This is a genomic window from Actibacterium sp., assembly GCF_055134745.1.
This window is the reverse complement of the sequence record NZ_JBSRVX010000021.1, coordinates 1-56662: the sequence shown is the minus strand read 5'-3', so window position 1 is coordinate 56662 and position 56662 is coordinate 1. Positions and strand designations below refer to the sequence as shown.

The window sequence follows — 56662 nt, the reverse complement described above, 5'->3', positions numbered from 1 at the left end:
TGGCGGCTGAACGCATGCTGGATCAGATCAAGCGCGAACTGTTTGACGCAAATCGCAAACTGGCCGCGCATTCCCGCAACCTGTCGGAAGAAATCGTCGAAACCAAGCAACATGCCGAAGTTCTGCGTGGGGAAAACAACCTTGTGCGATCTGAGCTGGAGGTGGTCACAAATGCATATAACATCGCGGAAAAGCGGCTTTGGAACTCTTTGGAAACGATCCGCGACGGTTTTGCAGTATTCGATTCCGAAGATCGGATGGTCGTCGCGAACAAGGCCTATCTGTCTGTTTTTGAAGGATTGGAAGAAATCGCGCCCGGTGTCAGTTATTACGACCTGAAACGCCTGACAGCCATCGAGGGGATCGTCGATACTGAAGGGCTGACGCCCGACGAATGGCTGAACGCGATGATGCAGCGGTGGCGCCAGAACCCGGTCCCCGACAAGGTAATCCGCCTGTGGAACGGTCAATATATCAAGCTGATAGATCGGCGAACCCCCGAAGGCGACATGGTTTGCCTGAACCTGAACATTACCGAAATGATGCGGATGTGGGCATCGGTCGAAGCGATACCAGACGGCTTTGTTCTGTTTGATTTCGAAGACCGTATGGTGATGTGCAACCAACGCTATCGCGAAATGTATGGCGCCAGCGCCAATGCAATTGCACCCGGTAATACCTTTGAGCAGATCCTGCGCGAAGGCCTGAAAAACAACCAGTTCAGCGATGCAGTCGGTCGCGAGGAAGAATGGCTTTCCGCACGACTCGTTCAACATCATCGCCCGGACGGCATCCTTGAACAACGACTGGGTGACGGGCGTTGGGTCAGGATCCTTGAAAAACGCACACCGGATGGCGGCATTGTCGGTCTGCGCATCGACATAACCGATCAGAAGAACCAGCAATTGGCGCTGGATCAGGCCCGGATCGCAGCCGAGGCCGCAAACCGCGCCAAATCGGCTTTTCTGGCGAATATGAGCCATGAATTGCGAACGCCCATGAACGGCGTCGTTGGCATGGCAGATCTGCTGTGCGACACCCAACTTTCCGAGGAGCAAAGGCTGTATGCCGAAACCATTCGCAATTCCGGCGAGGCGCTGCTTGCCTTATTGAACGACGTTCTGGACTATTCCAAGATCGAAGCCGAAAAGCTGACCCTGCACCCCGAACCCTTCGACCTGGAGCGCGCGGTGCATGAAATCGTGATGCTGCTGCAAGCCACGACTCAGGACAAGGCGCTGGATATTCTGATTGACTACGACATGTTCCAGCCCACGCATTTTATCGGTGATCGGGGGCGCATCCGCCAGATTCTGACCAACCTCATCGGGAATGCTGTCAAGTTCACCGAAAAAGGCTATGTGCTGATCCGCGTTGTCGGCATCGAAGCCCAACAGCCGGGCTTTCAGCAGTTGCATATAACCGTCGAAGATACCGGAATCGGCATCGCGCCAGAGATGCAGGACCACATTTTTGGTGAATTCAATCAGGTTGAGGACCAGCAGAACAGAAAGTTCGAAGGAACCGGCCTGGGCCTTGCCATTACCAGGCAATTGGTCGGCATGATGGGCGGCGAAATCTGGGTCGAGTCCGAAAAGGGCAGCGGCGCCTGTTTCGGGATCTGCCTGACGTTGCCCATCGCCGAAGACGGTGTTCGCGCACCCGAATGTCTGCCACAGGCCACCGGCACAGCCATGGTCGTAGACGATCAGGAAATCAATCGCCTGATACTGGAACGCCAGCTGACCCAGATTGGCATGAACGTAGTTCAATTCAAATCCGCAGCTGATGCGATGGCCGCTCTGTCACCGGCTGACCCGCCAGGCATCGTCATCACCGACCACAAGATGCCGGGAATGGATGGCATTGAATTCGCACAGGCCCTGCGACAGGCAGGGTATACCGCGCCAATCGTGTTGCTCAGTTCCGCCGCATCCGTTTTGCGCAATGCGACCAAAGATGATGCGATCACCCTTGCGCTGAACAAGCCCGTATTGCGCCGGGCCTTGTTCGATGCACTATCTGGATTGCTTCAACCCGCCGCAACGCCATCCATCCAGCCAGTCGAACGGCCAATGCGTATCCTGGCCGCCGAAGATAACCGGACAAATCGATTGGTATTCTCAAAACTCGTTCAGCAGTTGAACATCGAGCTGGAGTTCGCTGAAAACGGTCAACTCGCCGTAGAAGCATACAAGGCGAACCGGCCCGACCTGATATTCATGGATATCTCGATGCCGCTGTTGGATGGCAAGGATGCGACCCGCGCGATCAGGGCAATCGAGGCAGCAGCAGACCTGTCGCCGGTGCCCATCGTCGCGCTTACCGCCCACGCCCTTGATGGGGATGCCGAAGAAATTCTTGCCGCCGGATTGACGCATTACCTGACAAAACCGCTGCGCAAGGATGCGATTTTCGGCATGATCGCCAGCTATCTTCCACCCGGATGCACGCCACCTGGTATAGACGCGCCGCCCGCCCCCCTGCCCGTGCCGGCGGGTGAGGTCGCCTGATCATGAATGCTGCAATATCCGCAGAAACTCTGGTGCGAATCTTTCAGCCCGGGGCCCCCCGATAAGGCGCTCCAGCGCGGCCAGATCGCGCGGGCGCTGTTCAACGATCCGTGCAAGCTGGGCGGTGGTGCAAGACAAGGGTTTGTCCAGACCGGATTCGCCGCGCGCCAATGCCGCTTGTGCCTGCTGCAACTGATCGAAAACATGCCCCGCATCCCGCACCGCAAGCCGCAGCCGGGCCGGATGAACTGCGGGCGTCTCCTGCCCGGTTATCACCTGCAGGAACGCCGCACCGTATCGCTCCAGCTTGGTCGCGCCGACACCGCCGATCCTGGATAGTTCGTCCAATGTCTGCGGGCGCGTTTCGGCCATTTCGATCAACGTGCGGTCATTGAAAATGATATAGGCCGGCACTTTGGCCACCTCGGCAAAGCTGCGCCGGCACGCCTTGAGCGCCGATAAAAGCGGCGCGTCTTCCTCGGCCACAAGGCTGCGCACCATAGGACGGGCCGGTGCGTTCTGCACACTGTCCTGGCGCAGCGTGATCGTGGCCTCACCCCGCAGGATCGGGCGCGCGGCCTCGGTCATGCGCAGCGCACCATGGCGGGCCGGATCGGGGCGCACCAGATCATGTCCCATCATCTGCCGGAAAATCGCCTGCCATTGCCGCCGATCGTATTCCTGCCCCACGCCAAAGGTTGGCAGCTGATCATGCCCCCGCGCCGAAATCTTGTCGGTCAATGTGCCGGTGACGATGTCGATCAGATGCCCGGCACCGAAATATTCATCGGTGCGCAGGATTGCCGACAATGCCTTGCGAACTGCATCCGTGCCGTCAAACAGCTTGGGCGGGTTATCGCAAAGATCACAATTGCCACATGGTTCGGCGGTTTCCCCGAAATAGCTTAACAGAACCTGGCGGCGACAGGCGCGCGCCTCGGCAAGGCCAAGCAGGGCGTTCAGGCGGGCGTGATCTGCTGAACGGCGTTCGGGCGGGGCTGGGCTTTCGTCGATCTGCGAACGGCGCAGGCGAATGTCGTCGGGCCCGAACAATGTCAGGGTTTCGGCAGGCGCGCCATCGCGCCCCGCACGCCCGATTTCCTGGTAATAGCCCTCTACCGATTTCGGCAGATCGGCATGCGCGACCCAGCGAATATCGGGCTTGTCCACCCCCATGCCAAAGGCGACAGTGGCCACAACGATCAGCCCGTCTTCCTGCTGAAATCGGCCTTCAACCACGCGGCGCGCCTCGGCCTCCATTCCGCCATGATAGGCGCAGGCGCTGTGACCCGCATCGCCCAGCGCCGCGGCCAGCGTTTCGGTCTTGGCACGGGTGCCGCAATAAACAATGCCCGGCTGGCCCTGCCGCACGGCGGCAAAATCCAGGATTTGGCGGCGCGGATTGTTCTTGGCGGCAAAGGCCAGATGAATGTTCGGGCGATCAAAGCCGCGCAGAAAGGTATCCGGCTCTACCCCGTCAAACAGGCGTGTAACTATTTCGGCGCGGGTTTCGGCATCCGCCGTTGCGGTGAAGGCGGCCAGCGGCACACCCAGCGCGCGGCGTAATTCACCGATCCGCAGATAATCGGGGCGGAAATCGTGGCCCCACTGGCTGACGCAATGCGCCTCGTCCACGGCGATCAGGCTGACGCCGACCCGGCGCAACAGGTTCAGGGTGCCACCCGATGCCAGCCGTTCCGGCGCCATATAAAGCAGCTTCAGCGCACCGGCATCCAGGGCGCGAAACACGTCATCCGTTTCGGCATCCGTATTGCCCGAGGTCAGCGCCCCCGCCGCCACCCCAGCCTGTTGCAAGCCGCGCACCTGATCGCGCATCAGCGCGATCAGCGGCGAAATCACCACCGTTACCCCGTCCCGGCACAGCGCAGGCAGTTGAAAGCACAACGATTTTCCGCCGCCCGTGGGCATGATCGCCAGCGTATTGCGCCCGGCATTGACGGCCGATACGATCTCGGCCTGACCATCGCGGAAATCGGAAAATCCGAAGACAGATGACAACAGGCTGCGTTCATTCTGCATTTGTTCGACCGGTGCGTCTGGCGGTGGGATCAGTAACACAGGCTCGCGGCATTGTTGGCGATGACAACCCGCAATATCTGGATCGCGATGAACACGATCAGCGGCGACAGATCCAGCCCGCCCATATTCGGCAGCACACGGCGGATCGGGCCATAGATCGGCTCCAGCAGGCGGTTCAACCCATACCAAAGCTGCGCCACCAGTTGTTGACGCAGATTGAGCACCTGGAAATTGATCAGCCAGCTCATGATCAGATGGATCAGGATGATGAACCAGGCAATGCTCAGGATCAGGTTCAGGGCATAGACGAACGAACACATGGGCGCGGATCTTTCCTTGGCATCGGTTGATTGCAAGAGGTAAGGCCATGACGCAGTGGTGACAACCATCTTCCGTTCATGGGCATGCTGAAGTATGCAAAACTTGCACGCGAACAGAAGGATCAGACCAATTTATCCGTATATCCGCTTTCTAAAGCAACGCTATCACCCTGCAAATGCCAGCCCGCTGGGGTTGCTGGATGCGCAGATATCCGAACATCTCTGCTGGCCCATCGACCTGGATCCGTTTCTGGAGCTCAACAACGGCCGCACGCTGACCCTGTATGACCTGAGCCGCATCCCCTGGCTGCGCCGCACCGGTATCACCAAGGCCAAGTTCGCGAATGGATGGATGATGGCCGTGGCGGGCACATCCGTGCGTTATCGCATGCGGGTCAAGGCATTTGACAAGGTAACGATGCAATGCCGGATGCTGGGCTGGGACAAGCGGTTTCTGTATCTGGATCAGACGATCTGGCGGGGCGACAATTGCACCAATCAGATGCTGTGCCGAATGTGCGTGACCGATGAAAAAGGCATTTTCGATCCCGCGACCCTGTTTCGCGCCGCCGGGCATGATGTGACGACATCGCCCGCGCTGCCCGATTGGGTTACCGGCTGGGCCGATACAGACAAGCTGCGCCCCTGGCCGCCTGAAAAACTGTTCTGACGGTTTTACTTGCGTCACCTGCCGCTTTGCGTCTTCTATCCGGCCAAAGGCAGGGGGACGGGTGATGGTGCAGGTTTCCGCAGGGCGTCGTATCTGGGGCTGGTATTTCTTCGACTGGGCCAGCCAGCCTTATAACACGCTGCTGATCACCTTCATTTTTGGCCCCTATATCAACGATCTGCTACGCGATGGCAGCGCCGCCCAGGCGGCATGGGGCTATGGTGTCGGCGCGGCGGGCATCTGCATCGCGATCTTCGCGCCCATCCTGGGGGCGATTGCCGACCGGGCCGGCGGGCGAATGAAGTTCATCTGGTTGTTTTCCCTGCTTTATGTGGCTGGCGCGGCTGGGCTGTGGTTTGCCGCGCCGGATGATTTCAATCTTCTGTTCATCCTGTTGTCCTTTGGCATCGGCCTGATCGGCATGGAATTCGCCACGATTTTCACGAACGCGATGCTTCCCGGCCTGGGCACACGCGAACAGATCGGGCGCATCTCGGGCACAGGCTGGGCGTTTGGCTATGTCGGCGGGCTGGTGGCGCTGCTGATCATGCTGTTTTTGTTGGCCGAAAACCCGCTCACTGGCAAAACCCTGATCGGGATCAGCCCATTGTTCGGGCTGGATGCCGCCGCGCGCGAAGGCACGCGCGCCGTCGGCCCGTTTGCGGCGCTGTGGTATGCCGTGTTCATGATCCCGTTTTTCCTGTGGGTGCGTGAACCGCGCCAGCCCGGTGCCGAAACGATTGGCCAGGCGGTGCGGGCTGCCTTGCCGGAACTGCGCCAGACGCTGCGCCACCTGCCCGAAAACCGCAGTCTGTTCGCCTATCTGGCCTCGTCGATGTTCTATCGCGATGCTTTGAATGGCATGTATGCCTTCGGCGGCATCTATGCCGCCGGCGTATTGGGCTGGTCGGTCGTCGATGTGGGGGTCTTCGGTATTCTCGCCATCATAACCGGCGCGATCTTTGCGTTTCTGGGCGGGCGTGCCGACGAACGCTTTGGCCCCAAGCCGGTGATCGTTTTCAACGTTCTGGTTCTGTCAGCGGTGGCAGTGGCGATTTTGTTCATTGCGCCGGACAAGGTGTTCGGCATCACCGTCGGGCCGGATTCGAAACTGCCCGATATCGCATTCTACGCCATGGGCGCACTGATTGGCGCGGGTGGGGGCGCCTTGCAATCGGCCAGCCGCACGATGATGGTGCGCCAGGCCAGCCCCGGCCGCATGACCGAAGCCTTCGGCCTGTATGCACTGGCGGGCAAGGCCACATCTTTTGTCGCACCCCTGTCGATCGGGATCGTCACGGATATCACCAATGACCAAAGATTGGGAATCACGCCGCTGATCATTCTGTTTATCATTGGTCTTTTCCTGTTATTCTGGGTGAAACCCGATGGAGAACCCTCAGAAAAATGGGCCGACTCGTCTGCATCATCCTTCTGATCTGGGCGCTGCCAGTGGCGGCCCAGCAAAAGGCGAACCAGCTGTTCGGATCAATGCGCGCGGCATCACCACACCTGCCCAGCGCCGTGGGCACCTATGCCAAGGGTTGCGGGGCAGGCCTGGTGCAACTGCCCGAGACCGGGCCGACATGGCAGGCCATGCGCCTGAGCCGCAACCGCAACTGGGGCCATCCGGACATGATCGGATTCATCGCGCGCCTGTCGCTGACCGCGCGGCAGCAAGGCTGGGCGGGCCTGTATATCGGTGATATCAGCCAGCCCCGCGGGGGGCCAATGACATCGGGGCATTCATCGCATCAGATCGGGCTGGATGCCGATATCTGGATGCTGCCACCCACGCGCCTGAACCTGACGCGGGCCGAGCGTGAGAATATCAGCTCGATCAATGTGCGCAGCGCCGATCAGCGTTCCGTCAACAGCAACTGGACGCAGGCCCATTACAACATACTGAAGGCCGCCGCATCCGATCCGGCGGTCGATCGCATCTTTGTCACCCCGCCGGTCAAGATCGAAATGTGCAAGACCGCCCGCCGCGCCGACCGCGACTGGCTGCAAAAGATACGGCCCCTTTACGGCCACAACACCCATTTCCATGTGCGGCTGAAATGCCCCGCCGGGTCGGCAGGCTGTCAGACCCAGCGCCCAACCGTGGCCGAGTTGTCAAATGGTGGCGATGGCTGCGATGAAAGCCTGCAGTGGTGGGTCACAACCTATCTGAACCCACCCAAGACCCCGGCCAAACCTGCCCCGCCCAAACGCGGGCCGCGCGATTACACCATGGCGGACCTGCCACGAGAATGCGCCCGCGTGCTGGCCGGGCGCTGACAAGGATGCTTGATTTCCACGCGCCACAGCGCTAGCAGGGCGCGTTCGCCATATTTGGCGGGCCAAGTCTCCGCAACCTTGTCAAAAACGGACTGCAAATGAACCGCACCCTTATCCCCGGCATTCTTGCCATGGCCGCCGTTGTCGTGGCCTCGAATATCCTCGTGCAATTCCTGTTTGGCCAATGGCTGACATGGGGGGCCTTCACCTATCCCTTTGCCTTTCTGGTCACTGATGTGATGAATCGCGTCTATGGCGCCGGCCCGGCGCGCAAGGTCGTGTTGGCCGGGTTTGTCGTCGGCCTGATCTGTTCACTGATCGGCACGCAAATTCAGGGCGAATTCGGCCCGCTTGTTACGCTGCGCATCGCGCTGGGCTCTGGCCTGGCCTTTTTGTTTGCGCAACTTCTGGACGTGACCATCTTCGACAGGCTGCGCCAAGGCCGCTGGTGGCGGGCGCCACTGGTTTCGACACTGGTCGGATCGTCGGTGGATACCGCAACCTTCTTTACCATCGCGTTTTCGGGCGCACTGACCATGCTGGAGCCATCAAATGACGTTTCCTGGGCGGGCGAGATGCTGCCGCTGTTGTCATTTGGCCCGGTTGTTCCACTGTGGGTTTCGCTGGCTGTGGCCGATTGGGGCGTCAAACTTTTGCTCGCTATTATAGCATTGATGCCTTTTCGCATGATCGTTAGGCGATTAACCGCACGGGTTGCGTAAAAACTTTTGACAAACACTAAATCTGTGGCAGCCTGTGGATAACGGCAGCAGCAGAAAGGAGGTGGTCCAGTGTCTAGAGTGATGTTGGAGAGAGGTGTTGGAACAGTCAGGGGGGCCGTGGCCGACAGGCAAACCTGAAGGCTGAACATCCCTGATTGGGCTCTTGCTCTAACTGGCCCATCTCCCAAAGAACTCGAAGGGCTGTCGGTTTCCGGCAGCCCTTTTGGTTTGGTCGCCGTGGCGCTATGCAGTGTATAGATCACCATCCGGCGGGAAAGGATTCCGCCACCATGGGGGCGTCATGATCCGCATAAACGATCAGATCACAATCGAGGACTGGGAACTGACCGAGGTTTTTTCACGCGCCTCAGGCCCCGGCGGGCAAAACGTGAACAAGGTATCGACCGCCGTCGATCTGCGATTCGAGGCCGACCGCTCGCCGAACCTGCCCGGCCCGGTAAAATCCCGGCTGCGCCGTCTTGCGGGGCGGCGCTGGACCAAGGATGGCGCGGTGCTGATCCAATGTGACGAAACCCGCAGCCAGGCCCGGAACCGCGAAATCGCACGCGAACGCCTGGCAGAGCTGATCACCCGCGCCCTGGTCGCCCCCAAACGCCGCGTTGCCACCAAGCCGACCTTTGGATCGGTCAAACGTCGCATCAAGGCCAAGAAGGTTCGCGCAGAGGTCAAGGCGATGCGTGGCAAGGTCGAAGGCGAAGAATAGCCTTAGACCAGCACCTCGACCCGTTCCTGTTCACCCACGCCAAACACCCGCTTATAGCGCGCGATCTGATCGGCGGGGCCCATCGCCTTGTTGGGGTTGTCGGACAGTTTCACTGTGGGCCGGCCATTGGCGGAAACCGCCTTGCACACCAGCGAAAACGGCGCAAGGCCATCGCCCTGCACCAGCCCGCGGAAATCATTCGTCAACAGGGTGCCCCAGCCAAAGCTGACCTTGACGCGCCCGTTGAACTGGCTGTGCAGCGCCACGATCTTGTCGGCGTCCAGACCATCGGAAAAGATCACCAGCTTCTTGCGCGGATCCTCGCCCCGTTCTTTCCACCAACGAATCGCCATTTCCGCCCCCGCTGCCGGATCGCCGCTGTCGATGCGCACGCCTGTCCAACTGGTCAGCCAGTCGGGCGCGTTTTTCAGAAACCCTTCGGTGCCATAGGTGTCGGGAAGGATGACGCGCAGATTGCCTTCGTGTTCGGCCTGCCAGTCGGCCAGAACCTGATAAGGTGCCTGCGCCAGCTCGGCATCGGTTTCAGCCAGAGCAGAATAGATCATCGGCAATTCATGCGCGTTGGTGCCGATTGCCTCGACCTCGCGGCGCATGGCGATCAAACAGTTCGAGGTGCCAACGAATTTCTCGCCAAGCCCTTCGATCATCGCCTGGACGCACCAATCCTGCCACAGGAACGAATGCCGGCGCCTTGTGCCGAAATCGGCAATGCGCAGCCGGTCGATCCCGCGCAGTTTTTCGACCTTTTCCCACAGCTTGGTCATGGCGCGGGCATACAATACCTGCAATTCGAACTTGCCCATGGTCTGCAACACCGCGCGCGAGCGCAGCTCCATCAAGACCGCAAGTGCCGGAATTTCCCACAGCATCACCTCGGGCCAGTTGCCTTCGAATGTCAGCTCATACTGGCCGTCACGTTTTTCCAGATGATAGGGCGGCAATTGCAGCCCTTCGAACCATTCCATGAAATCAGACCGGAACATCTGGCGTTTGCCATAAAAGGTGTTCCCGCGCAGCCATGTGCTTTCGCCGCGCGACAGTCGCAGGGTGCGGATATGATCCAGCTGCTCGCGCAGCTCGCCCTCGTCTATCAGTTCTGCCAGGCGAATCGCCTTGGTGCGGTTGATCAGGCTGAAGGTCACATTGGTGTCGCGCTTGTTGTGAAATACCGACTGGCACATCAGCAGCTTATAGAAATCGGTGTCGATCAGCGAACGCACGATCGGGTCGATCTTCCAGCGGTGGTTGTGTACGCGGGTCGCGATATCGACCATGTCAAAGATCCAGTATCACGCCGGCATCCAGCATCGCGGTGCGGGCGTCTTCCAGGCTGCCATCCAAATCAATGGCACGGCAGGCGCTTTGCAGAACCGTCACCTTATACCCCAGCCGCGCGGCATCCAGCGCGGTATATTGCACGCAAAAATCCGTAGCCAACCCGACCAACGTCAGGGACGTCACACCGCGGCTGCGCAGATAATCATCCAATCCGGTCGGCGTGGTATGGTCGTTTTCAAAAAACCCCGAATAGCTGTCTATGTCAGCCCGAAACCCTTTGCGCACGATCAAATCGGCGGCGTCGGTGTTCAACGCAGGATGAAAATCCGCGCCCGGCGTGCCCTGCACGCAATGATCGGGCCACAGCACCTGCGCGCCATAAGGCATGTCGATCACAGAAAACGGATCATGGCCCTGATGGCTGCTGGCAAAGGACGAATGCCCCGCCGGGTGCCAATCCTGGGTGAAGACCTTGACGTGGAATTCTTCCAGCAATTCATTTATCTGCGGAATGACAACATCGCCCTCGGGCACCGCCAGCGCACCGCCGGGGCAAAAATCGTTTTGTACGTCGATTACAATCAGGGCGTCATGGGGCGGGTGCATGTCAACTCTCCTTGCCCAGAGCTAAGGCGATGCAGTGCGGTTCGTCAATGCCGGGCTTGCAGATACAATCTAGCGCATCGTATGACAGCGCCCATGTTTACAGTTGCCGCCCTTTATCATTTTACCCGCTTTGCCGATCCGGCATCGCTGCGCGCACCCCTGCTGGCAGTATGCGAAACTGCCGGCACACGGGGGTCACTGTTGCTGGCGCAGGAAGGCATCAACGGCACCATCGCCGGCAGTCGGGCCGGAATAGACACTGTTCTGACCCATATTCGCGGCCTGCCAGGCTGCGCTGATCTGGAATGGAAGGAAAGCCCGGCGCGGGAAATGCCCTTTGGTCGCATGAAGGTTCGCCTGAAACGCGAAATCGTGACCATGGGCCAGCCCGATGTAGATCCGCGCGCACGTGTCGGCCATTACATCGCCCCGCAGGACTGGAACGATCTGATCGGCTCCCCCGATGTGGCCGTGATTGACACCCGCAACGATTACGAAGTGGCGATTGGCACGTTTCAGGGCGCAATAGACCCTGAAACCCGCGCCTTTGGCGAATTTCCGGCCTGGTGGGAGGCCAACAAGGACAGGTTCCACAACAAGCGCATCGCGATGTTCTGCACCGGCGGTATTCGCTGTGAAAAATCGACGAACTACCTTTTGGGGCAGGGCGTCGAAGAGGTGTATCACCTGAAAGGCGGCATCCTGAAATATCTGGAAGAGGTGCCCGCCGAAAACAGCCTGTGGCAGGGCGAATGCTTTGTCTTTGACGAACGTGTATCGGTTGGCCACGGGCTGACGACAGGCCCCCATCATCTGTGCCGCGCTTGCCGCCGGCCGCTTTTGCCAACGGACCTGAAGCGCCCCGAATATGAAGAAGGCGTTTCGTGCCACCACTGTGTGGGCGAACATTCCGACGCCCGCAAGGAACGGTTTCGCGAACGTCAGCGCCAGATCGAACTGGCAAAGGCGCGTGGCGAACGGCATCTGGGGGGATGATCCCCTATTTACCCCCACCAATAGACCGACCTGTCAGAAATCCAGATGTGCCACCGACAACGCATTCGCCTGAATGAATTCACGCCGGGGTTCAACGACATCGCCCATCAGCTTGGTAAATATGTCATCGGCATCGGCCAGATCCTCGATCTTGACTTGCAACAGGGTGCGCGCCTCGGGATCCAGCGTGGTTTCCCACAACTGGCCAGGATTCATTTCACCCAACCCCTTGTAGCGCTGCAACGACAAGCCCTTTTCGCCCTCGGCCAGGATCGCGTTCAGCAGTTCAGTCGGGCCGTGGATGATCTGTTCACGATCTTTTCGCACCAGATGTGCCGGGTCGGCATAATGCCCGCGTGTGGGTCTGGAGGCCTCTGACAGCCGCCGCGCCTCGCCCGAGCGCAAAACGGCGCCGTCCAATGTGCGCACCTCTTCCACCCCGCGCAGAACCCGCGCCAGTCGGATACCGTGATCCTGCGTGATACGTCCCTGCCAGCCGCGTTCATATTCCGCCGCAACCATATCAAGCCGCCGCGCCACGATATCGGCAACCTGCTGCAGATCGCTATCGGCCCGACCCGCATCAAAGGCGCCGGCCAGTGCGGCCTGCTCCAGAATATGGCGTGGATAATGGGTGGGAAACGCCTCTAGCACACGGCGAAACGCGCGCGCGCCCTCAACCACGCGGGCCAGATCGGACCCGGCGATTTCTTCGCCATTGGCAAGGCGCAACACGGCCCCTTCCACGCCCATCTGGATCAGATAATCATCCAGCGCGGCCTGGTCTTTCAGATAGACCTCGGACTTGCCGCGCGCGACTTTGTAAAGCGGCGGCTGCGCGATATAGAGGTATCCGCCCTCGATCAGTTCGGGCATCTGGCGGAAAAAGAAGGTCAGCAACAGGGTGCGGATATGCGCGCCATCCACATCAGCATCCGTCATGATGATGATCTTGTGATAGCGCAGCTTCTTTATGTCGAATTCATCGCGCCCGATACCGGTGCCCATCGCGGTGATCAGCGTGCCAATCTCCTGACTGCCCAGCATCCGGTCAAACCGCGCGCGTTCAACGTTCAGGATCTTGCCGCGCAGCGGCAGCACCGCCTGATTTTGCCGTGACCGGCCCTGTTTGGCCGATCCACCGGCGCTGTCGCCTTCGACCAGGAACAGTTCCGACAGCGCGGGATCTTTTTCCTGACAATCGGCCAGCTTGCCGGGCAGGTTGGCCACATCCATCGCGGTCTTGCGCCGGGTCAGATCGCGCGCCTTGCGGGCGGCTTCGCGGGCCACGGCGGCTTCGATGATCTTGCCGACAATCACACGCGCCTGGGCCGGGTTTTCCTCGAACCATTCGGCCAGCTTTTCGTTCACCAGCCCCTCGACCGCCGGGCGCACTTCGGAACTGACCAGCTTGTCCTTGGTCTGGCTGCTGAATTTCGGATCGGGCACCTTGACCGACAGCACGCAGGTCAGACCTTCGCGCGCATCATCGCCGGTGAAAGTCACCTTTTCCTTTTTGGCGATGCCGCTGGACTGGGCATAGTTGTTGATCGTACGGGTCAGCGCGCCGCGAAAGCCCGCCAGATGGGTGCCGCCATCGCGTTGCGGAATGTTGTTGGTAAAGGGCAGGACGTTTTCGTGATAGCTGTCGTTCCACCACATCGCGACCTCGACCCCGATACCGTCTTTTTCGCCGGTCATGAAAATCGGGTCAGGCATCACAGATATCTTTGAGCGGTCCAGATAACGCACGAATTCGCGCACGCCGCCCTCATAGAACAGTTCCGTCTTCAGCGGTTCGGCGGGGCGCTCATCCTCCAGCACGATTTTCACGCCAGAGTTCAGAAAGGCCAGTTCGCGCAGCCGGTGTTCCAGCGTCTTGAAAACATAGTCCAGATTGGAAAACGTCTTGGTCGAGGCCAGAAACCGAACCTCGGTGCCCTTCTGGCCATTGGCATCGCCAACCACACGCAGCGGCTCGACCGTGAAGCCGCCCTCGAACCTGGCATAGTGTTCCTTGCCGTCGCGCCAGATGCGCAGCTCCAGCCAATCGGACAGCGCATTGACCACCGACACACCCACGCCATGCAGACCGCCGGAAACCTTATAGGAATTCTGGTCAAATTTGCCGCCGGCATGCAGTTGGGTCATGATGACCTCGGCCGCCGAAACGCCCTCGCCCTCATGAATGCCGACCGGAATGCCGCGCCCGTTATCGCGCACCGAAACGCTGTTATCGGCGTGGATTTTCACGCTGACAGCATCGGCATAGCCGCCCAGGGCTTCGTCAATGCCGTTGTCTACGACCTCATACACCATGTGGTGCAGACCCGACCCGTCATCGGTGTCGCCGATATACATGCCGGGCCGCTTGCGAACGGCCTCTAACCCCTTCAAAACCTTGATGGAATCAGCGCCATATTCTTCTGGTTTCTGTGTGTCTTCGGCCATGCCCGACATCCTTCGTATTTTTGCGATTTTATACGAAATTCTGGGGGGAATGTCACGCAGCACACACAATATTTGGTATCAGATCAGCGGAATAATTATCCCAACACCAATCAGCAAACTGCCCGCCACGATATTTACGCGCCGCACCGCATCAGGCGACGCCAGCAAACGCCGGGCACGGTCCAGAAAAAGCCCCAGGCACAGATTGCCGACCAGCGGCACGACGGCCGACAGACCGGCGATGACCACCATGTCTGGCCAGCGCAAACCGGGCAGATCAAAGAACCCCGGCAACACCCCCATATAGAACAGGATCGCCTTGGGATTGCCCAGAATTACCGCGACACCGGCCACGAAACCGGCCCACATGCCGGGCCGGGTCAACCGGCTGTCTGGTGCGATCGCTTTCTCCGCATGGCGCAGGATCAGCACCCCCATGACCATAAATGTCAGGCTGGCCACCCAGCGCAGAAAGGTCATGAAACCGGCAAAGACACCGACGATCCAGGTAACGCCCAGAATGGCCAGAAACGGCCAAAGCACATCGCCGATGACCACCCCCAGCGCCAGCGGCCAGGCCGCATGAAACCCGCCCGACAGCGCCCGCGCAGTCAATGCTACCCAGACCGGCCCCGGCGTCAGGAACAGGATCAGCAGCGCGCCCGCATACAGCGCCAGATCGGCGGCGCTAACCGTCACCCGGCAACTGGCAAGGTCAGGCTGCCATCCTCGGCCAGCGGCCAGAACGGGTTATGTGCCACTTCCCAGACATGCCCGTCAGGGTCGGCATAATAGCCCGAATATCCGCCCCAGAAAACCGCCTCAGGGGCCTTCAGCGCCGTGGCCCCGGCGGCCAGCGCCGCTGCAAACGCCGTGTCGACCGCCGCCCTGTCCGGAAAATTCTGTGCCAGTGTCATCGCGCCCGTTCCCAACACAGCGCCCGCCCGGCCCTGATCCTTTGCCAATTCGGCGCGACCGAACAGCCCCAGAACGGCGCCTTGCATCTGATAGAACACAACCCCCTCCTGCTGCTGGGCAGCCACCCAGCCCAATGCCCGATAAAAGGCCGCTGACCGGGCCAGATCGTTTACACCAAGGGTAATCAGGGTCACACGCTGCGGGGTCATGGGGCTGTCCTTTCCGTAATCCGGCTGACGCCGGCAATATCGCCAATCTCAAGATGCTGGGCGCGCGCGCCCAGTTCAGCGAACAGTTCCGGCCCGGTACCCGTCATCAAGGCCTGCGCCCCGATCGCACAGACCTCATTGAACAGGGCCGCGCGGCGACTGGCGTCCAGATGCGCGGCGATCTCGTCCAGCAACAGGATCGGCGGCGCCCCGAAATCCTGCGCCAGCGCGCGGGCATTGGCAAGGATCAACGAAATCAGCAAGGCCTTCTGCTCGCCGGTTGAACATTGTTTCGCGGCCACGCCCTTGGCCATATAAACAGCACCCAGATCGGCCCGGTGCGGCCCGCTCAGCGTGCGCCCCGCGGCCATGTCCCTGGCACGCCCCTCGGCGAACTCGGCGGCCAGCGCGGCTTCATCCGCCGGGATATCGGTATCATCCGGGCCCATCAGCGCCAGACTGGCGGTCGGAAAGGCCGTTTCGGCCCCCTCCTGCGCGGTGGCAATACGCATCATGGCGTCAATCCGGTTGCGCTGAATTGCGGCCCCCGCTTGCGCCATCTGATCTTCCAGGGCGTCGTACCAGCGCGCATCACGCACCTGATCCTTCAACAGACGGTTACGTTCGCGCATCGCCTTTTCATAGGCCAGCGTGGCATCGGCATGCCCTGGCTCAAAACTCAGCACCATGCGATCCAGAAATCGCCGCCGCCCGTCGGCACCTTCGATCCACAGCCGGTCCATCGCCGGAACCAGCCACAATACCCGTGCAATCCGCCCCAGTGCGGTTTGCGTGGCGGCCTTCCCGTCGATGCGAACCTGCCGCGCCGCGCCGGGCTCGGCCCAGGTTTCCACCTCATGCAGCTGATGCAGGCTGTGCAGAGCGGCGCTGATCTTCCAGCCCAGCGCCTCGGGCTGGCGCGCCATCTCGTCGCTTGCCGCACGGCGCAGGCCCCGCCCCGGCGACAGCATCGAAACCGCCTCCAGAATATTGGTCTTGCCGGCGCCATTGGCCCCCCAGATGGCAACCGGCCGCCCGTCCAGCACCATCCGCGCCGCCTTGTGCGAACGGAAATGCGACAGGCTCAGATCCGTCAGCACTAGCCGGGGCATCGCCATGGCCTTATTCTTGGCTCAAATACCCCCGCCGGAGGCACGCAGGTCACACGCGCATCGGCATGACGACATAAACCGCAGATTGATCGTTACCTTCGCGCATCAGCGTCGGGTCCCCGGACGAATTGAACAGGAACACCGCGTTTTCGCGATCAACCTGACTGGCGATCTCCAGCAGATACTTGGCGTTGAACCCGATTTCCAGCCGGTCATCGGCATAGGCCACGGCCAGCTCTTCTTCGGCCGCGCCCGCATCGGGGGCGTTCACCGACAGGATCAGACGGTCTTCGTCCAGCGACAGTTTCACCGCGCGCGACCGTTCCGATGACACAGTCGCCACACGATCGACGGCCCGCGCGAACTCTGCCGCATCCACCTCCAGCCGGCGGGTGTTTCCGGTCGGAATGACCCGCGTATAATCGGGGAATGTGCCGTCGATCACCTTGGATGTCAGGGTAATATCGGGTGTGGCAAAGCGCACCTTGGTTTCCGATACCGAAACCGCGATCGACATGTCGTCATCATCCAGCAGCTTGCGCAGCTCGCCCACGGTCTTGCGCGGGACGATGACGCCCGGCATGGTTTCGGCCCCATCCGGCAACGGCGCATCAATACGCGCCAGACGGTGACCATCGGTTGCAACACAACGCAGCACCTGACCACCTTCGCCGGTGGCCACATGCATATAAACACCATTCAGGTAATACCGGGTTTCCTCGGTCGAGATCGCGAATTTCGACTTGTCGAACAACCGGCGCAGAACCGGTGCCGGGATCGCGAAATTCGACGTATATTCCGACGAGGCCATCACCGGAAAATCTTCGCGCGGCAGTGTCGCCAGCGAAAAGGTTGACCGGCCCGCCGCAACCGTCAGCCGCCCCGAAGCACTGTCTTCTGATAATTGGATCAGCGCGCCATCGGGCAGCTTGCGCACGATCTCGTGCAGGGTAACGGCAGAGACGGTGGTTGCCCCCGCGCGTTCGACCTGGGCGATGGCCTTGTCCACCACCTCGATATCCAGATCGGTCGCGCGGAAACTGACGCCGCCGCCTTCAGCCTCGATCAGGACATTGGCGAGGATGGGAATGGTATTGCGCCGCTCGACCACCGATTGCGCCTGACCGACCGCCTTAAGAAGCGCACCGCGCTCAATGCTGAATTTCATTCCGTCGCTCCTCATGACACCGGGAGAGGAAAATTACCAACTCCCCTCTCCGGCTCAAGACTTTTCTGGACTGTCCAATGGTTTATGCAGGGCGTCAAGACCGCAGGCCGCGATTGCGCCGTTCAGCCCTCGAACATCCGCAACAGAAGTTCGATATCTTCGGCGATCTGGCTGTCGAGGTTGCGCAACTCCTCGATCCGCTTGACCGCGTGGATCACCGTCGTGTGGTCACGCCCGCCAAAACGGCGCCCGATTTCCGGCAAGGACCGCGATGTGAGCTGCTTGGCCAGATACATCGCGATCTGGCGCGGGCGGGCAATGGTCCGCGTGCGCTTGGGCCCGACCATATCGGACAGGCGCACGTTGAAGTGTTCGCCGACGCGCCGCTGAATATCTTCAACCGAAACCTTGCGATCCGATGCGCGCAAGATATCTGCCAGACAATCCTGCGCCAGATCCAGCGTGATTTCCTTGCCCACCAGAGACGCAAAAGCGAACAGCCGTGTCAGCGCGCCTTCCAGCACCCGCACATTCGTGGTGATGCGATGGGCCAGAAACTCGATCACGCCATCGGCGATGACAAGGCCGGGATATTGACCACGATACAGCTCGACCTTTTGCTGCAGGATACCCAGCCGCAATTCGTAATCAGTCGGATGCAGATCGACGACCAGCCCGCATTGCAGGCGTGATTTTATCCGGTCTTCCAGATCCTTGATTTCACCCGGTGCGCGATCGGCGGAGATGATGATCTGCTTGTTCTGGTCAACCAGCGCGTTGAACGTGTGAAAGAATTCTTCCTGTGTGCTGTCCTTGCCGGCAATGAACTGAACATCGTCCACCATCAGCACATCGACAGACCGGAACAATTCCTTGAAGCCCATCATGTCGCGCTCGCGCAGGGCCTGCACAAAGCGATACATGAACTGTTCCGCCGACAGATAAACCACTCGCAGATGTGGCGAACGGTTGCGCAGCTCCCACGCGATTGCGTGCATCAGGTGGGTCTTGCCCAGGCCGACGCCACCATACAGAAACAGCGGGTTGAACGTGACCGGGCCGCCTTCGGCCACACGGCGCGCGGCGGCATGGGCCAGCTCGTTCGGCTTGCCGACAACAAAGCTGTTGAACGTGAACCTGGCATCCACGGCGGCGCCCAGATGATCATTTTCCATCCGTCCCTGCGCGGCAGGTGCCGTTGCCGTGGCAATGGGCGCTGCTTTGGCCGCCGCACGGTCAACATTGAATTCCAGCCGGTCCACGTTCGCGCCGTTCAGGGTCAGATGGCGCAATATCTCATCGCCGAAATTACGCGACACCCAATCCCCTACGAAACTGGTCGGCGCATGGAAATGCGCAACGCCATTATGAAGTTCACGGAACTTCAGCGGCTTGATCCAGGTGACGAAATTATTCTCGCCAATCGACTTTTGAAGATCCTTGCATACCTGCCCCCAGCTTTCATTTGTCATTGTCGTTGCCCGCTCCAGCATACGTCCCCAAACCATATGAAGATGCCGCCGCCGGTTTGATCCAGCCGTTCAGCATCCCATGCGGAACGCATCCTCCTGAAAATACCCTTCTGCCCCGGCGCAGCGCCAGCAGCAGACCCGTCACGCGCAGCACGTGACAGAACGCACGGAAAGAACCCCGGACATGACAGCCAACCGGCCCTGCCATATCCTGTTTCCGTGCGGGCAAATGGACATCGACCAGAACCAGCCCCTCCGGCAATCCGCCGGATAGCTGACCATGAGATATCGACGCTGCGCAAAGCCCCCTTTGCCAACTGTCCCGATATCCAGGAGCCCGCCCACTTATTTAAGCCGCAGGCCATGACAGTGGCCTGAAACAGTGCAGACAGGACGGTGCTCCAGCAATGTCCCCCCAAGACGATGTGAATCGCAATTCAGACGCTAGCAAGCTTCGTGAAGGTGGCGCAACTTATCTTCGCGCTTGACTCTGGCTTTGTCGGACCGAATCCGAAACGCCCATTTTTGCTGCCCAAAACCGATGAAAAATTACGACATGCAGCAAACAAGGATAAGGGCGCCACCCTTGCGGGAGCGCCCTGACCGATTACAAAATTGCGGTGGCTCAGACGTTGAGCGCTTTGACCCGCGAGGACAGACGCGACATTTTGCGCGCCACGGTGTTCTTGTGCAGAACGCCTTTGGTTACGCCGCGCATAAGTTCGGGCTGTGCCTGACGCAGCGCCGCAGCGGCTGCATCCTTGTCACCGGATGTGATCGCCTCTTCCACTTTGCGCAGGAAGGTGCGGATGCGCGACCGGCGCGCTTTGTTGATATCGAAGCGGCGCTCGTTCTGACGGGCGCGCTTTTTTGCCTGAGGCGAATTTGCCATGCGTTCGTGTTCCCGATTTAGGGTTCGCGTGAAACTGAAGCCGCGCTTTTATGGGCGACTCGGGGCCAAGTCAACTGGCCAAGCAACATTTTTGTCTTACTTGTCGCGAAACTGCGGTTGCCGCTTTTCCAGGAAGGCCGCCATGCCTTCAGTCTGGTCCTCGGTGGCAAAGGTCGAAAAGAACAACCGGCGCTCGAACAGGTTGCCTTCGCTCAGCGTGGTTTCATAGGCCCGGTTCACGGCTTCCTTGACCATCATCGCGGTCAGCGTCGATTTTTCGGCGATCTTGTTGGCCGTGGCCATGGCCTCATCCAGCAGCTTTTTCGCCGGAACGACGCGCGACACAAGGCCGGAACTTTCCGCCTCTTCCGCGCCCATGAACCGCCCCGTCAGATGCATTTCCATGGATTTCGCCTTGCCCACCAGCCGTGTCAGACGCTGCGTTCCGCCCATACCCGCCACAATGCCCAGATTGATTTCGGGTTGGCCGAACTTGGCGGTATCGGCGGCAATGATGAAATCGCACATCATGGCCAGCTCGCATCCACCACCCAGCGCATAGCCCGCCACGGCGGCGATGATCGGCTTGCGGCAGGCATCAAACGTGGCGCAGAAATCCGTAAACAGATCGGCCCGCAGCGCATCGACAAAGGTCAGGCCAGCCATTTCACGGATATCCGCGCCGGCGGCAAAGGCCTTGTCGGACCCGGTCAGTACGATGCAACGCACCTTGTCATCGGCGCTTGCGGCGGCAATCGCATCACCCAGTTCAGCCAGCAATTCCTGGCTGAGCGCGTTCAGCGCTTCGGGTCGGTTCAGCCGGATCAATGCCACATGGTCGGTGACGTCGACGATCAGTGTATTGTAAGCCATGGCCGGGGATCCCTCGGATATCTTTTTCAGAGACGATTCCTTAGCAGGCTCAGCTTGGGGTTCAAGCTATCTTTGGCACGTCGCGCAATGGAAGGTTGACCGACCAGATTGCACGATGCGTGCGATTACACCGCTGCAGCCGGGTGTCCGACAAGGCTGACCTGCACGGCCATAGGCCCGAAAGCTGTGCTGAAAATAGCCCAGTTCCCCATCGGTCTGGCGATGATCGCGCAGGCTGGACCCGCCTGCCTGAATCGCCTCGGCAAGCACATCGCGGATCACCGGAACCAGCTGCGCGACCCCATCGGCACCCAGATCGCCCGCTTGCCGCGTGGGATCTATCCCCGCGCGATGCAGGGCCTCGCATACATAAATATTACCCAGCCCGGCCACGATACCCTGATCCAGCAAGGCCGATTTTATCGGCATTCCCCGCCCCTGCAACCGTGCGGCCAGATATGCGGCGCTGAACATATTTCCCAATGGTTCGGGGCCCAGACCGGCCAGCAATCTGTGATCCTGAACCTGACCCGTCGGCGCAAGATCCATCGCACCGAACCGGCGGGCATCGTTGAAGACGATCCGGGCGCCGGTTTCCATATCCAGCACGACGTGGTCATGTTTCGCGGGTGCGGGGTGATCGTGATGGAATTGCCCCAGCGAATCGCCCGACACCAGCATTCGGCCCGACATGCCCAGATGGATGATCAGGGTTTCGCCCCGATCCAGATCGGCCAGAATATATTTCGACCGCCGCCCCAGCCGGATCACCCGCGCGCCGGTCAGCCGTTCGGCCATCCCCGGCGGAAACGGCCAGCGCAGATCGGGCCGGTTCACCTGTGCGCGCGCGATCACCGCACCCTGCATCACCGGCATCAGTCCGCGCCGGACGGTTTCGACCTCTGGCAGTTCGGGCATATGCGCTTTCCTCTCATTGTAACGCCCGGCAGGCGCTCTATAAGGAAAGGGAGTTCACGACAAACGGCAAGACCCGATGACCGAAGACAACAGCACGACCACCCATTTCGGTTTCCAGACCGTCCCCGAAGGCGACAAGGCCGGCATGGTGCATGGCGTGTTCACGCGCGTGGCCAATCGTTATGACGTGATGAACGATCTGATGTCGGTCGGCATTCACCGTGTCTGGAAAGACGCGATGATGGATTGGCTGGCGCCGCGGCCCGGCCAGCACCTTCTTGATGTTGCGGGCGGAACCGGCGATATCGCCTTTCGCTTTCTCAAACGTGCGCCGGGGGCACAGGCCACCGTGCTGGACATGACGGAATCGATGCTGGTGGCCGGGCGCCAGCGGGCCGAAGCCGAAAAACAGGCCGACGCCCTGAACTGGGTGGTGGGCGATGCGATGGCCCTGCCCTTTGCCGCCAACACATTCGACGTATACACGATTTCCTTTGGCATCCGGAATGTCACCCGCATCGCCGATGCCCTGTCCGAGGCCTATCGCGTGCTGCGCCCCGGCGGGCGGCTGATGGTGCTGGAATTCAGCCAGTTGCCCAACAAGGGGCTGCAATGGGCCTATGACCGCTATTCGTTCAACGTGATTCCGGTGATGGGCCAGATCGTCGCCAATGACCGCGACAGCTATCAGTATCTGGTGGAATCGATCCGCAAATTCCCCGATCAGGAATGCTTTGCCCGGATGATCCGCGAGGCAGGCTTTGAACAAGTAAAATACCGCAATCTAAGCTTGGGCATCGCCGCCCTGCATTCGGGTTGGAAGCTGTAAGTTGCGTGGGCCACATAATATCTGGCGGCTGATCCGCACCGGTGCCACGCTGGAACGTACCGGCGCGATGCGCGTCGTTCTGGTGGCCTTCAATGCGCCGCCCCTGTTGCGGGTGGTCGCCCGAGTTGTGGCCTGGCCATTTGCCTGGCTGGGGCATCGTGGCGACCCGTCGCTGCCATCCGCCACGCGGGCCCTGACGGCGCTGGGGCCGGCCTATATAAAGTTCGGCCAGATCCTTTCGACGCGGCCGGATGTCGTCGGTGACGAGTTGGCCGTGCAACTGCGCGTATTGCAGGACAAGCTGCCCCCTTTTTCGATCGACACCGCCCGCGCCATGATCGAATCTGAACTGGAACAGCCCGTCGATACCCTGTTTTCAGAATTCAGCGCGCCTGTCGCCGCCGCGTCGATCGCGCAGGTGCACCGCGTGCGCGTGGCCGCAACCGGGCAGGACGTCGCCGTCAAGGTTCTGCGCCCCGGCATCGAAAGGGCTTTCCGCAAGGATATCGACGCCTTCTATTTCGCCGCCGCGGTGATCGAGGCCCTGTCGCCGGCCTCGCGGCGGCTGCGCCCTACCGATGTGGTCGCCCATTTCGAAGGCGTTGTGCTGGGCGAACTGGATCTGCGGCTGGAATCGTCCTCGGCATCGGAATTTGCCGCCAATACCCATCGCGACAAGGGTTTCCATGTGCCCGCCGTAAACTGGGCCCTGTCGGCACGCCGGGTAATGACGCTGGGCTGGGCCGATGGCGTGCCGCTGGGTGACAATGACGCGATTGACGCCGCCGGGCATGACCGGCGTGTATTGGGCGAGCGCGTATTGCAGCTGTTCCTGAACCATGCCCTGCGCGACGGGTTCTTTCATGCCGATATGCATCAGGGCAACCTCAAGGTCGGTGCGAACGGCGATATCCTGTGTTACGATTTCGGCATCATGGGGCGGATTGATGAATATACCCGCCGCGTCTATGCTGAGATTTTGTTCGGCTTTATCCGCAAGGATTACCGCCGCGTTGCCGAAGTGCATTTCGAGGCCGGCTATGTACCCCATGACCGCGACATCGACGAATTCGCCCGCGCCCTGCGCGCCGTGGGCGACCCGATTTTCGGGATGGATGCTAGCCATATCTCGATGGGAAGGCTGCTGAGCTATCTGTTCGAGGTCACCGAGCGCTTTGGCATGGAAACCCGGACCGAACTGATCTTGCTTCAGCGCACCATGGTCGTGGTCGAAGGCGTGGCCAGATCATTGAACCCGCAGATCAATATCTGGGAAGTCGCCCGCCCCATCGTCGAGGATTACATCAAGGAAAACGTGGGGCCCAAGGCGTTCTTGCGTGACATTGGCTTGACCATGCGGGTATTGGCCCGCTTCGGACCGAAATTGCCACAGATGGCCGAGCAAGCCCTTCTGAACCGCAGCGACCCCCCCCCGCCACGCCGCCGCCCGTCACGGCTGTGGCCGGTTGTCTGGATGCTGTTTGGTGCAGCAAGCGTCGCGGTGGGGATGGTTTTGGGCAAATATCTTTAACTGCCACTGCATATTTCGCGGCGGCCTAACCCTGGCCCGATCGCACCGCGGTCACCGCATCCACCGCCACCTCGGCGCCACTATCCAGAACCAGAACAACCTGCCCGCCAGTTGTCCTAGCCTCGGCGACGGTGGCATAGCTTTGCACCGGCGTGGTCGCGATCAGTTTTCCACCGGAAAAACTGTCCAGCGTAAAGCTGTAACTGCCATCGGCGACGGGTATGCCGCCACCGTCGATGCCGCTCCAGCTATAGGGATCGCTGGACAGGCTGATATCAAGCCGTTGAATTTCGGTCCCCTGATCATCACGCACGACCAGTTGGGCGGCATCGGCCAGAATATCGGGTTCGGGAAACACCGTGATCGGCTGACCGCCAAAGCTGGCGGGGGCGGTGCTGCGCACCTCCATCCCGACCCACCCGGCGAATTGGGCCATGCTTTGACCAGTCAGGGCAGTCAGCAGTTCATTGGTGCGAACCTGCTGTTCAACACCCGAAAACGTAGCGAGTTGAACCGCGAAATCCGTTGAATCCATCGGGTTCAGCGGATCCTGGTTGTTCATCTGCGCGGTCAGCATTTTCAGGAAGGTTTCAAAATCCGAACTGATCCCGGCTTTTGGCCTTGCAGGGGTTTGAACGACGTTCTGGTTTGTGGTTGCGGACGAAACTTGCATCGGTTTGGCCTTTCAGATCCGGATATCCAGCCCACCTGCCCGAGGGGCGCGGTCGGCCGGCAAGAAATGCACAACAGGTTCTGCCATGACAGGTGAGGCGAAATCGGCCTCGGGGCCGGGCCTATGGCCGGATCCGCTGTGGTGTTGACCTTGATCGCCAAACCTGAACTGAACATCGCGATAGCCAAGATCGCGAAAATCCTGCCCAAGCAGGTCGATATGACGTCGAAGTAAATCCTGTATATCCGGCCGATCGGCATGAATGATCACGTTCAAAACGTGATCACTGGGCGCCAGACTGATGCGTACGCGGCCAAGCTCCTGGGGGTTCAGGATAACCTCTATGCGGTCATCGGTCTTGTGAACCACCGCTTGGGTGATCTGAGCCGCGATCTGCGGGGCCAAGGAAGGCGGCTGCGAGGGAATACTGGTCTGAATGGACCTGTCCCACGCCGGTGTCACGCTGGCGACATCACCAGACAGCACCGGATTGGACAGATCCATTTGGAGCTGCGCCGATCCGGCTTTCGGGTCAGCGGTGCCGCCTTGCGGGTTGATTGAATCGATAGCTGCCTCGGGCTGGTTAGTGGCAGCGACGCGTGCGCTTGAACCTGTATTGGATATGCTTTGCACCGGCACCGTTGTTTCAGCGGCAAGATCCCCCTTATCCGCGAACCGCAACGGCTGCAGGGGCGGCAATACGGGCTTTTGCTTGACTGTTTCAGCCAAAAGCGCCGATCCGTCCGGCAGAGTATCATCAATTGCATCGGCTTCCGTGCCAGGCAGGGACGATGGCACGGATACCAGCACGCTCTCGTCAGCATATGCATTCGGCGCTGGTCCGCCCACCTGCTGCAGGCCAACAGGATCTGTGTCGCCCGGCACTCCAGTCAGTGCCGTCATGGGGAATACCTGCCGCGCCTCGTGCGCGGGCAATGCAGGCTTCGTTGTCACCTTTTCCGCCATTTCAGCGCCACTTCCGGTTTCGCGCAAATCAGGTGGTGGCAGGTTGGACGCCTGCACCATTTCAGACCCTGCGCGCCTCGTAATGGTCCCCTCCTGCATCTTCGCCTGCGGGTCGGATTCACCGCTGCGCGCTGTTGCTCGCCCTGGCTGTGGCGGGCCATCGCGAAGATATCCCGCGATAACCGCTGGCACATCTTCGGTTTTTCTTGGCACAGGCCGGTTCCAACCGACATCTTCAACGATATCCGGGCCGATCGGTTTAACTGGCGCGGCGGTCATTACGGCAGCCGGCAGCACAGGAACAAGTATTGCTTCGGGGGACGAATCGTCTGGATGAACTGGTGTTGGATCCTTCCCTTCGGGCACGGAGATATCGGGTGCGGATTCCGCTGGCACATCCGGCATGATGCCTTGATGCGACGGCAAAGAGACAAGAAATTCCACAGGCGCCGCGCTGTCATCGCAGGATGACATACCCTGGGGGCATCCCACCCTCATCTGTGGCCATGCGGCTTTGCCTACTGCTATCTGCCGCCCTTGCGAAAGGATGTTTGAGCCCGCCACATCCGCCCGCACCAAAGTCCGCACCCCCTGCAAGACGATCTGAAACGCATCGGCATCAGGTGACATTTCTACTGACGCAACGGCCATGCTACCCGGCAGGACGCGCGGGGATATTTCGGCCAGATCTATTTGCATTCCGATGAGCATGGGTTCCCGACTTCTGTCGACGGCACAGCCCATCCATGTGCGAGGAAGGTTACTAATTCTTTACCGGTTTCGCACAACACTTGGAAAACCTCGAACAATTGAAGGAACACTCTGATGCCCGACATTCCTGCGATCTCGCAGATGACAATGCTCGCCCGACAGTCGGGCCAGTTGCGGCAGGTAGCAGAACAGTTGGAATCTGGTTTTCTGGCGGAAATGCTGAAAAACGCCGGATTTGGACAGGCAAGCGCATCCTTTGGCGGCGGGGCGGGCGAGGATCAGTTCGCCTCATTCCTGCGTCAGGCGCAGGCCGATCAGATGGTGCTGCATGGCGGAATCGGCCTTGCAGAACATCTGTTTTCCGCCCTGCAGGAGCACAGCAATGCCGGGCGGTGACCTGTATAACCGCCTGCGCGATCTGCTGGAGCGGGAGCACCAGGCATTGATATCCGGTCAGATAGATACGTTGGCGCGCCTGTGCGCGGAGAAAGAGCGGCTGATCGGCGCCTTGCAGACAACAGCCGCACAGGCGGACCTTGGCACCCTGCAGGCCCTGCGCCCATTGGCCGAACGGAATGCGCATCTGCTGCAAGCCTTGCGCCGCGGTGTCAGCGCCGCGCGTGAATCACTGGATCGCATCCGGAATGGTTCGCCACTGTTTGGCACCTATGACAGCAAGGGCACCAGCACCCCGCTGGTGCATCGCAGCGGTGCGGTGGAGCGTCGGGCCTAACGAAGTTTAGTCAATTCCATTTCATTTTCCGGTCGTCCCTTAGCCGCTCATTAGGACTTGGCGCCGATTGTCGACCTTGCACTCCGGATGGGGTGGCGCGGGGATCGCAAATTGGGTCGCTGCATGTCTAGAACGACGTTCATACCGTTGCGACGGCACCTCGATCGGCGCAAAGCGCCCCGAAACTGAAGGAAACAGACATGTCGAGTATTCTGACGAACAATGGCGCGATGGTTGCGCTGCAAACACTGAAATCCATCAACGCCAACCTGACCAAGACTCAAGGAGAGATCTCTACCGGCAAATCGGTTGCCTCGGCCAAGGATAACGCCGCCGTCTGGGCCATTTCCAAGGTGATGGAGGCGGATGTGAATGGTTTCAAGGCGATTTCCGAAAGTCTGTCGCTGGGTGATTCGACCGTCGCCGTGGCCCGGCAGGCCACTGAAACCGTCACCGACCTGCTGACCGACATCAAGGCAAAGGTTGTCGCCGCACAGGAAGGCAACGTTGACCGTGCAAAAATCCAGACCGATATCAGCGCCCTGCGCGACCAGATCAATTCGGTCGTCGGTGCCGCGCAGTTCAATGGCTTGAACCTTGTTCAGGGAACTGCGGACGTAGAGATTCTTTCATCCCTTGACCGCAGCAATAACGGCACCGTCACTGCCAGCCACATCAAGGTATCGCGGCAGGATCTGACCAGCACCGCCGGCACCCTGGGCAGCGGCACCGACCTTTCCGCCAACGCCACGCTTTCTGCGGCATCCGCCACCAATGCGGGCAATACCCAAACTCTGACGATCGCCACGGATGCCGATATTTCCGGCGATTCCTTCGACATCTCCATCGGTGGGGCAACCGTCAGCTTTGGTGTCGGCGATCTGACTGGCGACGAATCGGCAGCCGCAACCGCGATTTCCGGCGCCATCAACGCGCTTGGCCTGGTCGGCATCACCGCAAGCGCCTCGTCTGGCGTCGTGACCTTCACGTCGACCAGGGCCTTCGAAGATGTTGACCTCACCGCGACCAAGAACGGCGGCGCAACCGGCGTTACGCTGTCGGGCGCCACGATCGGCGAGCGGGCGGAATCGCTCACATTCTCTGCCTCGGCGAATGTCAACGAAGGTGACGGTTATCAGGTCACGGTGGGTGGCAGCGCCTATACTTATGTCGCTGGCAAGAATGAAACATTTGAAGACATCGCGCGCGGCCTGAAGGCGGCGGTTGATGGCGGTGGCGTTTCCGGCGTCACCACGCAGGTCGCCCAGAACAGCTCTGGCCAATGGCAGTTGAAGATCGACAACGGTGGCGCATCCAGTGTCAGCCTGGCGCGTGCAGGCGCGGCGGATGGCACTGCGTCGGGTGGGCTTTTCGGATTGGGTGGCATCGACGTGACCACCGATACCGGCGCCCAGGCCGCCTTGGGCAATATCGAAACCCTTATCGACAATGCCATCAGCGCCGCCGCCGAATTCGGTTCGGCCGAGGGACGCATCGAAACGCAAAGCAATTTCATCGGCAAACTTACGGATGCCCTGAAATCGGGCATCGGTGCGCTGGTCGATGCCGATATGGAGGCAGCTTCGGCGCGCCTGCAGGCCTTGCAGGTGCAGCAGCAGCTTGGCACACAGGCATTGTCGATCGCCAACCAATCGCCGCAAAGCATTCTGTCGCTGTTCCGGTAACGGGCTGATCCCGGGCGCATCACCGCCCGGGATATCCGTTCGCCCTCAGACATCAAATTGACCGGAAGGAAAGACATTGACCGCCCATATGCTGGCGAAATCCGCCTATTCGACGCCGAACCAGACGATGTTCCGAACACCACGCCGAATCGAATATGATCTTTTCGCGGAAATCACGGCCCGTTTGAAAGCCGCGACCGGGGAAAAACAGAAATTTTCCGCACTGGTCTCGGCCCTGCATGACAACAGCAAACTGTGGATGACGCTGGCTGCCGACCTGGTCGAACCCGGCAACGGTTTGCCCGACTCACTTCGCGCGCAACTTCTGTCGCTGGCGGAATTCACCCGGGTGCAGACCCACAAGGTTCTGTCGGGCAAAGACAGCGCCGAGGTGCTGATTGATATCAACACCGCCATCATGCGCGGTCTGAACCAGAAGGCAGCCACATCATGAGCGGCCTTGTCCTGAAACTTGCACCCGGCGAGCGTGTGCTGATCAATGGTGCCGTGATCGAAAACGGTGATCGCCGGGGCCGTCTGTCTGTCATCACACCAGGGGCAAACATCTTGCGTCTGCGCGATGCAATTCACCCCGATGAGGTCAACACGCCCGTTCGCCGCGTTTGTTATATTGCGCAATTGGTCCTGTCCGGCGATGCGGTGCCAGAGCAGGCCCGCCTGCAATTGCTGCGCGGGATCGAACAGCTCAGCCAGGTGCTGACCGATCACGACAGCCGCACCCACCTGACACAGGCCACAGAGGCCGTTCTGGCCGATCAGTATTACTATGCGCTGAAAGCAATGCGCGGCCTTTTGCCGCGCGAAGAACGCCTTATGGCAACCGCGCGGTCATGAGCTTCGCACCGGTCATTCCCGTTGGGTGCTATGCCGGTTGGCGGTTTCTGGCGCGCACGGCTGATACACAAAAGGCCGCCTTTCAGAAATCCCCGGAAATGGCGCGCGATGTTGACTATTTTCGCGAAAATATCGGCAAGATCACATCGGCCGAGGCCCTGGTCGCAGACCGAAGGCTGTTGCGCATAGCGCTGGGCGCCTTCGGTCTGGAGGGTGACGTCAACAACAGCTATTTCATACAGAAGGTCCTGTCGGACGGAACGCTGGATGAAACGGCATTGGCCAACCGCATTGCCGACAAAAGTTATCACAAAATGTCCAAGGCATTCGGGTTTGGCGATTTTTCAACGCCCAATACTCAGCTTTCGGATTTTCCCGACAAAATCCTGTCCGCCTTTCAGTCACGCAGCTTCGAAATTGCCATCGGCGAACAAAACCCGGACATGCGCCTGGCAATGAACGCCGTTCGTGAGCTTGCCGACATCACTGCCGGATCTGGCAGCGATGATACAAAATGGTTCACCGTGATGGGGTCGGAACCATTGCGCAAGGTGTTCGAAACGGCACTGGGCCTGCCTGAATCATTCGCGGCGCTGGATATCGACCAACAGTTGACCATCTTTCGTGATCGCGCGGCCCGGACATTCGGAAACGGCGAGATCTCTCAGTTTCAGGATCCCGAAAACACCGAGGCCCTAGTTCGGCGCTTCCTGATCCAGGCCGACCTAAAAGCCTTCGCAGCATCGTTCAGCCCGGCTGCGACCGCATTGACCCTGCTGCAGGCCGCGATGCGCTGACGCGCCGAATATCCGGGTCAGGCCACGGCCGCTGTCGGACCCGCCATGCCGGGCGCCGAGATTGTCGAAAGGCAAGTTTTCAGACGCGCGAAACTGTCGCTCGTATCGCCTGTCTCTGCCTGGGACAAAAACCCGTCCAATGCGGACCAGGCCGCAATTGCGTCATCAATATCCCGATCTGAACCCGGCGCATACAGCCCCGCCTGTATCATCATTTCGGCCCGCTCATAGCTGCCCAGCAAATGTCGCGCCCGCCCTATCAGCGCATTTTCTTCGACTGTGGCGGCATCCGGCAGGCTGCGCGAAACTGATCGCAACAGATCAATTGCCGGAAAGCGCCCCCGTTCAGCAATCGTGCGGTCCAGAACGACATGGCCATCAAGCACGCCGCGCAAGATATCGGCCACTGGTTCGTCCATATCAGAGCCCGCCACCAAAACACTGAATATGGCCGTAATATCGCCCATGTCACCCGCCCCGGGGCCAGCCCGTTCAGCCAGACCCATGATCATCTGCGCCGTGGAAGGGGGATACCCCCGCAGCGATGCGACTTCGCCGGCGGCAAGCGCGACCTCGCGATGTGCCTCTGCGAATCGGGTTACCGAGTCGGCCATGAACAGGACATGCGCACCCTGATCGCGGAAATGCTCGGCGACGGCCATCGCTGTCCAGGCGGCGCGGCGGCGCACAAGCGCCGATCGGTCAGAGGTCGCGGCGATCACGACCGAACGCCGCAACCCGTCAGCGCCCAGCACCCGGTCGGTAAATTCACGCACTTCGCGGCCGCGTTCGCCGATCAGCGCGATAACCGCGACATCAGCCTGAACACCACGCGCCAACCGCGACAGCAATGTCGATTTACCCACGCCAGACCCGGCGAACAGCCCGATCCGCTGGCCACGCACAAGGGGCAACAGGGTGTTGAACACCGCCAGCCCCGTTTCCAGACGCCGCCCCAAGGCATGCCGACTGGTCGCAGGCGGCGGCGCTGCGCGCAGGATGCGCGCCTGCGTCCCACTCAGCAATCCGCGCCCGTCCAGCGGCCTGCCGAACGGGTCAATCACCCGGCCCAGCCAGCCTTGATCCGGTGCGATGGTCGACGGCCCCAGCAACACGGCCCGATCGCCCAGCGCCATCCCTTCTGGCGCGCCGTCCGGCAAGACAGTCAGCCTATCTGGCGCAAGCTGCAACACCTCGCCCAGCCTGACATCCCCCCGCCGATCGCGAATCTGAACCAGATCGCCAAGACAGGCCCGGTCTGCCAGCCCGTCAACACCCACAGTCCCGCGGCCGATTGACACGATGCGCCCGGCCGGACGCGTGGATTGCAACCCCGCAAGGCCGCATTGCAAGGCCGCAAGGGATGGAAACTGCATGAGGGTTCTCCGCTCTGACTGATGAGAACGGTTTATAAACGAATCAGGATTAATCCTTGGTTGAAACCGAGGAGAAGCCCGGATGTTCGCAAAGTTGGAACTGTTTCAGATGGCGCAAGGCATGGCATCAAATGCCGCGACGCGCCAGGCTGTCATCGCCCGCAATATCGCCCAGGCCGACACGCCTGGATACAAGACGGCCGATGTCAAACCCTTCGCCGAAACCTATGCGGCGCAGGACGATTTCACGGCCAATGCCACCCGCAAGGGGCACCTTGCCGCCAGTCAGCCCTGGCGGGAGCAACCTGTCATACAAACTGCAACCGGCGCCGAGGCATCGCCAAACGGCAATACCGTATCGCTTGAAGTCGAAATGACGAAAGCGGCGGAAACGCGCACTCAGCACGATATGGCGCTGGGTATATACAAATCTGCGCTGAACATTCTGCGCAGCAGCCTTGGGCGCTAGGGGCGGGCGATGAACGATCTCATCAAAACGCTTTCCCTGTCGGCCAGCGGCATGAACGCCCAATCGGCCCGGCTGCGCCATGTTTCGGAAAATATCGCCAATGCCGATACCCCGGGCTATCGGCGCAAGACGATGGGTTTTGAGCAGGTGAAACAGGGTGGCGACACGCCCGGCACAGTGCGGCCCGGCCCTGTCAAGCTTGACCAGCGTGACCTGACCCGAATCTTTGATCCCGGCAATCCGCTGGCGGATGAAACCGGCCATTATGACGGCTCGAATGTCGATCTGGTGGTCGAAATCGCGGACGCGCGCGAAGCGCAGCGCAGCTATGAGGCGAATCTCAAAATGTTCGACCAGGCACGTCAGATGACGTCCAGCCTGCTCGATTTGCTGCGCCGGTAAAGGAGTACCAGAATGGATATCCGATCCTCAACCGCCGCCCTGCAAGGCTATGCCCAGGCGCGCCCCGCCACAAAGCCAGGCGGGGCAACCCCGGAAACGGGCTTTGCTCGCATGGCACGGGATTTTACCGAAACCTTGCAAAATGCCGAAAACACGGCAAAGGCCGCGATGACCGGCGGCGCCGATGCACATGCGCTGGTGCAGGCGCTGGCGCAAACCGAACTGGCCGTAGAAACGGCTGTCACGGTGCGCGACAAGGTTGTCGAGGCCTATCAGGAAATCCTGCGAATGCCGGTCTGACCCATGCAAGATATTATCCTTTATGACATTTTACGCCAGGGCCTGTGGATTGCGGTCAGGATTTCGGCGCCAATCCTGACGGTCGCCTTGGTTGTGGGTCTGGTGATCGGCCTGTTTCAGGCACTGACCTCGATCCAGGAAATGACGCTGACATTCGTTCCCAAGCTGGTGGCGATCCTGGTGGTATTCTGGATGTCGATGAATTTCATGACCGAGGCTCTGACCGGGTTCTTCACCGACAGTCTGTTGCCCCTGATCGCCGGAACATGACCCATGGATAATGCTGGATACACCACATTGACACGTCAGGCCGGATTGCTGCGTGAAATGCAAACCGTGGCCAATAATATCGCCAATCTGTCGACGGCAGGCTATCGCGCCGAAGGGGTGATCTTCGCCGAATACGTGCGCAATACGGCGGGCGACGCCGGCGCGCTGTCGATGGCGACCGGCGATGTGCGCAAAACCGATCTGCGCCAGGGTCAGCTGACCCAGACCGGCGGCACATTTGATCTGGCCATCGAAGGCCCGGGGTTTTTCATGGTTGAAACGGCCCAGGGGCCGGCCCTGACACGGGCAGGCGCCTTTACTCCGAACGAGGCGGGTGAACTGGTCAACCCCGAAGGGCATCATCTGCTTGACGCAGGTGGTTCACCGCTTTTCATCCCCCCCGATGCCACAGCGGTCAGCATTGCGCCAGACGGCACGATCAGCGCAGACAGCCGCGTGGTGGGACAGGTCGGCCTTTACCAGCCATCAGACCCGCTGACCCTGACGCGCCAGAGCGGAACGCTGTTCATATCACCGTCCGATATCGACCCGGCACCCGAAGGCAGCGCGATCCTTCAGGGATATATCGAAGGCTCCAATGTCGATCCCATTACCCAGGTCGCGCGAATGATCGAGGTGCAGCACGCCTATGAACTGGGCCAAAGCTTTCTGGAGCGCGAAGATGAACGCATCCGTGCCGTGGTGCGCACCCTTGGCCAATAACCCGCAAGGAGAACTGACATGCAGGCCCTGAAAATCGCCGCCACAGGTATGATGGCCCAACAAATGCGGGTCGAGGTCATCTCGAACAACCTCGCGAACATGAGCACAAATGGCTATAATGCCCGGCGCGCTGAATTCACCGATCTGCATTATCAGCAATTGACGCGTCCGGGCACGATCAGCGCCTCTGACGGCACCGTGGTGCCAACCGGCGTGCAGCTTGGCCTGGGGGTCCGGCCGGCGGCGATCGGCGTGATGCTGCAACAAGGCTCGCTTTCGCAAACGGGGGGCGATCTGGATATTGCCATCGAAGGCAAGGGCTATCTCGAGGTCACGCTGCCCTCGGGCCAGGCCGCCTATACGCGTGACGGAGCCCTCAAACGCAATGGCGAAGGGCTGATCGTTACATCAGATGGCTTTGCTGTCGTGCCCGATATCACCATCCCCGACGACGCGCGCAGCATATCGATCAGCCCCGAAGGCGAAGTCTATGCCTATTTCAGCGACCGCGTTCAGCCTGAATTGCTGGGCCAGTTGTCACTTTCGGGGTTTTCGAATGAAAAAGGGCTAGAGGCCATCGGTTCTAACCTGTTCACAGAAACAGCGGCCTCTGGCCCGGCCAATGTCGCAGCGCCGGGTGCAGATGGGCTTGGCCTTTTGCGGCAAGGCTATGTCGAGGACAGCTCGGTCGATGCAGTGCGCGAAGTCACTGAACTGATCGAGGCGCAGCGCGGCTATGAACTGAACGCCAAGGTTATCACCGCCGCCGATCAGATGCTTGGCGCAACCACGCAGGTGCGGTGATGAAACGAATGATTGCCGTGCTCATCGCAGTTGCACAACCTGTCTGGGCCGAAACGGTCGTCCCGACACGTACGCTGCGCAGCCAGACCATCCTCTCCTCGCAGGATGTGACCCTGATCGCCGAAACCATGCCCGGCGCGCTGACCCATCCCGATCAGGCAATCGGGCTGGAAGCGCGCGTGATCCTTTACGCCGGCAGACCGATCCACCCCGGCGATCTTGGGCAACCCGCGCTGATCGAACGCAACCAGATCGTGACGCTTCTCTATCAGCGCGGCTCGTTGGTCATCGCGACAGAGGCCCGCGCGCTGGACCGCGCAGCCTTCGGCGAGCTTGTTCGCGTCATGAACCTGGAATCGCATACAACACTGACCGCGTCCGTCACGGGCAACGGCCAGGTCACCGTGCAGCAAGACCGCTAACAGGAGAGACCCATGCGCATGTTCACCACCTTGCTTGCGGCTTTGCTGTTGGTTCCCGCTGCAGCCTGTAACCGCCTGGCCGAAGTCGGCCGCGCGCCCGAATTCAGCTCTGCCGATGGCGGCAATGCCTATTTGGCCATGGCATCCCTTCCCCAGTCGGGCGCTGCCCAGGGCGGCCCGGGTTCAGCACGCGCATCATTATGGAATGGTGGGCGGGCTTCGTTGCTGGGCGACCGCCGCGCTGGCCTGCCTGGCGATATCATGACCGTCGTCATCGAGATCGACGACAAGGCGGAAATTTCCAATTCCAGCCAGCGGGCCCGAAATGGGTCTGAAAAGCTCAGCCTGCCCGGTTTGTTCGGCATACCTCAGCGGCTCGACGCGCAGCTTCCCGACGGGGCCAGCATGGACAGCGCGGTATCCACCACTTCATCCAGCGAATCCGGCGGTGACGGATCGGTGCGCCGCAATGAAAAACTGACATTGCGCATTGCCGCCACTGTTACCGGCCAATTGCCCAACGGCATTCTGCGCATCGAAGGTTCGCAAGAGGTGCGCGTGAATTTTGAGATCCGCGAACTGCTGGTTACCGGCTATGTCCGGCCCCAGGATATCTCGCGACAGAACGAAATCACCTATGACAAGATCGCCTCGGCCCGCATTTCCTATGGGGGGCGCGGCCAGATCACCGACGTTCAACAGCCGCGCTATGGCCAGCAGATCGCGAACATCATTCTGCCGTTCTGAGGGGCGCGCTCATGTCTAAGATTCTGCCGGTGATTATTGCGATTTTGGGGCTTGCGGCCGGCGCAGGCGCTGGATTTGTGCTTCGTCCTGCTGAAAAGCCTGCCGAACACGCGCCGGACATGCCATCCGACAACAGCCACGCCGACCCGCATGCCGAAAAACCATCATCGCAAACCGGGGTGGAATTCGTCAAGCTGAACAACCAGTTTATCGTGCCCGTCGTTGAAAACGGCGCCGTTTCCGCACTGGTCGTCGTCGCACTCAGCCTCGAGGTCGCACAGGGAGAACGTGAAGCAGTCTATCTGATGGAGCCCCGCATCCGCGACGTGTTCTTGCGGGTTTTGTTCGACCATGCCAATTCAGGCGGGTTTCGCGGCACGTTCACAGCCAGCACCAATATGTCGGCCCTGCGCATTGCCTTGCTGGAAGCTGCGCAAAAGGCCTTGGGGCCTGGCATCAAGGATGTGTTGATCATTGATCTGGTTCGCCAGGACACCTAGGCACTGGCAACCTTGCGATCAGTTTTGCCAGCGCGGCATCCCGCCCGTATGCTTGGCTGGCCTGTTCTTTTGCCTGCGCCTGCCTGGCCAGAGCCTGCACCAGCTCAAGCTTCAGACCCGCCTGCTGCTTCAACGCCCAATCGCGCCAAACCATATCCATCCCGGCGCGCGTGGCCGGGGTGTCGATATCGGTGCACATCATCTCCCTCTCGTGGGTCAGCGCGTCGATTTTCTGCACGATTGCGTGACTTTCGGCCGCCGCTGCCCTCATGCGGGCCAGCTCTGATTCAACGCAGATCTTCGTCAGAAGGCGCAGGCGCTGAATATCCGTGCGGCGGGGCTGTTTCATAACCGCCTCCCGGCCCGCAAACGCATTGCCTCGGCGAACCTGATCGCGGCTGCCACGGCGCGATAATGCTCTCGCTGAACTTGCTGACCGATCTCGATCGTTGCAAACAGCGCCCTCGCTGTGGGCGGATCACTAAACAATGGAACCCCGTTTTCTGCCGCGATTTCACGCATACGCGCCGCGATTTCATCAACCCCCTTGCCAATACAGACCGGCGCGCCGCCTGCTGTCCGATCCCATTGCAGGGCCACTGCATAATGGGTGGGGTTCACGATCACCACATCGGCTTTCGGCACATCCGCCAGCATCTGGTTTGCGGCGATCTGGGCACCGCGTTGTCGGCGCTGATGCTTCATGTGCGGATCACCTTCGGACTGTTTATGTTCATCCTTGAGATCCTGCAGCGACATCCGGTTTTTCCGGATATGGTCGAAATATTGCCAAAGATAATCACCAGCCCCCATCGGCACGACAATCAGGATGACAATCAGCAGGAATTCCAGCGCCAGCCGCATCATCAGCGCGATCGCAAGGCCGGCGGGCAGCTGCGCGGCGGATGCCATCCGATCAAGGTTATGGGCCAGAAACCAGGTCAGCACGATTCCATAAAGCATCAGTTTGACCGCGCTTTTGCCGAATTCGAACAGCCCTGTACGGCCGAACTTGTTGCGGGCATTGGCGATCGGATCTATGCGCGACAACTTTGGGGCAATCTTTTCCGGTGCCAGTATCAGGCTGCGCTGCGCCAGGATCGAAACCAGCGCGGCAAGTGCCGGCGCCAGAAACCATGGCGCAATACTCTTGCCGACGACAAGCATCAGCCCTCCATATGCCGCCGGTCCGGCCGCAATATTGCTGTCAATCCCGGCCTGGGCGATCACTGCCAGCAAAACCTCACCCAGACCTGTGAAGGTGGCTGCTCCGAACCCTGTCATGACAAGGCCGAAACCGGCATAGCCGGCGGCAATGTTCAGATCGGACGACCTTGGCGTTTCGCCTTTCTTGCGGGCGTCATCCAGACGTTTCTGGGTCGGGTCGTGTGATTTTTCTTCGTCACTGTCGGACATGTCAGTTCGGCATTGCAAAAGGCGCGCCCAGAACGCCGTTCATCCACTGCACCCAGATTTCCAGAACTTGAGGAAGGATCACCGCCAACAGGGCCAGTCCGCCCAAGGTGATGGCTGGCGCCCCGATGAATGACACCATCAGCTGCGGCATGGCACGATTTATGACGCCAATTGCCAGATTATAGATCAGGGCCCCGATCACGAAGGGCATGGCCAGCGTCAACGCGAGGCCAAAGCCCTGTGCGATATGGGCCACCCCCCAATCCACCAGAGCAGCACCATCAGGCAAAACGCCGAATGGCAGCGCATCATATGACAGAATGATCGCCTGTGCGGCCCGCACATGCAGCCCGCTCATCACGGCCAGCGCCAGCCCGGCACTGACCATCAGATGCCCGGCGGCGGGCAGGGGTTCGGCCCCGGCATTTGCGAAAATCTGCGCCAGAGATGTGGCCTGGGCGATCATCTGTCCAGCCATCTGCAAGACCAGAACCGACAGGCGCAATATCAACCCCAGCGCCAGGCCCGTTATGATTTCAGAAATCAGATATGCCCCGATCCTGAAATCTGGGGTCGTGATTTGCGGTGCGACCACCGGCGCGGCGATGGCGGTGAATATGACCGCCAGTATCAGCCTGACCCGCTGTGGCACGGTTTGTTCGCCAAAGGCCGGCAGCAAAGCCATCACGGCACCCACCCGCAGGAACACCACGAATCCGATCTGCATCTGGTCCTGCGCAACGGGGAAAAGCTGGGTCAGCAGCGCCATCATGCGGGAACAAGCCCGACCAGGGCGGGGCGGGCCTCGCTTCCGACCTCTTCGAAGGACAGAACCGGCGCCATGATCCCTTTTGCCGACAGAACCGTGCGCACAAAACGCCGGCGGCGGGTCGATGTGATGACAGCCGGAAAGACCCCGTCTTCACCCGCTTTGGACAGCCTGTCAGAAACAAGATCGGCCAACCGGTTGAAATCGGCCGGGGGCAGGGCAACGGAATGGGCCCCGCCCTCGCCTGTGATTTCATATTTGGCGAAGCGCTCCTCCCATTCTGGGGCAAGCTGCAACAGCGGAATGGTGCCATCCGGGCGCCTGTGCTCTGCGACCAGCTGGAACCCGAGCTTGTGACGAACATATTCGCACAGATCCTCGGCATTTGAATATGTCTGCCTTGCCGCAGAGATAGACTCCAGGATGAGCGGCAGATTGCGAATCGAGACCCGCTCCTCCAGTAACAGACGCAGAACCGCCAACAGCAGGTCGACAGGAACCCGCTCCGGGACAAGTTCGTCGATCATGCGCCGGTTGGCTTCGGCGCGGGCCGGGTCCGTCAAGCGTGTCAGTTCATCCAGCAACCGGCGCAAGGCCTTCAATGTCAGCAGGCGTGCAAAGTTCCGGCGCACCACCTCCAGCAGATGGGTCGACAGCACTTCGGACGGGTTGACGACAGTCACGCCTGACAGCGCCATATCTTCGGCCGCCTGCGGTGTGATCCAGCGCGCCGGAGCGCCGTAAACCGGCTCTTTCACGTCCTCTCCCGATGGCAGGGCCGGAACATCCTCGGATTTGAGCGCCAGAACCTGATCCGCCCATAATCGATCCCGCGCCTGTTCGACGCCTTGGATACGAATGACATAGGTTCCGGGCGGCAGGGTGCCATTATCCGTCAGGCGCATCTCGGGCAGGATCAGGCCATAAACCTCGGCGATATGTTTGCGCATATTGTCAATTCGCGCGTCCAGACCGGTGGCCGGATCCAGAACCATACCAACCAGATTGGGCGCAAATTCCACATGAATGTCATCCAGATCGAGAAGATCGCCCAGCGGAGCCTCGCGAATTACCGGCGCTTTCGGTTCGGCCTTGGCGGCGGCAACAGCGCGCCGCGCGGTGTTGCGGCTGACAAGATAAGCCCCGCCAGCCAAAACCCCCGCGCCCATCACGAACGGGACGAACGGCATTCCTGGAACCAGGGCGAACACGGCCATCAGCACGGCAACCGTTGCCAGCGCCGGCGGATAGCGCCCCAACTGACCCACCAGCGCCAGGTCTGTAGCCCCTGTCGCCCCCCCGCGCGCCAACAGCAATGCAGATGCAATAGAGATGATCACAGCCGGGATCTGGCTGACCAGCCCGTCGCCCACCGTCAGGATTGCATAAGTCTCGAACGCGCGTGAAAGCGGCATGCCATGAAGGGTAACGCCAATGATCAATCCCATCACCAGGTTCAGCAAGGTGATCATCAGGCCCGCAACGGCATCGCCTTTAACAAACTTTGACGCCCCGTCCAACGACCCAAAAAAGGTGGTTTCAGCCTGATCGCGCTCGCGTCGCTTCTTGGCTTCCTCATGGTCGATTGCACCCGCCGCCATGTCGCTGTCGATCGCCAATTGCTTGCCCGGCATCGCATCCAGCGCGAAACGGGCGCCGACTTCGGCCATGCGAGCGGCCCCCTTGGTGATGACCATGAAGTTGACGATCAGCAACACACCGAACACGACCAGCCCGATCAGGATATTCCCGCCCATAACGAAGCTGGCAAATCCTTCGATCACATCGCCGGCGGCCCGCGTGCCGGTATGACCCTCGCCGATAATCAGCTTGGTCGATGACACGTTCAACGACAGCCGCAGCATCAGAGTAGCCAGCAAAACGGTGGGAAATACCGAGAAATCCAGTGGGCGTTCGATGAACAGCGTCACTGTAAAGATAAGGATCGCCAACGCAAAAGATGCAGCCAGCCCGATATCCAGCACCCAGGCCGGAACAGGCAGGATCATCATGACGATGACCGCCATCAACGCCATCGCCAGCAGAATCGTGGGGCGAAAGATCTCGCGCAGGGTCAGCCGGGGCATCATCCGTCCCTTTGTGCGAAAAGGCCGGGGCCAACCGACCCGGTGACCGGAACCAAAGATCCCAACCCCCGTGATCCCTGACCCGATTGCAGCAGCGGGAAGGGGTTCACCCGCGGCACGGCTGCATCCTTGGAAATGCCTTCTGGTAATGGCGCAGGCGCGCCGGCAACAGCCGTATCTGCCGTCAGGCCGGCATAGATCCTGTCGAACCGCGTTCGATACCGTGCAGCATATTCCGGGCTTCGTGAATGATAGGCTCCGGCGGCCATGCTCCAATCACGGGTTTCACGGTATAAATCCGCCAGAAAGCGTGCCGCATACAGGGCGTTCGGTCCCGGTTGAAACATTTCGTCCAGCGATCTGAAATTCTGGCCATGCCATCGGTAGTTCAGCTGAAAGCATCCAATATCGAAGCTGCGTGCACCGCGTTGAAACCCATTCCGCGCAAAGCTGCGTGCGCTTTCGGCATCATCAAACCATGCGCCTTTACCCTCCATATTCACGGTCCAGGGCCACGGGCGCAGGCCTTGGCGTCCCCCTCTGCCCGTTTCAGCCAGCGTTATCGCCCGCAAAACCCGCAGCGGCACACCTGTTGCCGCCGATGCCTTGCGCGCCGCCGATTCGCATAGCATTGCGGGGTCAGATGCGATCAGATGCCCGGGCCAAACGCAAAGCACACCGACCACAATCCGCCGCAAGCAAATGTGCCAAATCACATCAGCCGTATGATCAAATCTGCCACTGTATCTTTTCCAAGCCATTCTGGCTGAATCCCGCTATTCCTGACGATATCCTAGCGAACGAAGGCTTTAGAAAAGGTAAGCAAAACCCGGTATCTTCAGTTCTGCGCCGATGCGTCTGGCGCAATCTCCTTGCGAAGCGCCGACAGTATCCGATTCCGCATATGTTCGCTTTGCTGGATGAGGATATTTGCATCGGCAAGGCTTGGTGGCGGCGATGGTTCGGCCAGACTTTCATTCTTTCCCGTTAGGGCTTTGTCCGGCTGCGCTGTCGGCTTGACGGCAGCTTCGTCAACATGTTGCTTGCCAGAAAGACGCGCCGCCTCGCCAGGAAAGCCAAGACCTTGCAGCCGCTTTGAAAAGGCTGCACGCAGCCCGGCCTCAAGGCGGGACGGATCATCAAGATACCCGAACGCGCTAATCAGAAATGGCGCATCCGGGGCTTTTTCCGCCAGAACGTGCAAAAGTTCAGTCTCTATTTCACCGCGAATCTGATTATCGGCCTGCTTCAATACTAAGAATGCAGACTCATATTCTCCATTGGAAGCATGGGCCAACACCGCCGCACGTGCCAATTTTTGACCGAATTCCGTGTTTCGGTGCTCAAAGGCGACAGCGGCGATATGTTCGGCATCGGATGGCAAAACGGGTTGCCCCGATTCCAACCGGAAATTGATCAGCGCCAATAGAGCGGCGGCCGCGTTTTCGCTATCCTGCGATGCAACATCTCTCAACAACCCGCTGGCTTCTTCCTGTTGTCCGCCGGCACTCTGCAATCTTGCATGCATAAGCCTGAAACGGTCACCCGGATCACCACCTGCGCGCGAAATGGCATCGCGAATTGTAGTGGCTGTTTCCAGATCATTTCGTGCAATGAACTTCTCGGCCAAACCGGGGCCAAGATGGCGCCGCAAATGCAGCGGAAGTTCGGAAAACGCCGATAGAATGGCATTTTTGTTGATGTCAGTTTCCGAAGGCAGCATTGCCACATCTAGGGCCGACCACAGCGCAACCTTGCCATCGCACCCCGTTTGGCCCCTTAAAGGACCAAGACCGGTCAAATCGTCTCCATCCATGATATCTGCCACCCGCAAAAACAGGTTCGCATCAGACAGATCCATACCAAAGGCCCTGATCATTGCGCGTGCTTCGGCCCCAAATCCAAGATAAAGATAGCCCTTCACAAGGGTGCTCAGATTGGCCGGATCGACACGATCGAATTCCCCCAGCAGGTTTGATCGGCCCCTCGCGATTATATCAGCAGCAGACCGTTCAGAATGCGGCACCGCAAAATCGAAACGGTCATCGGACATGCAGATGTCAGCAGCGCCATCAGGGGCGGCAAGATCGGGACGATCCCGATCCATACTGGTAACGATTTCCAGCCCGAACATATGCCTGGATGAGTCGGGGATTTCAGGTGGCGGCTCTGCCTTATCCGCAGCGGGGTTCTCCTGTACCTTTGGCGGAGCGGGCGCCAGATCGACCGAAATAAGACCCTGCGCAGCCGCGCGCCCGAATTCACGCAGCAGCACCTTCCGCATTTCATTGATTTCTGACGAATCAGAGACTGAATCATCTATGGGCAAGGCGGCCGCTTGTATGATTGTCTCGTCGGCAGAATCGTCCATCGCGGTAAATTGACCGATCAATCTTATATGCGGCATTGCCGGTAAATCGGGTGACGCGGGCATCTGGAAAGAAGCGATTTCGCGATCCTCTTCTGGCGCGGGTTCCGGTCCATCGCGGATATCAACCACAAGCTTGGTCCCTGCATGAACGCTTGCGACGGCATGGCAGACACATCCCAGTGTCAGCACCACGCGCCGACCATCATTTTGCGCCTGTATATCCGTCAGCCTCTTGCGCGGGATAAATCTGAAAACCTGACTGAAATCAAATTGCTGACTGGCCCCTGAAATACGCAGTTCATAGCCACCATTCGCAGACACCAGCGCCCATTCCGGCAAGACAGGGAATTCGAAGACAAGCCGGGAGAAGCCGGGATGTTCGCCCGATCTTACATCTATCGGAGCTGCCTGCGCACAACTGACAAATCCCAATATCAACACGGCGGCAGCAATCCTAATCATGCCGCATCCCGTGTCTGTTTCAGCGCCTCTTCCAGATCAGCAAAGCCGGGCCGGTTATGGCTTGGTGTATTCTGACGACCGACCTCGATGCAGATATTGGCTGAATGATTGTAAAGGTTGGCGACCAGAACTTCACGGATAAGCTGATAGAAATGCGCGTCCTCCTCGATGACGGTTTTGACCTTCGCCGCAAATGGCCCAACCAGACCATAGGCAAGAAACACCCCCAGGAATGTGCCGACCAGCGCCCCGCCGATCAGTTTTCCAAGTATTTCAGGTGGTTGATCAATGGACCCCATTGTCTTGATAACGCCAAGAACGGCGGCCACGATGCCCAGGGCCGGCAGGCCATCTGCGACTGTCTGCAAGGCGTGGCTGGAATGAAGGGCATGGTGCAGATTCGCCTCCATCCGCTTTTCCAGAACTTCTTCTACCTGGTGAGGATCGTCATAATTCATCGAAGCCGAGCGCAACGTGTCGCAAATCAGCTCAACCGCCTCACGGTCGGCCCGGATTTTCGGGTATCGCCCGAAAATAGACGAATCCGCCGGTGCCTCTATATGCTCTTCCAGCCCCATCGGGTTCTGTCGGGCCAGCCGTATCAACTCGAACAACAGACAAAGCAGGTCGCGATAGTCGGTGGCCTTCCATTTCGGGCCTTTGAAAACCTTCCCGACCGCCCCGAGTGTATGTTTTATCTCGCTCACATTATTGCTGATGATGAAGGCACCGATGGCGGCACCGCCGATCATGGTGAACTCATAAGGCAGGGAATGCAGGATGATCCCCATCTTGCCGCCAGCCGCCATATAGCCACCAAATACCATGACGAATATCACGATGATCCCGACGATCCCGATCATGTATCCTGCTCCGCTATTGCCGCAACCCGGCCGAAAGATTGCCTGTTGGAAATTAACAAACCCTGACTATTCCTGCGGGGCATTGGCATTCCGGCCGGCCAAAATAACGCTTATCGAATAGGCTTTTTCAGGCGCCAGCCCCGCCATGAGGGCGGCCGCCGCATCCGGCCGCATTCGCCCGATGAAACCCGCCGCGAAATCGGGCGCCATCGTTTCGAACAGCACAGCCGCGTCCTTGGGCTTCATGTTTTCATAGACGGCTGTCAGACGCGCCACATCATCCTGCGCTGCGCTCTGAACTGTCGCTACAGTTGATCGCAGCGCGGTTTCGGCTCGTTCCAACTGCGCAATCTTGCGATCAATCTCGTCCTGCGCCTGCACGATCATCGCTTCGCGCTGCTGCAGCAGGGTTTCCGTTTGCGCCACATCCTGCTCTTTGCGCTGCAGCGCTTGCAGAAGATCCGAAATTCCATCCGGGCCCGCGCATTCTGCGGATTTCTCTTGCGATGCATGGCCCAGCATACTGACCTCCTTGGCCAGCGCGGGGCCTGCTTCACCCACAAGCCGCAATATTCCCGATGCCGCCAGCAACCCGGTAACGACGAAAAGCACGCCGCTTGCGACCCCTCGCGCATGTCGCGACTTGGTCATGATGTCACCTCGCGACTGCCGCGCAGCACCAGCGGTGGCAGCCTGTCGTCGTCATCTGAACCGTGCCCAGACCGAATGAATGAGATCTTTGTTCTGATCAGCGGTTCGGGCGGATCAGTCTCTGTTTTTACTGTAGGGTTGGCCTCCTGATCAGTCGCCGCCTTCTGCAATGCCGTCTTGCTCTGACCGATCTCATTCCCCATCGAAGCTGCCCTTGCCGCTGGCGCATTGTCGGCGATGGGCAGATCGTGAAGGGACGCCACCAGAAGTTCCAGCCTTTGCGCAACGCCTTCGGCCCGGTCGGTCAGGCTGACCAGCGTGCTGGAAGACGATTTCGCCGACACGCGCGCACCGTCCAGGGCGCGCGTCATGTCATCGACCTGCGCAGACAAAACCGCAATCGCCCCGCCAACGCCTTTTTCCAGGTCGGTAAAGCGGCGCAAACGCCGCGACAGAACCATGCAGTAAAACGCAGCCCCAAGTGCGCCAGCAACCAACAGGATATCTGAAATCACTGCCATTTCATTCCCTAGTTCAGTACGAATTCCGTAATCAACAGATCGCGCACCAGCCCCTCGCCGGTCACGATCTGCACGCGACGCAACATTTGCGCCCGAAGCCGGACAAGGGCCGTAGGATCCTCCAGATCGGCGCTGTCAACCGCGCGCAGATAGCTGTTGAGAACATCCAGAACCCTGGGCATCATTGATGTCGCAAGCTCGGCCTTGCTGGCATCTACCTCAAGCTGACCCGAGAATTTCAGATAGCGATTCGCGCTCTTGCGCCCCAGCGAAATCACCAGCGGATCAATCGGAACAAACGCAAAATCGAAAACAGGTTTCTGATCATTCCCATGGCTGCTTCCTGCGGCAGGCTCTGCCCCATGCCCGCCGGATAACATACCGGAATACATCAAGAAAAACCCGACCCCACCCAAAACAACCGCCAGGATCAATCCAATCAGAATTCCGCGTTTCGCGCTGGACTTGGCCGGAGGGGCATCGGCGGCTTCGGATGTGGCCATGTTCATGTTCCATTCTCTTCCAATCATCCAGCTATAAACCCGGCAGAACTAACCGATTGTTAAGATCGCCGTGAAAACGATGCCTTTGCAAACGGGCAAAAGCCCCTGTCGGAGAATCCATTGTGCAACCGCTTTTCGCAGTCTGGTCCGCGCTCGACCCTCGCCGAAGAATGGCGGTGGGCGCCGCTACGCTGATCACCTTTGTGGTGATTCTGTTGCTGTCCCGCATGGCGACAACACCACAAATGGCCCTGCTTTATTCGGGGTTGGAAAGCGGCGCGGCAGGTGAGGTTATCGCCGCCCTCGAACAGCAGGCCGTCCAGTATGAGGTGCGTGGCTCCTCGATTTTTGTAGAGACGACCCGGCGCGACGAGTTGCGCCTGACCCTCGCGGGGCAGGGGCTGCCTGCAACAGGCGGCGCCGGATATGAATTGCTCGACTCATTATCCGGCTTTGGAACCACATCGCAGATGTTCGACGCGGCCTATTGGCGCGCCAAAGAGGGCGAGTTGGCCCGCACGATTGTCTCGAATCCGGCCATAAAGTCCGCCCGCGTTCATATCGCGACCGCATCCAACCCCGGATTCGGCCGCAACCGTTCAGCGACCGCATCCGTCACGCTTGTCATGCGGGGAGCAACGCTTTCGGCTGCGCAGGCCAGGGCGCTTCAATATATGGTCGCCTCGTCCGTCGCCAATTTGTCGCCTGCGGATGTCTCTATCATTGATGGAACAAACGGCCTGCTCGTTTCGGGCAATACCGATGCACCTGCCGGTGACGCAAAAAACAGGGCCGATAATCTGCGCCAGAATGTCGAACGGCTGCTGGCAGCGCGCATGGGCCCGAACCGGGCCGTGGTCGAGGTCAGCCTTGAAACGGTGACTGACCGTGAATCAGTCACTGAACGGCGCTTTGACCCCGACAGCCGCGTCGCTATTTCAACCGATTCCGAAGAACGCAGCAATTCGTCTCGCGATCAGGACGGTGCCGCCGTCACAGTTGCCAGCAACCTTCCGCAAGGCGACGGGGGCGCAGACAGAAATTCCTCCAGCTCCAGCTCGGAAACCCGCGAACGTGTCAATTTCGAGGTTTCCGAAACCCGTCGCGAAATCCTGCGTATTCCCGGCGCTATAAAACGGCTCAGCGTGGCGGTTCTGGTTGACGGGGTGCGCATACCCGACGCAAGCGGCACTCCGGTCTGGCAGCCATTGCCAGACCCGGAACTGTCAGCTTTGCGGGAACTGGTCGCCTCGGCTGTCGGCTTCGATCAGACGCGTGGCGACGTCATAACCCTGAAATCCATGCCGTTTGAACCGGTTGCGGAATCTGGCACGCAGGTTTCCCAGTCAATGCTCTCGTCGCTTCCTCTGGATATCATGTCATTGATCCAACTGGCTGTCCTGGCCGCAGTCGTCCTTGTTTTGGGCCTTTTCGTGGTTCGACCCGTCTTGATGACACGCAGCAAGCCGGCGAGGATAGCACTGGCAGCGCCCGCCGGTGCGACCTCGGCGAAAGATGCGACCCAGGCCAGCCTGTCGGGCGAAATCAATGACGGCTACCTTCCAGCAGAGGCCATCAACGGCTCCGGCGCGGCAATCGACAGCACAAGGCAGGCACGCGCCGCAGCCCTGCCCCCGCCGTCCGCCGACCCCGTCGAGCGGCTTCGGCAGATGATCGAAAACAGACGTGAAGAAACTGTAGAAATTCTGCGAAACTGGATGGAAGAAGAGGAGCGCGCCTGATGCCGCCCCTGATCTATGAGGATTTCTCTAGGCACACGCCTGCCAAGCCTCTGCAGGCCGGACCTGTATCAGACCAGGAAGACCGCCTTGCTGCCTATGAGGAAGGGTATCGCGCCGGCTGGGATGACGCCGCCGCCGCAGAGGCCAAGATCCAGACTCGTATTGATGCCGATTTTGCCCAAACCCTGCAGGAGCTGTCCTTCACCTATCACGAAGCCCGCAGCCATATTCTGAACGGTCTCGCCCCGATTCTGACGCTCATGGTCGAAAAGGTTCTGCCAAATCTTGCAGGACATGGCTTTGCCGCAACAATTGCCGATATCGTTCACAAAGCTGCGGGCATGGCGGCGGATCAACCCGTTGAACTCGTGATAAGCCCGTCGAACCGAGCCGCGCTTGATAAGCTTTTGCATAACAAGGCAGCGCCCCCCATCAAGATTGTCGAAGAGGTCACCCTTGGCCCCGGTCAGGTCTATCTGCGGCAGGGCGCCCAGGAACAGATCGTCGATTTTGACGCCCTGGTGGCGGGCATCCAGAACGTGGTTGACGATTTTCTGAATACGGACACATCGAACGAAAGGGCATTCAGGCATGGCTGACGGTTCCGAACGAACACCTGCGATTGGCGGATCTCAAAATTTTCTATCCGGGATTCGCCTGGATATCTGCGTTTCGCTGGGCAAGGCCAGACCAGCCATCCATGATCTGCTCGACATGGAGCAAGGCACCATATTGCCGCTTGATCGAAACATCGACGACCCGGTGGAACTCTATATCGGCGACAAATTGATCGCCCGTGGCGAATTGCAGGAGCTTGAAACCGGCGCTCCCGGTCAGATTGCAGTGCGGCTCACCGAAATCATTGACCTTAAGGACTGTCTCTGATCATGCCAAAACTGGCTTTTTCATCATTTATTCTAGGGGCCATGTTTGTGGCCGCGCCAGCCTTTGCACAAGAGGTCACACTTTCCTTGGGGGACACTGGCTCGCTCACGGCGCGCAGCATCCAGATCATCGCGCTATTGACGGTCCTCAGCCTTGTGCCGGGCCTGGCCATCATGGTGACCTGCTTTCCGTTCATCGTGACGGTGCTGTCGATCCTGCGACAGGCCATTGGCCTGCAACAGTCGCCCCCGAACATGCTGATCGTCAGCCTGGCGCTGTTCTTGACCTATTTCGTCATGGAGCCGGTCTTTACGCGCGCCTGGACCGACGGCGTTTCGCCCCTGATCGAAAATCAAATCTCTCCCAAACAGGCTTTCAGCCTGACGATCGAGCCCTTTCGCGGCTTCATGGCAGCGCGCATCGACCCTGATACATTTGCGGCCCTGTCGGATCTGCGTCCCGATGCTGCGGCAAACAGCCCCGCCGATGCGCCACTTTCAATCATGATTCCCGGCTTTTTGCTCAGCGAAATAACCCGCGCCTTTGAAATCGGCTTTCTGATCTACCTGCCGTTTCTGATCATTGATCTTGTCGTCTCGGCCGTGCTGATGTCGATGGGTATGATGATGGTGCCGCCAGCAGTGGTTTCCATGCCGTTCAAGTTGGCATTCTTTGTGGTGGTAAACGGCTGGACCGTAATTTCTGGCGCGTTGGTGCGCGGTTATCTCTGATTGAACGACAATCGCCGATAAGTGCCAGAACCGTCGCGTAAAAACTGGGGTTGAGTTGACTTGGCAGGCGCAATCCCGCATCGATTGCTGCATGTGCAGTATTCCGGAGACGGGTAGATGAAGATTGCAATGATCGGGACCGGATATGTCGGTCTGGTGTCAGGCGTTTGTTTTTCTGATTTTGGGCATCAGGTCATATGTGTTGACAAGGATCCACGCAAGATTGCCATGCTCGAAAGCGGCAAGGTTCCCATATATGAGCCCGGGCTTGATGAGCTTCTGGAAAAAAATGTCGCGGCCGGCCGCCTTTCATTCACGGGCGATCTTGCCAAGGCCGTCGACGGCGCCGATGCCGTATTCATTGCCGTCGGCACGCCCACACGGCGCGGAGATGGCCACGCCGACTTGACATATGTCATCGCGGCCGCCAGGGAAATCGCCAATGCGCTGACCGGCTATGCCGTCATCGTCACAAAATCGACCGTGCCCGTCGGCACCAACCGGATGGTTGACAAGACCATCCGTGAAACAAATCCGGGTGCTGATTTTGATGTCGCCTCGAACCCCGAATTCCTGCGAGAGGGCGCGGCTATAGACGATTTCATGCGGCCCGACCGTGTGGTGGTTGGCGTTCAAACCGAACGCGCCAAGCATGTCATGGGTGACATCTATCGCCCGCTTTTCCTGCGTGATTTTCCGGTGGTCTATACCGATCTGGAAAGTGCCGAGATGATAAAATATGCCGCCAATGCATTTCTGGCCACCAAGATTACCTTCATCAACGAAATTGCCCTGCTATGCGAACGCACCGGCGCCGATATCAAGGCGGTCTCCAAGGGCATGGGGCTGGACGGCAGGATCGGCAACAAGTTTCTGCATGCCGGACCAGGCTATGGCGGTTCGTGCTTCCCCAAGGATACCTCGGCCCTTGCGCGCATCGGACAAGATAACGCCGTGCCGATGCAAATCACCGAAACCGTCATCAAGGTAAACGAAGAGATCAAGCGACGCATGGTAACCAAATTGCACGATCTTGCCGATGGCAGCTTCGTCAACAAGACGGTTGCCGTTCTGGGCGTGACGTTCAAGCCGAATACCGATGACATGCGGGATGCTGCCTCGTTGACCATCGTTCCGGCCCTGATTGGCGCGGGCGCAAAGGTTAACGTGGTTGATCCCCAGGGCCAACGCGAGGGCGAAGCACTGCTTCCGGGTGTGACCTGGATGGAAGATGTCTATACCGCCGCCAAGGATGCTGACCTGGTGGTGCTTTTGACAGAGTGGAATGAATTCCGCGCGCTCGATCTGCAGCGCATCGCCAAATCAATGCGCGCAGCGCGTCTTGCGGATCTGCGCAATATCTATTCCGCACCCGATGCCAAACGGGCCGGATTCGAAGCCTATGCCGCGATCGGACGCATAGGTTTTGGACCTGAAAACTAAAGCTCTCGCATGAATTTTCGACCCTAACGAACTACAAATTCGGCATGCAAGGCGCCTGCCGCCTTGATGCTTTTGAGAATGTCAATCATGTCGCGCGGCGATACGCCCAGCGCATTCAGACCTGCGATCACTTCGGAAAGCGAAGTCCCTTCGGCGATCTCGGCAAGGCCCGGGCCACTTTCCTCTTCGATCGATGCTGAACTGCGCGGAACAACGATGGTCTGACCGGCGGCGAATGGATTGGGCTGCACAACCAACGGTTCTTCGCGAATCCGAAGTGTCAGGTTTCCCTGCGAGACGGCAACACGCGATATTCGCACATCGTCACCCATGACGATTGTGCCTGACCGCTGATCGACCACAACACGGGCGCGCTGCTGTGGCTCGATCGAAATATTTTCCAGCTGGCCGATCGCATGCGCGGGGGATCGTGCCCTGGTGGCCCCGACATCAATTTCGACAGTTCCGGCATCCAGCATCCGCGCGACATTCTTGCCGAATTCGTGGTTAACAGCCTGTTCGATCCGTCCCGCTGTCGTGAAATCGGGCGTGCGCAAGGCCAGGCGCAATGTCCGCAGCGAGGAAAAATCGAAATCAAGCTCTCGTTCAATCCGCGCACCGGCCGGAATTGTGCCGGATGTCGGCACCCCCTGAACCACACTGGCACCGTCAGCATTCGCCGAGGCGCCCCCGGCAATGACAGCGCCCTGCGAAACGGCATAAATCTGGCCATCCGCCGCGGTCAGCGGTGTCATGATCAGTGTTCCGCCCAACAGGCTTTTGGCATCGCCAATCGCTGATACCGTAACGTCGATATGGCTGCCCGCGCGGGAAAAAGGTGGCAATTCCGCCGTCACGAAAACGGCCGCCACGTTCTTTGGCCGAAACTGCTCGCCGGTCACGTTGACGCCAAGCCGTTCCAGCAGGTTCGACATGATATCTTCAGTATATGGCGTGTTGCGTATCCCGTCGCCGGTTCCGTTCAAACCGACGACAAGCCCGTAACCGACCAGATCATTCCCGCGCACGCCATCGAATTCGACAAGATCCTTGATCCGCACGGGCGCAGCAAACCCGCAGGATGTGCCGAGCATTAGCATGATCACGGCCGCAAACATTTTCATGACAGGAAATCCGCAAGATTGAAGCGCGACAGCCGCGCGGTGACAGTATAAAGCGCCTCTAGCTGTCCTTGGACCGCTTCGAGCGCGGTTGCCGTGTCATAGGGATCGGCGCCAATCAGATCATTCCGGGCAAGCTCTAACATTGTCGAATTTGCTGCATTTTGCGCCTGAATAGTCTCGATTCTGTTCTGATCGGCCCCAATTTTGGCCCCCAGCGCGACCAATTGCGCCTGGGCAGAAACCAGATGCCCGCCGGCCTTGGACGCAAGAGCGGCTTGTTCTGTTGAATTGCCTGCCATTACCGTGCTGTCAGCCAGCAATGCAGCAGACGCGAACCCGGCCAGCATATTGCGCACGGCCGGATCCATGGCAGACACATCGAATGACATGCTTTGCCCCTCCGCCACGCGAATGGGCCCGGATGACCCTGTCGCGCCAAGAAAACCGACGGCTTCAAACCCTGCGCCGGGAGTGTCAAACCATGTGGCCACGGCGTTGAACACATCATCCGCCGTGGTCAACCCGGAAATCGCCGACTGCAGCGCCGTCAAGATTGTGCCAGCATCGGCAACGGCGGGCCCATCTGTCGCAGCGCCTGCAAAAACCGATCGCCCGGCGATGCTTGTATTGAGCGCGGACAGCGCCTGTTCGAATTGGCCGCGGGCCTCGACCCCGGCCGTAGTCAGATTCGCCGGGTTGGGCGCCGAGCCAACCAGCAGCAACGTCGGTGCCAGCATCGCCGCCGAATCGCCAATTCTTTGGGTGCCTGCCTGCAAGGCCTGCGATAGCTGTGCCGCCAATGCGCCCGATACCTGATAGCTTTCCAGCGCCCTCAGAGACCGTTCTATCGACGAAAGAACGGTGAAATTCCCCGATAGATGCCGCCCCTGATCCGCGACCCGGCCACTGGTCAGTTCCTGCGCCAGTGACCCAAGCTGGGTTTTCAACCCCAGAGTCTGGCGACGCAACTGAAAGCTTTGCGCCAGATCGCCCAGCATGATCTGTGTCATCGCTATATCCTCAACAAGGATTGAATCATTTCATCAATGGTCGAAACCACCCGCGCATTGGCGGAATAAGCCTGCTCCACCAGCAACAGCGTCTGAAGTTCCTTATCGGTATCGACACCACCCGCCAGTTCGGTGCTTTTCAGCGATGCGACCTGCGCCTGCGAAAAAACCTGCTGGGACTCGGCGCGTTGTCGGCCCAGCCCGATGGCCGAAAGCACTTCAGCCGCCTGACCCGCCACGCTGCGCGCTGATCCCGCGAAATTTCCTGTGGCCGCAATACGGTTTTCGTTCAATACCGTCGAAAAGACATTGAGCAGCGTGGCATCGCCGGTCAGGCCCGGCGCCGTCGCCCCAAGGCCCGCGCGCAAGCGCCACAGCTGCCCGCCTGCGGCAGGGTCGACCACAGCATTTACGGCCAGCCGCCCGGCCAGCCCGACTTCATTCGCGGGGGCAAATACCATGCCCGCATCCGTAAACAGGCCCGGCGCATCTACAGGCAATGTGGTATCAAGCCCCGAGCTTTGAAAGCGCGACACCAGATCGCGCGCCAAGGCATCTATCTGGCTTTGCGCCTGTGGGGCCAGAACGTCGCGCTGCGCGAACAGCCCGGCCAGCCGACCACCAGAAATCGGGCCGTTCGCACCTGATATGTTCAACGTCTGGCCGTTCAGGGTCAGGCCTGACAGGCCCCCGGAGGAAAGCGACATTTCAGGCACAATCACACCTGATTTCGCAAAGCCGAAGCGGGCAGCCGTGCCGTCAAGCAAACTGGCGCCACCGGTAGAATAGATCGCGATCTCGCCATGATCGCGGTTCAGAACCCGCAGCGGAATGATGGGCGCAATTTCATCCACCAGCACCTGACGCTGATCCATCAACCCGGCCGCATCATGGCCCGCGCCCTGCTGCAGCCGAATCTGATGGTTCAACCCGGCGATCTTGGCCAGGTTATTGTTCAGCAGATCCACATTCAGCGCGATCTGGTCATCGGCCAGCATGCGTTGCGCCTGAATCCCATCCGATATCGCGTTGAATTTGCCTGCAACCGCTGTCGCGCCGTTCAACACTGCCGTCAGCATCACATCGGAATCCGGGCGACTGGTGGCCTGAATTAACGCAGCATCGAAACCGGCCAGCGCCCCATTCAGCGAATTGGGATCCCCCGGCAAGCCGATTGTGGTTTCCATGCGCGCGTAAAATGCGGCACCGATATCATCATGCCCGGCCTGCGCATCGGCTAGCCAGCGGTCAGACAGGATCACCTGATCGACATCGCGGCGTATGCCGTCGATACGCACACCCGCGCCGGTTCCGCCGACGGATTGCGACGACAGGATAACGCTGCGCCGGCCATAGCCTTCGGTCAGAGCATTGGCCACATTGGCCGAGACGACCTCGGCCGAGCGTGCGGCAGCCGTCAATCCGGACAGGGCATTTGACAGGGCGCCGGTAATGCTCACGTTTGGGGCTTTCGGTTAGGGTCAGCGTTTGATGTTGGTGGTTTCCTGCAGCATCTCATCCACGGTCTGGATGATCTTGGCGTTAGAGGAATAGGCGCGCTGGGTCTGAATCAGCTGGGTCAGCTCGGCCGCGACATCGGTTGCGGATTCTTCGCGCGCATATCCCACGACTTCACCCGTGGGGCCATCGCCGGCATTCCACAAAAAGAACGGCCCGCTGTCGGCAGACACCTGATAGGCTTGGTTGTTCAGTGAAATCAGGCCATTGGGATTGGGCACATCGACCAGCGGGATCTGATAGATCGTTCTGGTGAATCCGATATCATAGATCGCATGCACGAACCCGTTCGCGTCGACCTCGACCGAGGTGAGATTGCCGACCGGAGAACCGTTCTTGGAAATAGAGGTCGGCGCAAAGCTGTTCGACAACTGCGTCAGCCCGCCCGGATCGCCCAGCCCACCGATGGTCAGCTCCAGCGGGCCGCCTGCAACGTTAACGGTCAACGCGCCGGTAGTGCCGTCATATGCCCCGCCCGACACGGTGGTGACGGCGGCAAGCGTGCCGCCATTGGCCCGGCTGCTGTCGAATGTCAGGTCGTATTCACCAACGACCGCCCCCCCCGATGCAGTGTCAGTGATCAGCATCGTCCACTGGTTTGATTGGCCACTGGCCGGGACGACAGGCGTAAAGCTGACCGTCAAGGTTTCGGATGTACCCAGGTTGCCGAAATATTCGACCGACAGCGTTTGCGGTGTCCCGGCAGAACCCATGGCGGTTTCGGTCGCCGGCAGATTGACCCCCAGTTCCATACTGGTGGTCGGATCACCTGCGAAACCGTTGATACCAATCTGAATCGGTTCCAGCCCTGCTGCGGTATCACGTGGAAAAGTAGATACTGTTCCATCTGGATTCGCCGGCCATCCCATCAGAACCATCCCCGCATCCGTGCGCAGGATGCCTTCGTCATCGGGCCGGAACGAACCGGTGGTCATCAGCATCAATGGATAGTCGCCACCCTGACCCAAAGCCACGGCCTCGGTCACCGGCACCATGCCGCGGCCGCTGACAGCAATGTCGGTGGAATTGCCGGTGGTGATCAGCGGCCCGCGTTCATCTATCAAACGATGTGTGGTCGTTCGCACCCCGCCGGCAGAAAATGAATTCGCGCCGTTGATGACCAGTGAATGAAATTCTGCGTCTGACCGCTTATAGCCATAGGTCGACGAGTTCGCGATATTGTCGGCAATCGTCGCCAGACGTGTCGCATTCGCGTTCAGACCGGCCACACCGGCATTGAGCGAGGAGGAAATCGTCATTGAAAGCGCCTTTCTGCTGCTTCGACTCCTTGTCGCGATCAGCCTAGGCACCGGTCCATTAACAGCGCGCTAACAGATAAAATTTCATCTATTTCCCGCCCCCGTCAGAGCGCAGCAATATCAGTTGCACGCGGTTGTTTCGTTGCGCCATAGGATCGGCCACCACCGGATTACGCGCCGCATGCCCGGTCACCCGCACAACGCGTCCTTCCGCCAACCCGGCCCGTTCGACCATCATGCGTATTGAATCGGCCCGCCGCATGGACAATTCCCAGCTGTCATCACGATCAACCACCACAGGCTGCGCGCGAATATACCCTTCAATGGC

Annotated in this window: 58 protein-coding genes and 1 pseudogene (1 of these 59 cut by a window edge); 29 read left to right on the top strand and 30 right to left on the bottom strand. The window is 59.7% G+C overall.

Annotated features, from left to right (window positions below; all coding sequences use genetic code 11):
• Positions 1-2513, top strand: partial view of a hybrid sensor histidine kinase/response regulator gene (locus tag ACTCHC_RS04640; protein WP_463021301.1) — the 3' portion only. The gene continues 43 nt to the left of window position 1, outside the view; the window shows 2513 of its 2556 coding nt (coding positions 44-2556); its start codon lies off the left edge, out of view; the stop codon is at positions 2511-2513.
• On the opposite strand, the gene recQ is transcribed toward ACTCHC_RS04640, so the two are convergent.
• On the bottom strand, positions 2514-4553 hold the full coding sequence (gene recQ, locus ACTCHC_RS04635) for a DNA helicase RecQ (protein ID WP_463021300.1): 2040 nt from the start codon (positions 4551-4553) through the stop codon (positions 2514-2516). It abuts the gene before it with no gap.
• Between the two features lie 29 nt (positions 4554-4582).
• The gene (locus tag ACTCHC_RS04630; protein ID WP_463021299.1) at positions 4583-4873 is read right to left on the bottom strand and encodes a YggT family protein; all 291 of its coding nucleotides are present in this window, start codon (positions 4871-4873) and stop codon (positions 4583-4585) included.
• 94 nt (positions 4874-4967) lie between these two features.
• Between ACTCHC_RS04630 and ACTCHC_RS04625 the strand changes: the two genes are divergently transcribed.
• The 5 genes from ACTCHC_RS04625 to arfB all read left to right on the top strand — a co-directional run bounded on the left by ACTCHC_RS04625 (position 4968) and on the right by arfB (position 9272).
• Positions 4968-5543, top strand: a complete 576-nt coding sequence (locus ACTCHC_RS04625; RefSeq protein WP_463021298.1) for an acyl-CoA thioesterase — start codon at positions 4968-4970, stop codon at positions 5541-5543.
• Between the two features lie 64 nt (positions 5544-5607).
• A complete protein-coding gene (locus tag ACTCHC_RS04620; protein ID WP_463021297.1) occupies positions 5608-6981 on the top strand; it encodes an MFS transporter in 1374 nt (457 codons plus the stop codon).
• The gene (gene mepA / locus ACTCHC_RS04615; protein WP_463021296.1) at positions 6951-7826 is read left to right on the top strand and encodes a penicillin-insensitive murein endopeptidase; all 876 of its coding nucleotides are present in this window, start codon (positions 6951-6953) and stop codon (positions 7824-7826) included. The genes ACTCHC_RS04620 and mepA overlap by 31 nt, the downstream gene beginning before the upstream one ends.
• Before the next feature lie 98 nt (positions 7827-7924).
• The gene (locus tag ACTCHC_RS04610; protein ID WP_463021295.1) at positions 7925-8548 is read left to right on the top strand and encodes a queuosine precursor transporter; all 624 of its coding nucleotides are present in this window, start codon (positions 7925-7927) and stop codon (positions 8546-8548) included.
• Between the two features lie 301 nt (positions 8549-8849).
• On the top strand, positions 8850-9272 hold the full coding sequence (arfB, locus tag ACTCHC_RS04605; protein ID WP_463021294.1) for an alternative ribosome rescue aminoacyl-tRNA hydrolase ArfB: 423 nt from the start codon (positions 8850-8852) through the stop codon (positions 9270-9272).
• A gap of 2 nt (positions 9273-9274) precedes the next feature.
• Here the strand turns inward: arfB and pncB are convergent, their stop codons facing one another.
• The gene (gene pncB, locus ACTCHC_RS04600; RefSeq protein WP_463021293.1) at positions 9275-10567 is read right to left on the bottom strand and encodes a nicotinate phosphoribosyltransferase; all 1293 of its coding nucleotides are present in this window, start codon (positions 10565-10567) and stop codon (positions 9275-9277) included.
• Between the two features lies 1 nt (position 10568).
• Positions 10569-11177, bottom strand: a complete 609-nt coding sequence (gene pncA, locus ACTCHC_RS04595) for a bifunctional nicotinamidase/pyrazinamidase (protein ID WP_463021292.1) — start codon at positions 11175-11177, stop codon at positions 10569-10571.
• A gap of 93 nt (positions 11178-11270) precedes the next feature.
• Here pncA and trhO point away from each other — a divergent pair, with 93 nt between their 5' ends.
• Positions 11271-12173: an oxygen-dependent tRNA uridine(34) hydroxylase TrhO gene (trhO, locus tag ACTCHC_RS04590; RefSeq protein WP_463021291.1), complete on the top strand. Its 903-nt coding sequence runs from the start codon at positions 11271-11273 to the stop codon at positions 12171-12173.
• 33 nt (positions 12174-12206) lie between these two features.
• Here trhO and gyrB read toward each other — a convergent pair whose 3' ends face one another.
• The 9 genes from gyrB to mutM form a co-directional block, all read right to left on the bottom strand.
• A complete protein-coding gene (gyrB, locus tag ACTCHC_RS04585; protein ID WP_463021290.1) occupies positions 12207-14624 on the bottom strand; it encodes a DNA topoisomerase (ATP-hydrolyzing) subunit B in 2418 nt (805 codons plus the stop codon).
• A gap of 78 nt (positions 14625-14702) precedes the next feature.
• Positions 14703-15323, bottom strand: a complete 621-nt coding sequence (locus ACTCHC_RS04580; RefSeq protein ID WP_463021289.1) for a LysE family translocator — start codon at positions 15321-15323, stop codon at positions 14703-14705.
• A complete protein-coding gene (locus ACTCHC_RS04575) occupies positions 15320-15751 on the bottom strand; it encodes a VOC family protein (protein ID WP_463021288.1) in 432 nt (143 codons plus the stop codon). Before ACTCHC_RS04575 ends, ACTCHC_RS04580 begins: the two co-directional genes overlap by 4 nt.
• The gene (gene recF, locus ACTCHC_RS04570) at positions 15748-16863 is read right to left on the bottom strand and encodes a DNA replication/repair protein RecF (RefSeq protein ID WP_463021287.1); all 1116 of its coding nucleotides are present in this window, start codon (positions 16861-16863) and stop codon (positions 15748-15750) included. Before recF ends, ACTCHC_RS04575 begins: the two co-directional genes overlap by 4 nt.
• Before the next feature lie 49 nt (positions 16864-16912).
• A complete protein-coding gene (gene dnaN, locus ACTCHC_RS04565; protein WP_463021286.1) occupies positions 16913-18031 on the bottom strand; it encodes a DNA polymerase III subunit beta in 1119 nt (372 codons plus the stop codon).
• Positions 18032-18153: 122 nt separating this feature from the next.
• Complete coding sequence (gene dnaA / locus ACTCHC_RS04560; protein ID WP_463021285.1) at positions 18154-19503, bottom strand: chromosomal replication initiator protein DnaA; 1350 nt, start codon at positions 19501-19503, stop codon at positions 18154-18156.
• A gap of 625 nt (positions 19504-20128) precedes the next feature.
• Complete coding sequence (gene rpsT / locus ACTCHC_RS04555) at positions 20129-20395, bottom strand: 30S ribosomal protein S20 (RefSeq protein WP_463021284.1); 267 nt, start codon at positions 20393-20395, stop codon at positions 20129-20131.
• 96 nt (positions 20396-20491) lie between these two features.
• Positions 20492-21268, bottom strand: a complete 777-nt coding sequence (locus ACTCHC_RS04550) for an enoyl-CoA hydratase (RefSeq protein WP_463021283.1) — start codon at positions 21266-21268, stop codon at positions 20492-20494.
• Positions 21269-21334: 66 nt separating this feature from the next.
• Positions 21335-22186, bottom strand: coding sequence for a bifunctional DNA-formamidopyrimidine glycosylase/DNA-(apurinic or apyrimidinic site) lyase (mutM, locus tag ACTCHC_RS04545; protein WP_463021282.1), 852 nt, complete (start codon positions 22184-22186; stop codon positions 21335-21337).
• Positions 22187-22262: 76 nt separating this feature from the next.
• Between mutM and ubiE the strand changes: the two genes are divergently transcribed.
• Both ubiE and ubiB read left to right on the top strand, forming a co-directional pair.
• On the top strand, positions 22263-23015 hold the full coding sequence (ubiE, locus tag ACTCHC_RS04540) for a bifunctional demethylmenaquinone methyltransferase/2-methoxy-6-polyprenyl-1,4-benzoquinol methylase UbiE (protein WP_463021281.1): 753 nt from the start codon (positions 22263-22265) through the stop codon (positions 23013-23015).
• A gap of 1 nt (position 23016) precedes the next feature.
• The gene (gene ubiB / locus ACTCHC_RS04535; protein WP_463021280.1) at positions 23017-24546 is read left to right on the top strand and encodes a 2-polyprenylphenol 6-hydroxylase; all 1530 of its coding nucleotides are present in this window, start codon (positions 23017-23019) and stop codon (positions 24544-24546) included.
• A gap of 25 nt (positions 24547-24571) precedes the next feature.
• Here ubiB and ACTCHC_RS04530 read toward each other — a convergent pair whose 3' ends face one another.
• Both ACTCHC_RS04530 and ACTCHC_RS04525 read right to left on the bottom strand, forming a co-directional pair.
• On the bottom strand, positions 24572-25219 hold the full coding sequence (locus ACTCHC_RS04530) for a flagellar hook capping FlgD N-terminal domain-containing protein (protein ID WP_463021279.1): 648 nt from the start codon (positions 25217-25219) through the stop codon (positions 24572-24574).
• Positions 25220-25231: 12 nt separating this feature from the next.
• A complete protein-coding gene (locus tag ACTCHC_RS04525) occupies positions 25232-26884 on the bottom strand; it encodes a flagellar hook-length control protein FliK (RefSeq protein WP_463021278.1) in 1653 nt (550 codons plus the stop codon).
• A gap of 126 nt (positions 26885-27010) precedes the next feature.
• Here ACTCHC_RS04525 and ACTCHC_RS04520 point away from each other — a divergent pair, with 126 nt between their 5' ends.
• The 6 genes from ACTCHC_RS04520 (at position 27011) to ACTCHC_RS04495 (ending at position 30966) form a co-directional block, all read left to right on the top strand.
• Entirely contained in the window at positions 27011-27292 is a 282-nt protein-coding gene (locus tag ACTCHC_RS04520) for a rod-binding protein (protein ID WP_463021277.1), read from the top strand.
• Entirely contained in the window at positions 27279-27629 is a 351-nt protein-coding gene (locus ACTCHC_RS04515; protein WP_463021276.1) for a hypothetical protein, read from the top strand. The genes ACTCHC_RS04520 and ACTCHC_RS04515 overlap by 14 nt, the downstream gene beginning before the upstream one ends.
• 200 nt (positions 27630-27829) lie before the next feature.
• A complete protein-coding gene (locus ACTCHC_RS04510; RefSeq protein ID WP_463021275.1) occupies positions 27830-29314 on the top strand; it encodes a flagellin in 1485 nt (494 codons plus the stop codon).
• Between the two features lie 76 nt (positions 29315-29390).
• Positions 29391-29768 carry a flagellar biosynthesis regulator FlaF gene (flaF, locus tag ACTCHC_RS04505; protein ID WP_463021274.1) on the top strand — a complete coding sequence of 126 codons (378 nt, stop codon included), beginning with the start codon at positions 29391-29393 and terminating at the stop codon, positions 29766-29768.
• Positions 29765-30169 (top strand): flagellar biosynthesis repressor FlbT, encoded by a 405-nt coding sequence (gene flbT / locus ACTCHC_RS04500; protein WP_463021273.1) that lies wholly within the window; start codon positions 29765-29767, stop codon positions 30167-30169. The genes flaF and flbT overlap by 4 nt, the downstream gene beginning before the upstream one ends.
• Positions 30166-30966 carry a DUF1217 domain-containing protein gene (locus ACTCHC_RS04495; RefSeq protein WP_463021272.1) on the top strand — a complete coding sequence of 267 codons (801 nt, stop codon included), beginning with the start codon at positions 30166-30168 and terminating at the stop codon, positions 30964-30966. The genes flbT and ACTCHC_RS04495 overlap by 4 nt, the downstream gene beginning before the upstream one ends.
• 17 nt (positions 30967-30983) lie before the next feature.
• Here the strand turns inward: ACTCHC_RS04495 and ACTCHC_RS04490 are convergent, their stop codons facing one another.
• The gene (locus ACTCHC_RS04490; RefSeq protein WP_463021271.1) at positions 30984-32342 is read right to left on the bottom strand and encodes a FliI/YscN family ATPase; all 1359 of its coding nucleotides are present in this window, start codon (positions 32340-32342) and stop codon (positions 30984-30986) included.
• 82 nt (positions 32343-32424) lie between these two features.
• On the opposite strand from ACTCHC_RS04490, the gene ACTCHC_RS04485 reads away from it, so the two are divergent.
• Genes ACTCHC_RS04485 through ACTCHC_RS04445 form a run of 9 tightly spaced genes read left to right on the top strand, consistent with a single transcriptional unit; the run spans position 32425 to position 36979 of the window.
• Positions 32425-32811, top strand: a complete 387-nt coding sequence (locus ACTCHC_RS04485; protein ID WP_463021270.1) for a FlgB family protein — start codon at positions 32425-32427, stop codon at positions 32809-32811.
• A 9-nt stretch (positions 32812-32820) separates the two neighbouring features.
• Positions 32821-33213 (top strand): flagellar basal body rod protein FlgC, encoded by a 393-nt coding sequence (gene flgC / locus ACTCHC_RS04480; RefSeq protein WP_463021269.1) that lies wholly within the window; start codon positions 32821-32823, stop codon positions 33211-33213.
• Positions 33214-33225: 12 nt separating this feature from the next.
• A complete protein-coding gene (gene fliE / locus ACTCHC_RS04475) occupies positions 33226-33513 on the top strand; it encodes a flagellar hook-basal body complex protein FliE (RefSeq protein WP_463021268.1) in 288 nt (95 codons plus the stop codon).
• A gap of 3 nt (positions 33514-33516) precedes the next feature.
• The gene (fliQ, locus tag ACTCHC_RS04470) at positions 33517-33783 is read left to right on the top strand and encodes a flagellar biosynthesis protein FliQ (protein ID WP_463021267.1); all 267 of its coding nucleotides are present in this window, start codon (positions 33517-33519) and stop codon (positions 33781-33783) included.
• 3 nt (positions 33784-33786) lie between these two features.
• Positions 33787-34506 carry a flagellar hook-basal body complex protein gene (locus tag ACTCHC_RS04465; protein ID WP_463021266.1) on the top strand — a complete coding sequence of 240 codons (720 nt, stop codon included), beginning with the start codon at positions 33787-33789 and terminating at the stop codon, positions 34504-34506.
• 18 nt (positions 34507-34524) lie between these two features.
• Complete coding sequence (gene flgG, locus ACTCHC_RS04460; RefSeq protein ID WP_463021265.1) at positions 34525-35310, top strand: flagellar basal-body rod protein FlgG; 786 nt, start codon at positions 34525-34527, stop codon at positions 35308-35310.
• Entirely contained in the window at positions 35310-35732 is a 423-nt protein-coding gene (gene flgA, locus ACTCHC_RS04455) for a flagellar basal body P-ring formation chaperone FlgA (RefSeq protein WP_463021264.1), read from the top strand. The genes flgG and flgA overlap by 1 nt, the downstream gene beginning before the upstream one ends.
• Positions 35733-35744: 12 nt before the next feature.
• Positions 35745-36479: a flagellar basal body L-ring protein FlgH gene (flgH, locus tag ACTCHC_RS04450; protein ID WP_463021263.1), complete on the top strand. Its 735-nt coding sequence runs from the start codon at positions 35745-35747 to the stop codon at positions 36477-36479.
• A gap of 11 nt (positions 36480-36490) precedes the next feature.
• Complete coding sequence (locus ACTCHC_RS04445) at positions 36491-36979, top strand: flagellar basal body-associated FliL family protein (protein WP_463021262.1); 489 nt, start codon at positions 36491-36493, stop codon at positions 36977-36979.
• Here the strand turns inward: ACTCHC_RS04445 and ACTCHC_RS04440 are convergent.
• From ACTCHC_RS04440 to ACTCHC_RS04400, 9 genes are all read right to left on the bottom strand, one after another.
• Positions 36951-37328, bottom strand: coding sequence for a hypothetical protein (locus ACTCHC_RS04440; protein WP_463021261.1), 378 nt, complete (start codon positions 37326-37328; stop codon positions 36951-36953). The genes ACTCHC_RS04445 and ACTCHC_RS04440 overlap by 29 nt on opposite strands.
• Complete coding sequence (locus tag ACTCHC_RS04435) at positions 37325-38395, bottom strand: EscU/YscU/HrcU family type III secretion system export apparatus switch protein (RefSeq protein WP_463021260.1); 1071 nt, start codon at positions 38393-38395, stop codon at positions 37325-37327. Before ACTCHC_RS04435 ends, ACTCHC_RS04440 begins: the two co-directional genes overlap by 4 nt.
• Position 38396: 1 nt before the next feature.
• A complete protein-coding gene (locus ACTCHC_RS04430) occupies positions 38397-39167 on the bottom strand; it encodes a flagellar biosynthetic protein FliR (RefSeq protein WP_463021259.1) in 771 nt (256 codons plus the stop codon).
• Positions 39164-41251: a flagellar biosynthesis protein FlhA gene (flhA, locus tag ACTCHC_RS04425; protein WP_463021258.1), complete on the bottom strand. Its 2088-nt coding sequence runs from the start codon at positions 41249-41251 to the stop codon at positions 39164-39166. The genes ACTCHC_RS04430 and flhA overlap by 4 nt, the downstream gene beginning before the upstream one ends.
• A gap of 838 nt (positions 41252-42089) precedes the next feature.
• The gene (locus tag ACTCHC_RS04420) at positions 42090-44084 is read right to left on the bottom strand and encodes a hypothetical protein (RefSeq protein WP_463021257.1); all 1995 of its coding nucleotides are present in this window, start codon (positions 44082-44084) and stop codon (positions 42090-42092) included.
• On the bottom strand, positions 44081-44947 hold the full coding sequence (motA, locus tag ACTCHC_RS04415) for a flagellar motor stator protein MotA (protein WP_463021256.1): 867 nt from the start codon (positions 44945-44947) through the stop codon (positions 44081-44083). Before motA ends, ACTCHC_RS04420 begins: the two co-directional genes overlap by 4 nt.
• A gap of 66 nt (positions 44948-45013) precedes the next feature.
• Complete coding sequence (locus tag ACTCHC_RS04410; RefSeq protein WP_463021255.1) at positions 45014-45598, bottom strand: MotE family protein; 585 nt, start codon at positions 45596-45598, stop codon at positions 45014-45016.
• On the bottom strand, positions 45595-46119 hold the full coding sequence (locus ACTCHC_RS04405) for a hypothetical protein (RefSeq protein WP_463021254.1): 525 nt from the start codon (positions 46117-46119) through the stop codon (positions 45595-45597). The genes ACTCHC_RS04410 and ACTCHC_RS04405 overlap by 4 nt, the downstream gene beginning before the upstream one ends.
• A gap of 8 nt (positions 46120-46127) precedes the next feature.
• Complete coding sequence (locus ACTCHC_RS04400; RefSeq protein ID WP_463021253.1) at positions 46128-46628, bottom strand: flagellar basal body-associated FliL family protein; 501 nt, start codon at positions 46626-46628, stop codon at positions 46128-46130.
• Between the two features lie 116 nt (positions 46629-46744).
• On the opposite strand from ACTCHC_RS04400, the gene fliF reads away from it, so the two are divergent.
• From fliF to ACTCHC_RS04375, 5 genes are all read left to right on the top strand, one after another.
• A complete protein-coding gene (fliF, locus tag ACTCHC_RS04395) occupies positions 46745-48364 on the top strand; it encodes a flagellar basal-body MS-ring/collar protein FliF (protein WP_463021252.1) in 1620 nt (539 codons plus the stop codon).
• Positions 48364-48963 (top strand): FliH/SctL family protein, encoded by a 600-nt coding sequence (locus ACTCHC_RS04390; protein WP_463021251.1) that lies wholly within the window; start codon positions 48364-48366, stop codon positions 48961-48963. Before fliF ends, ACTCHC_RS04390 begins: the two co-directional genes overlap by 1 nt.
• A complete protein-coding gene (locus tag ACTCHC_RS04385) occupies positions 48956-49249 on the top strand; it encodes a FliM/FliN family flagellar motor switch protein (RefSeq protein ID WP_463021250.1) in 294 nt (97 codons plus the stop codon). Before ACTCHC_RS04390 ends, ACTCHC_RS04385 begins: the two co-directional genes overlap by 8 nt.
• Positions 49250-49290: 41 nt before the next feature.
• Positions 49291-49980 carry a flagellar type III secretion system pore protein FliP gene (gene fliP / locus ACTCHC_RS04380; protein WP_463021249.1) on the top strand — a complete coding sequence of 230 codons (690 nt, stop codon included), beginning with the start codon at positions 49291-49293 and terminating at the stop codon, positions 49978-49980.
• Positions 49981-50097: 117 nt separating this feature from the next.
• Complete coding sequence (locus tag ACTCHC_RS04375; protein WP_463021248.1) at positions 50098-51423, top strand: UDP-glucose dehydrogenase family protein; 1326 nt, start codon at positions 50098-50100, stop codon at positions 51421-51423.
• Positions 51424-51446: 23 nt separating this feature from the next.
• On the opposite strand, the gene ACTCHC_RS04370 is transcribed toward ACTCHC_RS04375, so the two are convergent.
• The 5 genes and pseudogenes from ACTCHC_RS04370 to ACTCHC_RS04350 form a co-directional block, all read right to left on the bottom strand.
• Positions 51447-52541, bottom strand: coding sequence for a flagellar basal body P-ring protein FlgI (locus ACTCHC_RS04370; protein ID WP_463021310.1), 1095 nt, complete (start codon positions 52539-52541; stop codon positions 51447-51449).
• Positions 52542-52543: 2 nt separating this feature from the next.
• Positions 52544-53557 carry a flagellin gene (locus tag ACTCHC_RS04365; RefSeq protein ID WP_463021247.1) on the bottom strand — a complete coding sequence of 338 codons (1014 nt, stop codon included), beginning with the start codon at positions 53555-53557 and terminating at the stop codon, positions 52544-52546.
• A gap of 2 nt (positions 53558-53559) precedes the next feature.
• Positions 53560-55017, bottom strand: a complete 1458-nt coding sequence (gene flgK / locus ACTCHC_RS04360) for a flagellar hook-associated protein FlgK (protein WP_463021246.1) — start codon at positions 55015-55017, stop codon at positions 53560-53562.
• A gap of 21 nt (positions 55018-55038) precedes the next feature.
• Positions 55039-56334: a flagellar hook protein FlgE gene (locus ACTCHC_RS04355; RefSeq protein WP_463021245.1), complete on the bottom strand. Its 1296-nt coding sequence runs from the start codon at positions 56332-56334 to the stop codon at positions 55039-55041.
• An 88-nt stretch (positions 56335-56422) separates the two neighbouring features.
• Positions 56423-56662 (bottom strand): annotated as a pseudogene (locus ACTCHC_RS04350) (chemotaxis protein MotB); the annotation flags it as partial.

Coding starts and splice junctions, on each gene's coding strand:
- recQ (WP_463021300.1), bottom strand. CDS start 4,553: ATGCAGAATGAACGCAGCCTGTTGTCATCTGTCTTCGGATTTTCCGAT.
- ACTCHC_RS04630 (WP_463021299.1), bottom strand. CDS start 4,873: ATGTGTTCGTTCGTCTATGCCCTGAACCTGATCCTGAGCATTGCCTGG.
- ACTCHC_RS04625 (WP_463021298.1), top strand. CDS start 4,968: ATGCAAAACTTGCACGCGAACAGAAGGATCAGACCAATTTATCCGTAT.
- ACTCHC_RS04620 (WP_463021297.1), top strand. CDS start 5,608: ATGGTGCAGGTTTCCGCAGGGCGTCGTATCTGGGGCTGGTATTTCTTC.
- mepA (WP_463021296.1), top strand. CDS start 6,951: ATGGGCCGACTCGTCTGCATCATCCTTCTGATCTGGGCGCTGCCAGTG.
- ACTCHC_RS04610 (WP_463021295.1), top strand. CDS start 7,925: ATGAACCGCACCCTTATCCCCGGCATTCTTGCCATGGCCGCCGTTGTC.
- arfB (WP_463021294.1), top strand. CDS start 8,850: ATGATCCGCATAAACGATCAGATCACAATCGAGGACTGGGAACTGACC.
- pncB (WP_463021293.1), bottom strand. CDS start 10,567: ATGGTCGATATCGCGACCCGCGTACACAACCACCGCTGGAAGATCGAC.
- pncA (WP_463021292.1), bottom strand. CDS start 11,177: ATGCACCCGCCCCATGACGCCCTGATTGTAATCGACGTACAAAACGAT.
- trhO (WP_463021291.1), top strand. CDS start 11,271: ATGTTTACAGTTGCCGCCCTTTATCATTTTACCCGCTTTGCCGATCCG.
- gyrB (WP_463021290.1), bottom strand. CDS start 14,624: ATGGCCGAAGACACACAGAAACCAGAAGAATATGGCGCTGATTCCATC.
- ACTCHC_RS04575 (WP_463021288.1), bottom strand. CDS start 15,751: ATGACCCCGCAGCGTGTGACCCTGATTACCCTTGGTGTAAACGATCTG.
- recF (WP_463021287.1), bottom strand. CDS start 16,863: ATGCCCCGGCTAGTGCTGACGGATCTGAGCCTGTCGCATTTCCGTTCG.
- dnaN (WP_463021286.1), bottom strand. CDS start 18,031: ATGAAATTCAGCATTGAGCGCGGTGCGCTTCTTAAGGCGGTCGGTCAG.
- dnaA (WP_463021285.1), bottom strand. CDS start 19,503: ATGACAAATGAAAGCTGGGGGCAGGTATGCAAGGATCTTCAAAAGTCG.
- rpsT (WP_463021284.1), bottom strand. CDS start 20,395: ATGGCAAATTCGCCTCAGGCAAAAAAGCGCGCCCGTCAGAACGAGCGC.
- ACTCHC_RS04550 (WP_463021283.1), bottom strand. CDS start 21,268: ATGGCTTACAATACACTGATCGTCGACGTCACCGACCATGTGGCATTG.
- mutM (WP_463021282.1), bottom strand. CDS start 22,186: ATGCCCGAACTGCCAGAGGTCGAAACCGTCCGGCGCGGACTGATGCCG.
- ubiE (WP_463021281.1), top strand. CDS start 22,263: ATGACCGAAGACAACAGCACGACCACCCATTTCGGTTTCCAGACCGTC.
- ACTCHC_RS04530 (WP_463021279.1), bottom strand. CDS start 25,219: ATGCAAGTTTCGTCCGCAACCACAAACCAGAACGTCGTTCAAACCCCT.
- ACTCHC_RS04525 (WP_463021278.1), bottom strand. CDS start 26,884: ATGCAAATAGATCTGGCCGAAATATCCCCGCGCGTCCTGCCGGGTAGC.
- ACTCHC_RS04520 (WP_463021277.1), top strand. CDS start 27,011: ATGCCCGACATTCCTGCGATCTCGCAGATGACAATGCTCGCCCGACAG.
- ACTCHC_RS04515 (WP_463021276.1), top strand. CDS start 27,279: ATGCCGGGCGGTGACCTGTATAACCGCCTGCGCGATCTGCTGGAGCGG.
- ACTCHC_RS04510 (WP_463021275.1), top strand. CDS start 27,830: ATGTCGAGTATTCTGACGAACAATGGCGCGATGGTTGCGCTGCAAACA.
- flbT (WP_463021273.1), top strand. CDS start 29,765: ATGAGCGGCCTTGTCCTGAAACTTGCACCCGGCGAGCGTGTGCTGATC.
- ACTCHC_RS04495 (WP_463021272.1), top strand. CDS start 30,166: ATGAGCTTCGCACCGGTCATTCCCGTTGGGTGCTATGCCGGTTGGCGG.
- ACTCHC_RS04490 (WP_463021271.1), bottom strand. CDS start 32,342: ATGCAGTTTCCATCCCTTGCGGCCTTGCAATGCGGCCTTGCGGGGTTG.
- ACTCHC_RS04485 (WP_463021270.1), top strand. CDS start 32,425: ATGTTCGCAAAGTTGGAACTGTTTCAGATGGCGCAAGGCATGGCATCA.
- flgC (WP_463021269.1), top strand. CDS start 32,821: ATGAACGATCTCATCAAAACGCTTTCCCTGTCGGCCAGCGGCATGAAC.
- fliE (WP_463021268.1), top strand. CDS start 33,226: ATGGATATCCGATCCTCAACCGCCGCCCTGCAAGGCTATGCCCAGGCG.
- fliQ (WP_463021267.1), top strand. CDS start 33,517: ATGCAAGATATTATCCTTTATGACATTTTACGCCAGGGCCTGTGGATT.
- ACTCHC_RS04465 (WP_463021266.1), top strand. CDS start 33,787: ATGGATAATGCTGGATACACCACATTGACACGTCAGGCCGGATTGCTG.
- flgG (WP_463021265.1), top strand. CDS start 34,525: ATGCAGGCCCTGAAAATCGCCGCCACAGGTATGATGGCCCAACAAATG.
- flgA (WP_463021264.1), top strand. CDS start 35,310: ATGAAACGAATGATTGCCGTGCTCATCGCAGTTGCACAACCTGTCTGG.
- flgH (WP_463021263.1), top strand. CDS start 35,745: ATGCGCATGTTCACCACCTTGCTTGCGGCTTTGCTGTTGGTTCCCGCT.
- ACTCHC_RS04445 (WP_463021262.1), top strand. CDS start 36,491: ATGTCTAAGATTCTGCCGGTGATTATTGCGATTTTGGGGCTTGCGGCC.
- ACTCHC_RS04440 (WP_463021261.1), bottom strand. CDS start 37,328: ATGAAACAGCCCCGCCGCACGGATATTCAGCGCCTGCGCCTTCTGACG.
- ACTCHC_RS04435 (WP_463021260.1), bottom strand. CDS start 38,395: ATGTCCGACAGTGACGAAGAAAAATCACACGACCCGACCCAGAAACGT.
- ACTCHC_RS04430 (WP_463021259.1), bottom strand. CDS start 39,167: ATGATGGCGCTGCTGACCCAGCTTTTCCCCGTTGCGCAGGACCAGATG.
- flhA (WP_463021258.1), bottom strand. CDS start 41,251: ATGCCCCGGCTGACCCTGCGCGAGATCTTTCGCCCCACGATTCTGCTG.
- ACTCHC_RS04420 (WP_463021257.1), bottom strand. CDS start 44,084: ATGATTAGGATTGCTGCCGCCGTGTTGATATTGGGATTTGTCAGTTGT.
- motA (WP_463021256.1), bottom strand. CDS start 44,947: ATGATCGGGATCGTCGGGATCATCGTGATATTCGTCATGGTATTTGGT.
- ACTCHC_RS04410 (WP_463021255.1), bottom strand. CDS start 45,598: ATGACCAAGTCGCGACATGCGCGAGGGGTCGCAAGCGGCGTGCTTTTC.
- ACTCHC_RS04405 (WP_463021254.1), bottom strand. CDS start 46,119: ATGGCAGTGATTTCAGATATCCTGTTGGTTGCTGGCGCACTTGGGGCT.
- ACTCHC_RS04400 (WP_463021253.1), bottom strand. CDS start 46,628: ATGAACATGGCCACATCCGAAGCCGCCGATGCCCCTCCGGCCAAGTCC.
- ACTCHC_RS04390 (WP_463021251.1), top strand. CDS start 48,364: ATGCCGCCCCTGATCTATGAGGATTTCTCTAGGCACACGCCTGCCAAG.
- ACTCHC_RS04385 (WP_463021250.1), top strand. CDS start 48,956: ATGGCTGACGGTTCCGAACGAACACCTGCGATTGGCGGATCTCAAAAT.
- fliP (WP_463021249.1), top strand. CDS start 49,291: ATGTTTGTGGCCGCGCCAGCCTTTGCACAAGAGGTCACACTTTCCTTG.
- ACTCHC_RS04375 (WP_463021248.1), top strand. CDS start 50,098: ATGAAGATTGCAATGATCGGGACCGGATATGTCGGTCTGGTGTCAGGC.
- ACTCHC_RS04370 (WP_463021310.1), bottom strand. CDS start 52,541: ATGTTTGCGGCCGTGATCATGCTAATGCTCGGCACATCCTGCGGGTTT.
- ACTCHC_RS04365 (WP_463021247.1), bottom strand. CDS start 53,557: ATGACACAGATCATGCTGGGCGATCTGGCGCAAAGCTTTCAGTTGCGT.
- ACTCHC_RS04355 (WP_463021245.1), bottom strand. CDS start 56,334: ATGACGATTTCCTCCTCGCTCAATGCCGGTGTGGCCGGTCTGAACGCG.